We start from the raw sequence: 53,467 nt of genomic DNA on the forward strand, positions 1-53,467 counted from the left end.
CGTCCAGCAGCAGGAAGTCGTCGACTTCGTCGGCGTGGTCGAGCGCGTGGCGACTCTCGGCGCGGTACAGCGCGAGCGCGTGGACGATCTCCTGTTCGTGCTCGTCCCTGCGCGGCGCGTGGACGATGCGACGCTTGCTCCCCTCGCCGTAGGACTCCCACTCGCTGCCGAACTCGCGCGAGACGTCGTTCGTGTGAATCGCCTTGACGACCGTCCGGGAGTCGTGGAGGTCGAGGTCGGACGGCGTGCGACTCATCGCCGCGTGGGCGACGTCGACCACCAGCCCGTTTTTGAACACCTTCGGGTTGATGCTCCCCGAGTCGAGACCGTGCATGGTCGGGAACTGCTCGGCTTCGAGGGCGAGTTCCTCGACGTTCGCGCACCGCCGTCGCAGTTCCCCGAGCGGTCGAAGGATCTCCTTCCCGTCGTGGTAGAGCGGGTCGAGGTAGTTCTCCCACACGTTTCGGGCGAGTTCCTGGTGGTTGCGCTCTTCCCCCTCGTAATCTATCCTGTCGGCCAGTTCGGCGATACCGTCGAAGTGAACGGGGTCGAGAGTCATGCACGCCCCATCCCACCCGACCCCGAAAAAAGGTCGCCTTTCGGAACCGTTCGGGTGCGCATCGAACTACTCGCCCGGAGTCGCGCGTTCGTCGCGTCTTCGTCGGACGATGACGCCGTACGCGAACGAGAGTCCCGCGAATCCGCAGAGGACGATGACGGAGGCGTTCGGTATCGACCCGTCCGGAAGGTTGCCGTGCGCCACGCTGAGTTCGATTCCCCCGGCGAAGCCGAGGAACGCGCCGCTGAGCGAGCGGTAGGCGGCGTGCCCTCGGGTTCGGTACCGTCGGACGGTGGTGCCCGCGAGTATCGCCCCGAGGGCGATCAAGAGCGCGGTCCAAAGCGCGCCCGTGCCGAACGGAAATTCCATCGTTCGCTCATTTACCGTCGGGAGAGATAAGTCCCATTGGTGACGGATTACTGCGGAACGTTTTCTGGAGAACCGACAATCGACGGTTTGGAAGTTCCGCAGGGTGACGGATCGGTCGGTTCCGCCGCTCTTACTCCAGACTGCGGGCTGCGCCCCGCGTAAACGACGGATGTGACTCGGAGGTAAATTTTTGGAAACCGCGCTGAAAGTTTGGCTGGCAAAGCGGGATCTCGAACAGAAGGAACCGGCGACCGAAGTCGACGTCTCGCGACAGACGAGCAATGCGATCGAAAAGGGACGACACGACCCGTCGCTCGAACTGGCGGCGTATTTCGATTGCCGGATCGTTTGGCACCGGTCGGGGCTGTTTCACCCTGAGTCTCGGCGACCAATCGTCCTCGCATGCTGGGCGATGGTCACTCGCGTCTTGTCAGCCATCACAGTGAGCCGAACGGATTCGTCGCTAGCCGCCCGAAAGTCATCGACCAATCGATGCACGAGATCAGTCTCCACCCTTTCCCTCCAGCGTACGAGAAATTCGACAGCCTCACCCTTACAGACGGCAAGTAACATTAAAATCACCCGAGACGTTTCAGAACTAACGGACCAACCCCGCCCATAATGTTATCTCACGATACTTTTCCGGAACACTTGATCGATGATCTCTAACGTCGTCTCACGGGCCGTATCGACGTCAAGGGACAAATCCGCGTTTTGCGCTCCGTCGACCGCTGCTATCAAAAAGGTCGCAGTTGCTTCTGGATCCACCGGACGGAACGTCTCGTTGCGAATACCCTCTTCGATGATATCTGCGAGGAGGTCGATTCTGTACCGGTGGTTTCTGGTGAACTGCCGACGAAGTTCCGCGTCGTACGCCGCGAGGGCTTGTAATTGGTTGATAGCCAGATAGTAATGCCGACCGTGCTCGTCGACTCCGTTCGGTCCGTACGCAAAGAAGTTCAGCGCGGTCCATAGCTGTTCTAGCGGACCGTCCTCCTCGTCGATCCCTATTAGGCGTTGCATTCCTTCAAGGATGTGATCGAGCAACGACCGCAGCAGATCGTCTTTCGACTCGAAGTAATAGTGCACCAATCCTCGATTTTTACCCGCTCGTTCTGCCACCTTTCGGAGGGTAAGGTTCTGGTAACCCTCTTCTGCCAGCACCCAGACCGTTGCCTCCATAATCATCTCTTCCGTTTCGAATTCATCCCAAAACGAATCCCCTGGTTCTGGCATATTTCGCTATAACTGCCGCACGAAGGTTAACATACGGCTTTGTCGCCGCTGTGGGTCGCAAAGGTTATACCAGTAAACGACCTACTCGGATTTAGCCAAGCGGCTAAACTTGGCAGACAGTGGAGATCCAGAAATGATTGAGAACCTCTCGATGGTAACCCGCGTAGTAGAAGATCAAGATGCCGCGATCGAGTTCTACACCGAGAAGCTCGGTTTGAAGAAAACAGGTGATCACCCCGGACCGCACGGCCGGTTCGTTACAGTCGCTCCGGATGGAAAGAATCGGACTGAACTCATCCTCATTTCCCCGGACGGATTTGGCGATGAGGAACGGGACCGACTTACCGAACAAATTGGTCAAGATTGGGGGTTGATCTACGAGGTCGACGACTGTCGACGAACGTACGAAGAACTTCGATCACGCGACGTAGAATTTCGGAGTGAACCCCAGGAGATGGATTGGGGCGTCCAGGCCGTCGCGACGGATCCGGACGGAAACGAGATCGTACTTCAAGAACGCCCCTACGCTCGATAAAACAACCGACGAGATCACTACTTCCGAATCCTTTTCTAGAGCATCGTTCCGTTGTGTAACGTTAAATAGGGCGCCTCGTGAGGCGACGTTCTCGACAGCGTACGTTTGAACGCGAAACAACGAGTTCGCCCCGCCGATTCTCGTTCGTGGGACGGGAGGGGAATCGTTCAAAACCGATCCGAACTAACGGAACGAAGCGGCAAGACCGGATTACGCGGTTCCGCGCCCTCGTACCGCCGAACCACGCTCTCATAACTAAGCCCTCGCGGAGCGTCCGTTGAGACGAGGTAGAGCCATGACGACAACACAAGACAACGAGAAACTTCACCGGCGTATCACCGAAGAGGTCTGGGAGAAACACGACTTCGACGTCATCGACGAACTCGTCGCCGACGACTACGCCCTCCACGACCCGTCCATGCCCGAACCGGTTCGCGGTCCCGAGGGCTATCGGGAGATGGCCGAGATGGGTGCCGGCACCGTGGACGGTCCGATCGAGATAGATCAGCTGATTTCGACGGACGACTACGTCGTCGCGCGCTGGACGCAGCGGGGCGCTCACACCGGGGAGATGGCGGGGATCGAGCCGACGAACGAGGAGGTAACCGTCACGGGAATCGACATCAATCGCTTCGAGGACGGAAAGCTCGCCGAGACCTGGTCGGAAGTCAATATACTGGGTATGCTCATGCAGATCGGAGCGGTTCCGGAGGACCTCTTTTCCGACGCCCCGCCGGCGGACGACTGAGTCGGTCGTCCGCCGGCCGACCGCGTTCGGTCGAAGGATAGTTACCGCGGGCCGACGACGATTCGCCCATGAAAGCGGGACTCATCGTGCTCGACGGATGGGGACTGGGAAGCGAGGACGGCGGTCGAAACGCCATCGAAGCCGCCGACACGCCGAACTTCGACCGCTTCGCACGCGAGGGGGCGTACGGGACGCTCAACGTGACCGGTCGCCGGGTCGGTCTGCCGGAAGGCCAGATGGGCAACAGCGAGGTGGGCCACCTCAACATCGGCGCGGGGCGAGTGGTGAAACAGGAGTACACCCGCATCAGCGACGCCATCACGGCCGGCGAACTCGGCGAGAACGAGGCCATCGACGGGGCGTTCGAGTACGCCCGCGAGAACGACGGGCGCGTCCACTTCACGGGGCTCGTCAGCGAGGGCGGCGTCCACTCCGACCAGGAACACCTCTACGCGCTCATAGAACTCGCCGCGGACCGCGACGTCGAGGCGGTCACCCACGCGTTCACCGACGGGCGCGACACGCCGCCCGAGAGCGGGGAGGAGTTCCTCGGCGAGTTACAAGGCGTCGTCGACCAGCGTGGGACCGGCGAGGTCGCCACCGTCTCCGGGCGCTACTACGCGATGGACCGCGACCAGAACTGGGAACGCACGAAGCGCGCCTACGACGCCATCGTGAACCGCGAGGCCGAACACGAGGCGAAAACCGGGGTCGACGCGGTCCGCGAGTCCTACGAACGCGGCGACACGGACGAGTTCGTCGAGCCGACGCTCGTCTCCGGCGGCCCCGCGCTCGACGACGGCGACGCGGTGATATTCTTCAACTTCCGCTCCGACCGCGCCCGACAGCTCACGCGGATGGTCGCCGACATCGACCCCGTCTGGGAGTTCGAGACGCATCCGCCGGACGTGCGGTTCGTGATGTTCACGCAGTACGACAAGGAGTTCGACCTGCCGGTCGCGTTCCCGCCGCACCAGCCCGAGGATACGCTCGGCGAGGTGCTCGCGGCGAACGGACTGACCCAGCTCCGCATCGCCGAATCGGAGAAGTACGCCCACGTCACCTACTTCCTGAACGGCGGGCGCGAGGGCGAGTTCGACGGCGAGATACGCCGCATCGTCGAGAGTCCGGACGTGCCGACGTACGACCTGAAACCCGAGATGAGCGCAGAGGAGGTGACCGACACGGCCATCTCGGTCGTCGATTCGGACGACCCCGACGTGCTCGTGCTGAACTACGCGAACCCGGACATGGTCGGCCACACCGGCGACTTCGACGCCGCGGTCGCCGCGGTCGAGGCGGTGGACGAGCAACTCGGGCGGCTCGTGGAGACGCTCCAAGCCCACGGCGCGCACGTCTTCATCACGGCGGACCACGGCAACGCCGACGACATGGGGACGCCGGAGAACCCGCACACGGCTCACACGTACAATCTCGTTCCCCTCGTCTACCTCTCGCCGGACGGGAGCGACGGCGGCAGAACGGTCAGGGAGGGCGGGTCGCTGTGCGACCTCGCGCCGACGCTCCTGTCGGTCATCGGGGTGGAACGACCGGAGGCGATGACGGGCGAGCCGCTCCTTCGCTAGTAGCGGAGCACCCGCGTGTCGATGGCGTCGCAGCGCGGGCAGATGTGCTGGTAGTGAACCTCCCCGCCGCGCGCGGTGACGCGCCACTCGCCTTCGTCGTCCACGAAACCGCACTTCGGACACCTCCGCTCCGTCTTCTCGTAGTGTTTGCGTAGCTTGACGAAGGGGGAACGGCTCTGGTCGACCGCCATGTGGCAAGCTATGTCACAGCACGACATAATTGTAACGATTATTCTGGCAGTTATCTTTTGTCGGCGCACGTCACGATGGCGGTAGGCTCGACCGCACCCGCTCCCTCTCCCACCCGGCCGCGAATCAGAACAGCGCCCGGTGCAAGTCCGCGAACACCTCGTCGCTCGCCGCCGCGAGGAACAGGTCGCCCTCGTTCGCCAACCGAGCGCCGCTCGCTTCCGCGAGCAGCCATCCGGCGTGTTGTTCCACCTCGTCCGGACGGAAGCAGACGACCGCTTCGAGCTTTCCGCGAGCGAGCAGGCCCCAGTCGAGGACGGGTGCCCAACTCTTCCAAACTCGCTTGCAGCGCCCCGCGAGCGTCTCGTCGAGGTCCGCGGTTCGCGCCCGGAGGTCGTCGTCCCGTACCGCGTCGAGACCGAGGACGAACGACACCGTCGCGTGGTCGCTCGCCACGCTGCTTTCGGCGCGCGTCGGTTCGCCGTCGAACGTGGCCCGCCCGTCGCGGGCGACGTAGGTGTGACGGTGGAGCGGTTCGTGGACGACCGAGAGGACGGGGTCGTCCTCGCGGAGCAACGCGATGGCGCTCCCGAAGTACGGGATGCCCGAACAGAAGTTGTTCGTCCCGTCCAGCGGGTCGACGACCCAGCGGTAGGAACTCTCGCCCGACAGTTCGCCGGACTCCTCGGCGAAGACGGCGTGGTCGGGATAGGCGGCGGTCAGGATTTCGAGAATTCGACGCTCCGCCTCGCGGTCCGCCGTCGCTTTCACGTCGTCCGCCCCGTGTTCCGCGTCGTGCGATTCGCGCTCGAACTCCGCGACGAGGTACTCGCCCGCGGTTCGACACGCCCGAACCGCCGTTTCCTCGAACGAGTTCATACGAATACGTTTCACCCGAGCGTCAAATCTACCCCGGTTCGTTCCGACGGACGCGAGAAAACCGACGAAACCTCGACGAACGTCACCGACGGACGTGTCGGACGCATCCGACGAGCATGAGCAGGCAGCCGTACAGGTGCAGGGTACCGACCGTCAGAACCGGTTCCGCGACCGCCACCGCGTCCGACGAGAGCGGCGTGACGGCGACGAACCGGCGGACGCTGACGAGCGTCATTTAGTCGTTCCGTCCGTCGAACACCACGTCGCCGTCCACGACCGTCATCGCCACGTCGATGGTCTCGATGTCGTCCGGCGTCTCCCACGGCGAGCGGTCGAGCGCGACGAAGTCCGCCTTCTTGCCCTCCTCGACGGTTCCGAGTCGGTTCTCGTCGAACCCGGCGTAGGCCGCCCCGAGCGTGTACGCGCGGAGCGCCTCGGTCACGGAGAGTCGCTGTGATTCGACGGGCGCGTTGACGGCGTGGTGAACCCCGAGCAGCGGGTCGAGGGGCATGCAGTCGCTCCCGAACGCGAGCGCGGCCCCCGAATCGAGCAGGGTTCGGAATCGGTTCGTTCGCTCCCTGCGTTCCGGGCCGAGTCGGTCGTCGTACAGACCGCCCGCCCGCGCCCACTTCAGGAAGTTCGGCTGAACGGAGGCGACGACGCCGGACTCGGCGAAGCGTTCGACCTGCTCGTCGGTCGCGAGTTCGACGTGCTCGACGCGGTGGCGCATCGCGCGCGGGTCGTCGGTCGCCTCGAACGCGTCGAGGGCGGCTCCGATGGCCTCGTCGCCGATTGCGTGCGCCGTGACCTGCAATCCGGCGTCGTCGGCGCGGGCGACGAGTTCGTCGAGTTCCTCGGGCGGGACGACCCACTGTCCGGTTCCGTCGCCGTCGGCGTAGGGCTCGGAGAGCTTCGCGGTTCGTCCGCCGAAACTCCCGTCGGTGAACGTCTTTATCGCGCCCGTTCGGACGAACTCGCTCCCGTGATTCGTCCGGAGTCCGACCTCCTCGACCGCCTCGACGTGGTCGCTCCAGTAGTTGAGCCGCACCCGCAGGGTGAGGTCGCCGTCGAGGTCGAGTTCCCGGTACACCTCCGGCGCGCGCGACCGACGCACCATGTCGTGGACGCCGGTGACGCCCTTCTCGTTCGCGTCTCGCTGCGCCGCGAGCAGGAGTTCGCGCATCGTCTCGGCGTCGGGTTCGATGGCCTCGTAAACCGCTTCGACGGCGTCCTCGACGATGACGCCGGTCGCCTCGCCGTTCTCCGTTTTCACGTCCTCGTCCGGCATCTCGTCGCCGAGTCGCGCGAGCACTTCGCCGTTGACGGCGGCGATGTGCATGTCCTCCCGGAAGGCGACGACCGGTCGCGTCTCGCTCACGGCGTCGAGGTCGTCGCGGGTCAGGTAGCGCGATTCGTCCCACGTGCTCTCGTCGAACCCGTAGCCGAGTATCCACTCGCGGTCGTCCAGTTCGGCGAGCAGGTCCACGCAGTCGGCGGGCGAGTCGGCGTCCGAGAGGTCGGCGTTGACGAGGTAGCTCCCGACCGTCGCCATGTGGGTGTGCGCGTCGACGAACCCCGGCAGGAGGACGCGCCCACCGAGGTCGACGACCTCGGTTTCGACGCCCTCCAGAAAGCCGACCTCGTACGCCGAATCCACGCGAACTATCTCCCCGTCGCGGACGGCCACCGCCTCCGCCGTTTCGTCGGGGTCAGTGAGACTGTGTACCTCCGCGTTGGTGAGAATCAGATCCGCTGGCGCTGTCATGGTTCCGTGGTGTGTTCCGACGGCGATAACTGTTCGGGGTTCGGCAGAAGCGATTTAAATTCTCAGTACGACTACAGAATCGATGCCCTCGAAGTTCTCCGTCGTTCTCGCCGTTTTCGTCCTCCTCGCCGGTTGCAGCGACACCGGCTTCCTCGGTCGGAAGACGACCGACATCGTCTCCGAGAAGAAGCCCGAAGAGCCGAAACTCGTCGGGTCGTCAGCTACCGGCGGCAACTGCGCCAAATCGCCCGCGCACCACGTCGAAGTCGAAACGAAAAACGAGGACGGACGGCGGTATATCGCCGTCTCCGGAAACGTGAGCGTCCCGGACGCGTCCTACGTGCTCGACGCGCCGAACTTGACGGAAACCGGTTGGGGGAACTACACGCTTCGGGTTTCCAGCCGTCGAACAGCGAAGAAACCGGAACGCGGTTGCGCCGCGCTGGCGAACTACACCGCGACCGTCCGGGTTCCGGACGGCGGCCCGCACGAATCGTTCGCGCTCACGGTCGTCCACGACGGCGAAGTCGTCCGCCGGGTGAACGTCACGAGTCGGTGAGAACGGAGGCTACGCGAAGTCGTGATAGTAGACGAGTTGCGGCGCGGTGCCGCCCGTGAACAGGTCTTCGACCCGTTCTTCTATCTTTTCGAAGTCGTTCGACTCCAGGAACCGCCTCCCCCGCTCGTTGTCGGCGAGAACGGGTACCGATAGCTGCGTGAATCCGCGCTCCCGAATCGAGTCCTCGACCGCCTCGAGGAGGGCGGTGCCGATACCTTCCCGCCACCGGTTCGGCGCGACGTAGAGTCCCCGCAAGACCCCTTCGCCGACGGAATCGACCCGGGTGGCCGCGTCGACGTGCGCGAAGCCGACGAGGTCGCCGCCGTCGACGGCGGCGACGAGCACCGCGTCGTCGTCCGCCATCGCCGATTCGAGTCGTTCGTCGCTGAACCGCTCCCTCGCGGTCGCTTCGCGCTCTCTCTTCGGGAGGAAATCGTACGCTTCGCCCACCGCTTCGCGCGCGATCCGACGGATCTCCGGAACGTCGGTCGCCGTCGCTCCCCTCGTTTCCATGGTGGTCGTTCTCGGACGGGAGACAAATCGTTGACGGCTCGGTCGAATGAGCAACTGTTAGGGGGTGGGCCTGCGACTCCCGAACCATGACCGACGCAGACGAACTCGCGGAGCAGGTTCGGGCGGGCGACGTGCGCTTGCACGAACTCGAAGACCACGCAGACCACGACACCGCGACGGCGGCCCGCCGGAGGCTCCTCGAATCGGACGCCGACGCGACGCTGGACGCGGTCGGCGACTACGCCTTCGACGCCGAGCGAGCCGACAACAACGTCGAGAACATGGTCGGCGCGGCCCAGATTCCGATGGGCGTCGCGGGACCGGTTTCCGTCAGCGGCGGGTCGGCGGAGGGCGACTACTACCTCCCGCTCGCCACGACCGAGGGCGCTTTGGTGGCGAGCGTCAACCGCGGCTGTTCGGTCATCACCGGCGCAGGCGGGGCGGACGCACGCGTTACGAAGACCGGGATGACCCGCGCACCCGTCTTCCGCGTGCGAGGCGTCGCCGAGGCCGAGGAGGTCGTGAACTGGGTGGCCGACAACCGCGACCGACTCGCCGACGCCGCGGAGTCGACGACCAGCCACGGCGAACTCCTCGACGCGACGCCCTACGTCGTCGGGGACTCCGTTTTCGTGCGATTCGTCTACGACACCAAGGACGCGATGGGGATGAACATGGCGACCATCGCCACCAGGGAGGCCGCGTCGCTGGTCGAGGAGGAGACGCCGGCGAGCCTCGTCGCGCTCTCGGGCAACCTCTGCACCGACAAGAAACCCGCCGCCATCAACGCCGTCGAAGGTCGCGGTCGGAGCGTCACGGCGGACGTTCGCATCCCCCGCGAGACGGTCGAAGAACGCCTCCACACGACGCCGGAAGCCGTCGAGGAGGCGAACACGCGCAAGAACCTCGTGGGGAGCGCGAAAGCCGGGAGTCTCGGATTCAACGCCCACGCCGCGAACGTCGTCGCCGCCGCGTTCCTCGCCACCGGACAGGACGCTGCGCAGGTCGTCGAGGGGAGCAACGCCATCACGACCGTGGACGCCCGCGAAGACGAACTCTACGCGAGCGTCAGCCTCGCCAGTCTGGAAGTCGGCACCGTCGGCGGCGGCACCGGACTTCCCACGCAGTCGGAAGCCCTCGACGTTCTGGGCCTCCGCGGCGGCGGCGACCCCCCCGGAAGTAACGCCGACGCGCTCGCGGAGATAATCGCGGTCGGCGCGCTGGCGGGCGAACTCTCCCTGCTCGCGGCGCTCGCGTCGCGCCACCTCTCCAGCGCGCACGAAGAACTCGGAAGGTGACCGCCTTCCCGATTATATTGCTTATAAAACTCTAGTAATTTATTACTATCGACGTGTAACGATAAATCGGCACGTGCGGGCGAATCCGTTCGCCCGTACCGTGCCGCCCGATGGTGACCTCCGATGGCCGCACCCACCACCGACGGGGACGCACCGATCACTGACTCCCGGACGTATCGCGTCCTTCAGTTCCTGAAGCTACTGCTCACCGTCCTCACGTTGACGCTCGCCGTGTGGAAGGGACTGAACGGTGCGTTTCCCTGAATCTGGAGTCCCCCACCTCCTTCTTTAGAGGCGACGATAGCGACCTCGACTCTCGCTGATTTCTCCGCGTCGAGAGAGTTTCTCGAGCGCCTGTCGAACGTAGTCGGCGGAGACGCCCCGCTCTCGCGCGTACGCGACGATTTCCGCTTCGTCGGGGGTATCGAGGGTCGACAGCGCGTCGAGCACGACCTGCTTGTTGCTCCTACTCCCATCCCGGCGGGAGCGCTCTCCGGCGGCGGCGACCTCGTCGGTGTCGAGACCGGAGCGGTCGAGATACTCCTCGTCGTCCATTCCGGCGTCCCGGACCTGCGAGTCCATCTCGGCGAACGAGTCGAGTTCGGCGAAGGCGTCGCCGTGGCCCTGTCGGTTGGCGAGCATCGAGGCGCGAACCTCGCGCGCGTGGTCCTCGTCGTCGGTTTCGACGAACTGCTTCAACTTCCCGAACGTGCGGCGCTTTCCGCACCGCGAACACTGCGTCGTCTCGGGCCGCCCCTCGACTATCCACAGGTTGTTACACGCGCTGCAACCGACGACGCTGTACATGCTCGCACCTCGGGTCGCCTCCCTGTTCAACCCTGCGTTCGGGCGGCGGCTTCGACGTGGCGGTCGGATTCGGTCGTCGGGAGCGAGTCGGAGAACACCGCCGATTCGGCGGTCGCTCGCGTCCCCTTGCGGTCAGCGGGCGCGCCCCGAGGAGAATCGCGACCGCCGCGATACCCACGAGCGATTCGAGCGACATCTCGCCGGAGTTGGTTCCGCTCTCGTACTTAAACTCTCGCCCCGAGATTTACGTACCTCGCCTGCGAGTCGATGTCATGGACTCGATAGCCCTATCGAACCGCGACGTCGCGGAAGCCACCGACGGCGTCTACCTGGCGCAACTCGCCGCCGGAGATCGGATGAGCATCCAACACTTCCGCATCGAACCCGGCGCGACGGTGCCGGAACACAGTCACGAACACGAGCAGACGGGGTTCGTCTACGGCGGCGCGCTGACGTTCGTCGTCGACGGCGAGGAGGTGGTCGTCGGAGAAGGGGACTCCTACGCGATTCCGGGCGACGAACCGCACGCGGCGGAGAACAGGGGCGACGAACCGGTTCTCGGTATCGACGTGTTCAGTCCGCCCCGATTGGACGTGCCGTGGGAGTGAACGCGCGGAACGAAGCGGAGAACGATACCGTTCGCAAATCGCGACTATTTTTCGCCACCGTTGACCGGGGACGACCGCCGGAGAAACCCGCTTACTCGAGGTCGCGGATGTTCTCGACGATGGCGTCGGCGTACTCGCTGGTGGCGAGTTTTTCGCCGCCTTCGATCTGGCGCTCGAGGTCGTAGGTGACTTGGCCGGAGGAGATGGTCTCCTCGACGGCGTCGCGGACGAGTTTGCCCGCGTCCTTCCAGCCCATGTACTCGAGCATGAGACGACCGGAGAGTATCATCGCGGTCGGGTTGACCTTGTCCTGTCCCGCGTACTTCGGGGCGGAACCGTGGACGGGTTCGGCGAGGCAGCGGTGGTCGCCGAAGTTCGCACCCGGCGCGATGCCGAGGCCGCCGATCTGGGCACCCGCGGCGTCGGACATGTAGTCGCCGTTCAGGTTCATGGTGGCGATGACGTCGTACTCGTCGGTGCGGGTGAGAATCTGCTGGAGCATGTTGTCCGCGATGCGGTCTTTGACGACGAGTTTGTCCTCGGGCTGTTCGCCGTCGTACTCGTCCCAGAGTTCGTCTTCCGTGATGGTGACGTCGCCGTACTCCTCCGCGGCGAGTTCGTAGCCCCAGTCGCGGAACGCGCCCTCGGTGAACTTCATGATGTTACCCTTGTGGACCAGCGTGACCGAGTCGCGGTCGTTTTCGAGGGCGTAGTCGATGGCTTCGCGGACGAGGCGCTTCGACCCGAACTCCGAGATGGGTTTGACGCCGATGCCGACGGGACCGTCGTGGATGACGCCCGTGGCACCCATCTCATCTTCGACGAACTCCTTGACCTGCTGCACCTCGTCGGTACCGGCTTCCCACTCGATGCCGGCGTACACGTCCTCCGTGTTCTCGCGGAAGAAGACCATGTCCATCGCTTCGGGGCGTTTGACCGGCGACGGAACGTTGTCGAGGTGGTACGTCGGGCGGACGTTCGCGTAGAGGTCGAGCTTCTGGCGGAGCGCGACGTTCAAGCTGCGGAATCCCGCTCCCACCGGCGTCGTGAGCGGTCCCTTGATGGCGATTTTGAACTTCTTGATGGCTTCGACGGTGTCGTCCGGCAGGTTCTCGTCGTACTTCTCGCGCGCGCTGGCGCCAGCGTAGACGCGCATCCACTCTATCTCGCGCCCCGTCGCCTCCGCCGCGGCCGCGAGCACCTTCTGCGCCGCCGGGCCGACGTCCGTCCCGATGCCGTCCCCGTGAATGATCGGAATGATGGGCTTCTCGGGTACGTTCAGCTCTCCCGTCTCCTCGTCGTACGTTATTTGCTCCCCGCTTTCAGGTACGTCTACCTTCTCGAACTCGTAGCTCATGAACGTTCGAACCTCTGTTTCGACGTGGATATAAGACCTACCGTTTGTCCCCCGTATGGGCCTTATACGCCCTTAATGAAAATTGCGGACTCGAATTCGAAACGGAAGTTAGCAGCCGTCCGACGAGTCGCTAGAGAGCCAGCGCCGCCGCCGTCGCTGTCGGGTTAGTATCGAGTCGCAAAAAATCGCACCGCGTCGATGATGAGCCGAGTTAGTTAGCGACGGTCATCATCGTCATCTTCGACTTCCTGTTCTTGCTCGGCAATGTTGAACGCCGTCGCAGTGCCGACCTGAGCGTTGGTGTTGGATTGGGCGACGGACTGGGAAGCGGTCGCGTCACCAGCGCCGGATGCGGTGGCGGACACCGGTCCGGTTTGAGTGACCGTGGCGGTGTTAGATTGCGTGATATTCTCCTGCTCCTGTTCGACCTCTGCTTCGGCCTCCTGTTCGAGCTCTTGCTCTTGCTCGATCTCATCGCCATTACCGTCGGGGGATTGTGCTGCGACTGGACTCGCGAGACCGCCGACGAGGACGGTCGTTACTAGCGCGAGCGCCATCAAGACTCGTAGTGTTCGTTTCATTTTTCTTTCTCCGGCGGTTCTGGCTACCCCATGAAAGGCGCACTCGAGCCCTGGAGCAGGTAGCCAGCGCCGCCACCAATTGCTGGCATCCGCGTTCGTATTCAACCCTAAGCACCGTCGAAAGCGTTTGTGACGCTGTTCAGGGAACCCAAATCCGGTTAGAAATTTGCCTGTATTGACCGATCGCTTCAATCCGGCTTTAAAACCCCGGAGGAGGAGAGCGGATACCCCGACGCCAAAACGTCGTTATCACGACTGATTCTGAATAGTCGTTCGGCCTTCGGCCCGCTCATCGTTTGCGCCAGTTTTTGCGTAAGCTATGCCCTCTGTGTCTCGGTTAGCTCCGGCCCGTAGGGTTATCAGCAGATGATCGAGGATAGCCGCCAACTAGCCGTGCATAATCGTTGTTACCGAGGATGCCGACTCTGTAACCGGTAATAACCACCGTAACGCTGCCGACCAAGTATCCACTAACAGCAAAATATCCACGGTAGTCGACGGCAAAAGTGCTCCGGTGACGCGTCTTGTGCTTGGACGATCATCTGACGGCTCGATATTTATCGCCGGCGTACCAGATCCGACCTTCGGCGTGTTCGCGTTTGAGCCATCCACACGCTTCCAGCTGACGAGCACCTCCCGCACCACCGAATTTGACGGCGGGGGCTCGTCCGGCAGATCGAGCCGGTCTCGGCGTTCTGGCGGTCGGAACTCGCCTCGATCACCGGCCAAGGGAATCGCTTCTGAAGCGACGTACGTTGAGCGATGTCGAACCATCGCCGTGGCCACTGGCCTAAACCCTCCGGACTCGCCGTCCAGGAACCGTTTGTTTGTTCATTTGAGCGCAGAACAGAAAGCACCGGTAACGAGGGGTTATGGACGCGAGCAGCAAACGACCGCTCCTCAGTCCACATCTTCCCTGCTCGCGTCCACTTCCTTCTCTACGAGTAGTTCTTCCAATTTCTCGCCAGCGTACCAAATTCGACCTTCGGGGTGATCCCGTTCGAGCCATTTGCTCTCTTCGAGTTGGCGCAGCACCTGCCGAATCGTGCTGTCCGACGGTGGATTCTCAGGAACGTGAAGTCGTTTTTTGAGATCCGGGAGGCGGAACTTTCCCTTATCTCTTGCCAAGAGTATGGCTGTCAGGACTACCTTGGTCGCCCGGTGCTCGGTCATCGGCAGAATACAAGAGAATCACAGAAATAGGTATGTGGAACTTAGTATTCTCACAAGGATAACCTATCATCACTCGTCTGGACTCCTATACAGAAATCTCGCCCTCCGGCACCGGTTTTCGTGTGCTCGTCACGGGCAACCTCCCCCAGGGGCAGAAGCCCACGTTGATGTCGACACCCGCGGTGACTCTCGCCGTTCCGGCCGTTGGAACCGCCGGAATCGTTCCCCCGAACCGTCTCCAATCGGACCATCGGCCCCTTTCTGACCATCACTCCCATCGCTGCCGTTTCTCCCTCCTTCGCCGTCATCGTTCGAATCCGCGGACTCGGAACGGAACGCGACCAGCGATCCGTGGGCGGGAGCCTGTACGCTCTCGTCCACGGGAACGACGGACGGCTTGCCCCAGTAGCCGGGTTCCTTCTCGCCGGGTACGTTGTGTCGGGCGATGAGTTCCCCGGTTTGGACGTTGCGGACGACGATTTCGTCTCGCGCTTCTTTCTCACCTTCCCGTACCCACGTCGAGTAGTACAGCGCGTCGCCGGCAAGGACTGAACGGGAGACTTGTAGTCGTCGGTGGCAAAAACGTCGCCGTACTCTTCGAGTTCATGGCTCCACTCCGTCGCCCCATCGTCGAGCGAGAGCGAGTACACCACGGAACCACCCTCATCCCCTCCGTCGCCGGAGTGGTTGACGTTCACGTCGTCGGGCATGATCCGTTTGGACTCACTACATTACTCTATGAAGCGCTTTCTGGCGAAGTAAAAACGAAATACCGAAATTTGTGAACACACGCGTCAGGCGATACTATCCCCGACCGCTGGCGATTCGGGTGACGCCCCGCCCGCTTCGAGAAATCGACGCGTCTCAGTTCGTCACCGCCCCGACGAGCGCGCGCAGTTGCGCGCCGCCGCTTTCGAGAAGTGCGCGCGGAAACCGTCGTCGCGCACCCGCGAGCGCGTCGGAGAGCGCCGCCGACGCCCCCTCGAAGACGCCCTCGCCGTGCCCGACGAGGATTCGCTCGGGGGCGCAATCGACGAACGCGCGACGGGGCGGAAACGGTCGTCTGAGGAGATACACGCCGATTCGCTCGGCGCCGACGGTGAAGAGCGGGGCGGTTCCGAGAACGTCCGGCACGTAGAGCGTCCCGTCGGATTCCCGGTACGCTATCGCCTCGTGCCAACCGGGGAGCGGGTCGCACCGTCGCACCCGGAATCCCGAGTCTCCGACCTCCGCCGAGTATCGCTCGACGCGGGCGTCGACGCGGTCTTCGACCCGGGTCATCCACTCCGGAAGGTGGACGGCGACGCCGTGACGACGGGCGAAGCGTCCCGCGTCTCGGGCGTGCCAGTTCGAGAGCACGACCACCCCGACGACCTCCCCGAGTTCGGCGAGCAAGTCGTCCACGCCCGGCGCGTCCAACGGGTCGACGACCCAGACGCCACCGTTCTCGCCGCGAATCGCATGGCTCGTACGCCGCCCATCCTCGCCGGGATGGCTCATCCAACCGACGCCGTCGTCCCACTCGTCGACGGTGCGAAACCCGGTCGCCCCGTCCCGCGAGTATATCGGCACATCTCGATACCCGGTCCCGTTCTATCAAGTAATTCCCGCTTTCTGCGGAACGCCGGTTCGTCGGAACTTAAGATGCCTGCCGCGAGAACTCCGGACATGAAGGTCATCGTACACGGCGGGGCGGGGAGCGAACCGGACGAACCCGAACTGCGACAGGCTGTGTTGGTCAAGGCGGCGGCGGCGGGCGAGGAGCAAGAAACCGTCGTCGACGCCGTCGAGGCGGCGGTTCACGTCCTCGAATCGTCGCCGCGATTCAACGCGGGCGTCGGCGGCGCGGTTCAGAGCGACGGCGCGATTCGAACCGACGCGGGAATCATGACCAGCGACCGGGACGCGGGCGCGGCCTGCTCGATGCCCGGCGTCGAACGCGCCGTCAGCGTGGCGCGAGTCGTGATGGAGGAGACGCCGCACGTCCTCGTCAGCGGCGAGCACGCGGTCGAACTCGGGGCGGACTTCGGCGTCGAGACGGACGTCGACCTCTGGACGGAGAAGAGCCGCGAGCGGTGGAACGACCTCGACGCGCCCGAGGGGACGCCGCGCGAACACGTCGCGTGGCTCCGCGAGCGGTTCGGCGGGGCCGACACGGTCGGCGCGGTCGCGTACGACGGGGAGCGGTTCGCGGCGGCCACTTCGACCGGCGGGCGATGGCTCGCGCTCGCCGGTCGGGTCGGCGACGTCCCCCAAATCGGTAGCGGTTTCTACGCCGCCCCCGCCGGCGCGGCCAGCGCCACCGGGGCCGGCGAAGACATCGCAAAGGCGACGCTCACTCGGCGGGCGGTTCGCCACCTCGAATCCGGACTCGACGCGCAGGCGGCCGCCGACCGCGCGATGACGGAGTTCGGCGAACTCACCGGGTCGAGCGCGGGCGTCATCGTCCTCGACCGCGACGGCGACGCGGGAAGCGCGTTCAACAGCGACGCGATGCAGACAGCGCTGAGCGAGTAGCGACCTCCACCCCCTCGAAAAAAGCTTCGACCGTGGGCGCGCTACGCCGCGGTCGTCGTTTCGTCGGCGACCGTCTCGTTCGCGGTCGTTTCCGTCGCGGTCGTTCCGGTCGTCGTTTCGCCACCCTCGGCGACCGTCGTCTCCTGGGCGGTGGTCGTTTCGTTCGCGGTCGTCTCGGCCGGCGTCGTCTCTTGAGCGGCGGTCGTCGTCTGGGCGGTCGTCGCTTGCGACTCCGCGGCGACCGCGTTCTCGGCGGTGGCGACGCGGACCGTCGCGTTATCGACGGTCACGTTCTCGACCGAGATGTCGTCGACGACGATTCTCTCTTGGAGCGCCATGGACGCGGCGGTCGTCTGAGTCGTCGTCTCGTTGGCCGTCGTCGTTTCGTTAGCGACCGTCGTTTCCGCCGCCGTGGTCGTCTCCTCCGCCACCGTCGTCTCGGCCGGCGTCGTCTCTTGAACGGCGGTCGTCTCCTCGGCGGTGGTCTCTTCCGCCGTCGTCTGTTCGCCGCCGACCGAGATGCTCTCGACCGTCAGCGATTCGATGGTCATCGTCTGGACGTCGGCGGATCGAATGGTGACGCTCCCCAGCGACTGCGCCGATTCGTTCGCCCCTTGGGTCGTCTCCCGGGCGGTCGTCTCGGTTCCTTCCGTCGTGGTCGTCCCGTCCTCGGCCATCGTGAGGTTCTCGACGACGAGCGTCTCGACGGACAACTCTTCGATGGTCACGTCGCTGATGGAGACGTTCGACGGAACGTTCTGCCCGCCGTTCGTGGCGTTGCTCAGTTCTTCGCTCTCGATGTTCTCCGCGCTGACGCCTTCGAACGACAGTCGCTCCAGCGAGACGTTCTGGAGCCTCGCGTTGCGGAAGGTCCGGTCTCGGTCCTCTATCCGCACCAGGTCGACCTCCATCGACTCGATGGTCGCGTTCTCGACCGTGACGTTCCCCAGTTCGAGTCGTTCGACCGTGACGTTCTGTAGACGTACCCCTTCGTCCGCCGTGGTTCCCGCACTCCCCAGCGCGCCCAGCGAGAGGCTGGCGAGCACCAGTAGTGTCGTTGCGAGCACGGCCCCGATTTCTCTCTGCATGTGCAGACATCCATATCCCCGCTGACGACAATAAACCGGGATGACCGTTCGGGCCTTCGATGACGTGTTTCTCGGATTACATTCGCGTTACCGCGGGGTTCCCGTCGGCGTCAATCCCTGCCTATGCGCCCGATGTAACGCAAACTCTTTCCGGCGTTCGAGCAAAGTACGCGCCATGAGCGAACAGGAAGTCGACCTCTCGGCGGAGAAGTACGAGAAGCACCGAGAAGCCGGTGAGATACTCGCACAGGTGCGCGAAGAGGCCGCAGACCGAGTCGACGTCGGCGTGAGCCACCTCGAAATCGCCGAGTTCGCGGAGGATAAAATCCGCGAACTCGGCGGAAAACCGGCGTTTCCGGTGAACATCAGCGTCGACGAGGAGGCGGCGCACGCGACGCCGAGCATCGACGACGAGACCACGTTCGGCGAGGAGATGATCAACCTCGACATCGGCGTGCAAGTCGACGGTTGGCTCGCGGACACCGCCATCACGGTCGACCTCTCGGGCCACGACGACCTCGCCGAAGCGAGCGCCGAGGCGCTCGACGCCGCCCTCGAAGTGGTCGGCCCCGGCGTCGAGACCGGCGACATCGGCGCGGAAATCGAGTCCGTCATCGAGGGGTACGGCTACAACCCCGTCGTCAACCTCTCCGGCCACGGTCTCGCGCACTACGAACAGCACACGGAACCGAACATCCCCAATCGCGCGGTTTCCCAGGGCGTCGAACTACAAGTCGGCGACGTAGTCGCCATCGAACCGTTCGCCACCGACGGAAGCGGCAAGGTCGGCGAGGGTGCCGAGGAGGAGATATTCGCCCTCGAACGCGAGGCGTCGGTCCGCGACCGCAGCGCCCGGCAGGCGCTCGACCAGATAACCGAGGAGTTCCGAACCCTTCCCTTCGCCACCCGGTGGTTGGACGTTTCCCGCCCCGAGATGGCGCTCTGCCGCCTCAAGATGCAGAACGTGGTTCACGGCTATCCGGTGTTGAAGGAGGAAGACGGGTTCCTCGTCAGCCAGAAGGAGCACTCCGTCATCGTCACCGAAGACGGGTGCGAAGTGTTCACTCGGTAACTAATCTTTACTGTCAACTAGCTTCCGGTGACAGCTCCCGGTCGGCGGGGGTGGTGTACGCACCGTCGCGGCGGTTGAACGGGAAAAGGATACTGATCGAACGCAGATACTCGAGACTCAGGCGTTGTTCATCCGCTGGCTGTTCGTCTCGCCGCACGTTTGGCACTTCGTGACACGGTACGGTTCGCGCGAGAACTCGGCGTTCTCCTTCTTTTTGCTCTCGGTTCGGATCTGAACCGAAACCTCGTGCGAGGTCTCGCGACCGCAGTTATCGCACAGTTCGACTACTGCCTGGAACCCCTGATTTTTTGTTGCCATGGTGACTTCCTGCTCGGTTCCTTCTTCCCCTGACAGGAGCATAAAAACCCCTCTCTGTTGGAGGGCGTTCGAACCGTTTATTCGGCCCTCGTCTTGCGATTTACCCCTTTGACGGAACGAGAGCGTCCCATTTCGTTTATCGTGGGCTGAAAACCGTTAATGATGGCGCAACGCTCTACAACAGCCGAATACATTATATAGTAGGTCAGGGTTCGAGACCGAACAGCGCAGAGCGGAGAAATACGAGGACGGGAAAAATTTCGAGACGGCCGATCCACATATTCAGGATGAGCATTCCTTCGGCAATCGGCGACATCGTCGGCCCCGTGATGCCGGTCGAGAGACCGACGTTACCCTGGGCGCTGGCGACCTCGAACAGCGCGTCGGCGTAGCCGAAGCCGGGGGCGACGTTCACGAGGATGACGCTCCCGGTGATGAGCAGTATGATCCATAGCGTGCTCACGATGGCCGCCTCGCTGAACTCCTCGAACATCTGGTGTCGGTCGAGCACGCGAGTTCCGATTTTGGCGTTGACGACCGCCGACGACGGGAGGAAGACGCGGGAGAACTCCCACTGGATGCCCTTGCTGATCAAGTACCCCCGGATGATTTTGATGCCGCCGACGGTGCTCCCCGCCGCGCCGCCGAGCACCATCGCCCCGCTGAGAATGAGCTTACCGCCCGCCCCCCACGAACCGATATCCGACGACTGGAACCCCGTGCAGGTGAGCGCGCTCACGAACTGAAAGACGGAGTCCCGAACCGCGTCGGCGGCGAGCGGCGACAGGCCGAGGCTCTCGAACCCGGCCCACGCGAGCGGAATTCGGACGTTCTGGAGACCGAGCCATCCCGTCTCGGTGAACGCTCCTCTCGCCTCCGACAGCGCGACGACGTTCTGCACCGACAGAACGAGCGCGCCCGCAGCCAAGAGGATGAACAGCCAGCGCGTCTGAAGGTCGGAAAACAGTTCGTCGGGGTCGCGGTCGCGGAGCACCACGTAGTGGATGGGGAACGCGATAGCGCCGAGGGTCATGATGGGCAGGAGAACGCCCTCGACGAGCGGGGAATCGTACGACTCGATGGAGTTGTCAGTGACGCTGAATCCGCCCGTCGAGAGCCCCGTCATGGCGTGGTTGAGCGCCTGCCAGAACGATTCGAACGTGCTCAGCCGGGGTTCGCTCCAGAGAATCGCGACGAACAGCGCGACGACCGCCAGCACGGTGTAGAGGAGGAAGATTCGCCACACCGTCTGCACCGTGTGGATGATGCTCGGGTGGATTCGCTCCTCGCGCGTTTCCGCCTGATAGAGCGCGTAGCTCCCGCTCCCGGGCCGGGCGAGGATGGCCGTCGTGAGGACGATGACGCCGACCCCGCCGACCCACTGGATGAGCGACCGCCACCACTGAACGGCGCGGGGAAGCGACGGCTCGTGCACCGCCATCGTCAGTCCGCTTCCCGTCCACCCGGACATGCTCTCGAACAGCGCGTGTAGCGGGTTCTGGAAGTACGCCAGACTCGACAGCGTCGTCGCGCCGCCGACGCGAATCGGGTCGTAGTTCGCACCCGCCGGAACGTACGAGTCCATCACCGAGACGGGGGTCAGGTGCGCGGCGAGGAAGAACGGAATCGACCCGAAGACGGCGGTGGCGAACCATCCCGCGGCGGCGATGACCATCCCATGTTTCATCACCGGGTTCGGCGCGTCCTCGAAGGTCTTGCGGGCGATGCCGCCGACCGCCGCCGTGACGACCGCAGCGAGCAGAAACGCGAGCGCCACGTAGTACTCGCCGAAGCCGAGCGCGAGGAGGACGGTGAATCCCATCAGCGCGGCCTGCATCAGCACGAGCGCGCCGACGTCCCGTAGGATGATGGCCAAGTCTGTCGAAACGCCGGCGACCGTCTTGCGTCGCACCATGCTAGTCGTGGTCCTCGTAGTGGCCGAAGATGTCCGTCACCTCCGGCGTCGCACCGGTTTCGGAGAAGACGGTGATGAGGTCCCCGCCGCGTATTTCCGTGTTCCCGCGGGGGGTGATGACCTCGTGGTCGCGCTCGAGCGCGACCACGAGTATGCCGTCGTCGAACAGCCCCTCGTCCGCCGCCTCGGCCAGCGTGAGTCCGGCGACCGGGGCGTAGGAATCGACCGTGATTTCGAACACCTCCGCCCGGTCGCCGACCTTCATGTAATCCTTGATGGAGGGGCGCTTGACGGCGCGGTAGAGGTACTCCGCGATGAGCCGCTGTGGGTTCTCGATGACGTTTACGCCGATCTGACGGAAGACGTTCATGTGCTCGGGATTGTGGACGACCGACACCAGCGACGGGATTTCGAGTTCCTGTCCGAGGAGACAGACCATGATGTTCGTCGCGTCCTGGTCGGTCGTGCTGATGAGCGCGTCGGCCCGGTTCGCGCCCGCCTCCTCCAGCGTGTCGATTATCGTCGCGTCGTCGTGCAGCACGAGACAGTCGAACTCCATCGAGGCGCGTTCGGCGCGCTCCGCGTCCTTCTCGATGACCACCACGTCGTTGTTATTCTGCGTCGCAATGCTGATGAGTTGCGAGCCGATATCGCCCGCCCCGACGATGATGATGTACATTCGTTACCTCCAGTCCGAAGTCAGCGTTTGAAAAGATACTGTTGTGCGGCCGTCGAAACGGGGTGGCGGCGTCGGTCGTTACCGCGTCGAAATTCGAATCGGTCACGATTATGGAGTCGTTAAAACCGCTGTATCCCCCGATACCGGGTTCGGTACGGCTCCGGCGGTGGCGTAACCCTCTTTCGAGATCACCGCGGTTCTCGTCGCGCGGACCGAAGTATCGCGCTTCGCTGTTTCTGCCGATCAGCGCGGGTCACCGTTACGGGTGAGAGGGGCGGCGGTGAGCTCGCGGAACTTTCCGCCGATCCGGAGCGCCACGTCATCGTCGGCGGAGCGAGTGCCCGAGGGCTCTCAGAGGACCCTCGCGGTTCGCCCACCGCCCCCGCGAGAAACTCCCCGTCGGAGGAGACTGAAAGCGTAAAGCGTCCCCCCGACCCACACTGTCCCATGCAACAGGTCTTCGCGCCGTGGCGAATCGAGTGGGTCGAACGAGAGGAAGCGGAGAGCGACGTGGAGTGCGTCTTCTGCGAACTCCCCCACCGCGGTGCCGACCGCGAACACCTCGTCGTCGCGCGCAACGACCACGCCGTGGTGATGCTGAACAACTACCCGTACAATCCGGGCCACGTCATGGTCATCCCCGACCAACACACGGGTGATTTCCGCGAGTTGGACGACGAGACGCTGTTGGGCCACGCGCGGCTCAAACGGCGAACCTTCGACGCGCTCGAACGCGCCCTCTCCCCGGACGGATTCAACGCCGGGTTGAACATCGGCGAGGGGAGCGGCGGCTCCATCGCCCACCTCCACACCCACGTCGTCCCGCGCTGGGAGGGCGACACGAACTTCATGCCCGTCATCGCCGATACGAAGGTCATCGTCGAAGGCCTAGAGGACACCTACGAGCGACTGTACGACGCCTTCGCCGAACAGGACGGGGCGACGGTTCCCGACGACGGAGCAGTTCGGTACTAACAGTCGCAGCTCGATTCTGGCGCGGTCTCGGCGGACGCGGGACACGGACAATCCGGCGCGGCCTCGGCTGGAACCGGACAGTCCCCGCCCGGGCACTCGACCACGTCGACCAGCGATTCCAGGTCGTCCATGACGCTCGCCAGCGACTCCCCGTGGTCCGTGAGCCGATACGTCGTGGTCGGTGGCGACGTGGCGTGGACCTCCTTCTCCACGAAGCCCAGACACCGAAGTTCCTGCAGTCGTTCCGAGAGCGTCTTCGCGCTGACGCCGCCGAGCGTTCGCCGGAGATCGTTGAACCCTCGCGCTCGCTCCGAGAGCGCCCGCACGACGTGGAACGCCCACTTCGAACCGAGGACGCTCCGAACGGCGTGCCACGTCCGTTGCCAGTCGTCACTCATCGTCGTCCCTTGGCGTTCCACGAAGGTAAGCGTACGCGGGCGGTTTCCGCTGCGAAACCACCTTCGAGTCGGGAAACTGACTCGTTTATCCACGGCGAGCGCCTACGACCGAGTGCGATGTCAGAGGATTGCTGTGCGCCCGAACGCACGTCCGACCGTTGTACCGTCTCCGAGAACGCGTCCGACCGTCGTTCCGCCTCCGAACGAACGCCCGATCGCTGTTCCGACGGCGAGAACGTTCTCGCCGTCCGCTGCTGTGCGGGTGCCCGAACGGCGAGCACCTGTTGTCCGGGCGGTACTTGCTTCCCCGGGTGTTGCTGACGAACGACCGGAGCGACACGCCCTTTTCTTTGGAGTACGAACGTTCTCGACGATGAACCGGTCTCGCGCCGTCCGCTCCGCGGGCATCGTCGTCCTCGCGGCGAACGTCCTGCTGGCGCTCGCCAAGGGCGCCGTCTGGTTTCAGACCGGTAGCCTCGCGGTCGGCTCCGAGGCCGTCAACAGCCTCGCGGACTCGGTGTACAGCTTCGTCGTCCTCGGCGGTCTCTACCTGACGACGCAGCCGCCGGACTTCGAACACCCGCACGGTCACGAGCGCATCGAGCCGTTCGTCTCGCTGGTCGTCGCGCTCGGCGTTTTCGCGGCGGGTGCGCTGGTGTTCTGGCGCGCGGCGACCTCCCTCCTCTCCGGGGAGATATCGGTGACGACGGGCTGGCTCGCCGCCGCCGTGCTCGTCGTCACGGGGGTCGTCAAGTACGCGCTCTACCGGTACTGCCTTCGGGTCGGCGAGGAGGCTCGCTCGCCCGCGGTGATTGCGACGGCGCTGGACAACCGCAACGACATCCTCACCGCGGCGGCGGCGCTGGTCGGCGTGCTCGGCGCTCGGTTCGGCGTTCCGGCGCTCGACCCCGTCGCGGCGGGCGTCGTCTCGTTCGGTATCCTCTACACCGGCTGGGAGATCGTCGAGGACAACGTGGACTACCTCGTCGGGCGCGCGCCCCCCGAAGACCTCCGGGTCGACATCGTCCGGCGGGCGCTCGAACACCCCGATGTGGAGGGCGTTCACGACGTCATCGCCCACTACGTCGGCCCGGAGATCGACGTGAGCTTGCACGTCGAGGTCGAAGGCGACCTGACGCTCATCGAGGCCCACGACATCGAGACCCGAATCATGGACTCCATCCGCGACATCCCCGAGGTGGACGACGTGTTCGTCCACGTCGACCCGAAGGAACTCGGCGAGTGGAAACCCGACGCCGAGGCGGACAGACTGGCCGACACGTCGCCCGGGGACGGGGACGAGAAGTGAGCCGCCGTCTGCGGGCCACCGCCGTTTTCAGATTCTGGGAATCGGGTACCGGTATTTTTACCGGGATGCTGTAGACACGGATACAGGTTCCCATGACCCTCGAACGCGATAGGCGGACGATGTTGCAGGCGACGGGCGCGGTGCTCGCCGGAGCGTCCCTCTCCGGCTGTCTCGCGGGTGGACTGGTCGGTTCGAACGACGGGCGGACGGCGGGCGACCGGACGAAGGCCGACGCGACGGTGAAGGTCGGTTCCGGCGGAAACCTCTCGTTCGAACCCGAAGCCCTGACGGTTCACCCGGGTCAGACCGTCGCGTGGGAGTGGCGGTCGAACAACCACAACATCGTGGTCGAAGACCAACCCGGCGGCGCGGACTGGAAGGGGACGCCGGGGTCCTCGTCCGAGATCTACAACGACGGCTACCGCTACACGCACACCTTCGAGACGGTCGGCGAGTACGAGTACTTCTGCCAGCCGCACGAAGCCGCCGGAATGACCGGGTCCGTGACCGTCTCGCCCGAGGGGGCGAACGGGAAGACGACCGAAACGACGACCGACGGAAAACCGCCCGCGACCGCGGACGACCTCCCCGTCGAAGTCGCCCCGAACGACGAGTACGGGTTCAGGCCCGGCACGGAACGACCGCTGAAAGTCCCCGCGGGAACCGAAGTCACGTTCGTCTAGAGGTCGGATACCCACAACATCGTGGTCGAAGACCAACCCGACGGCGCGAACTGGCGGGGAACGCCGGGCGGCGACGGCGTAACCTACGATACGGGCTACGAGTACAGCTACACCTTCGAGGTGCCCGGAAAATACGAGTATTACTGCACGCCGCACAAGGCGCTCAACCTTGGCGGAACGATACTCGTCGAGTAACCTCGCTTCGGCCCTCCAAATCGGTCCCTAATCGGCCCTCCGAAGCAACTCACCTCTTCGATCGCTGAATTCTCACGAACGACGCGGGCGCGTCGTCCGCGCCGACGACGGTCGGTCGGAGACGGTGCAGAGGAGCGCGTCGGTCGCCGGGAGCGTCGCGCGGAACTGGTCCGCGAGAAGACAAGTGCTTTCCGCTGACGTTAGACCGGTTCGCCGAAGGCGTACACGGTCTGGTGGCTCGTCACTTCCACGTCGAGGAAGTCGCCGGGTTCGATGCCGCGCTCGGAGGCGTTCCGGACGATTATCTGCCGGTACGCCTCGTCCCGGCACTTCACGGAGTCGCCCGTGCCCTCCTCCACAACCATCACGCGCTTTTCGGTTCCGACCAGTTCCTCGTAGGCCTCGCCGACGATGTCCATCTTCAACTCGGACATCGCCTTCGAGCGCTCCTTCTTTATCGCGCCGTTCAACCCCTTCATCTTCGCGGCGTCCGTGTTCGGACGCTTCGAGAACCGAGTGACGTTGATCTTCTCGGGGCGCACCTCGCGCAAGAGCGCCATGCTCTGCTCGTGGTCCGCCTCCGTTTCGGTCGGGAAGCCGACGATGAAGTCGGTCGAGAGCGTCCAGTAGTCGAGGTGCTCGTCGAACGTCTCGACGACTTCCACGAACTCCGCCACCTGGTGCTGTCTGCGCATGTCGCCGAGCACGTCGTTGGACCCGGACTGCACCGGCGCGTGGATGAAGTTGTAGAGTTCGTCGTTCTCGGCGAACACCCGCGCGAGTTCCTCGCGGATGCCGTGGACGCCCTTCGGGTTCGCCATCCCGACGCGAACCCGGAACTCACCTTCTATCTCGTTGCAGATGCGGTCCAACAGGACGTGCAGCTTTCGCTCGCCCGTGTCCCAACCGTAGACGCCCGTGTCCTGTCCGGTGATCCGGAGTTCCTTCGCGCCAGCGTGGACGAGAGCGCGGGCCTTCTCGACGTTCTCCTCGATCGAGGGGGACGCTATCTTCCCCGTCGCGTGCTTCGTGATGCAGTACGAGCAGTCGGACATGCAGCCCCGAGCGATGGGGAGGATGCCGACCACGCCGTCCAGGACGGGTTCGACGCCCGGCCCGGGCGTCGGACACTCGCCGTTCGTGACCGCCGCGGGCACGTCGTCCCAGTGGAGAATCTGGGCGTCGATGCCTTCGGTCTGGAACTCCTCGCCTTGCGCGAGCGCCATGCAGCCCGTGATGATGAGATCCGCCGTCTCCGATTCGAGTTCCTTGGCCCGGCGAACCATGTTGCGCTCCGTCTTCTCGACGACGGTGCAGGAGTTCATGATGGCGACGTCCGCCCGCTCGGGTGTCTCGACGCGGTAGTGGCCCGCGTCGCGGAGCGCGGACTCGATCTGACGGCTCTCGCCGCGGTTCGAGGTACACCCGTACGTCTCGATGTGATACCGGGCCATTCGGGCGGGAGTTTCGGCTACGCGGCAAAAAGGGCGACGGTTGCGCCGCCGATGCGGAAATAGTATGATTTCTGATAAGGAATGTCCGATACAATGATCCCTCGAACTCCGCGACGGAGATTCCTCGCCGCCCTCGGCACCGCCGCGGTCGCCGCCACCGCCGGCTGTAACTCGACGTCCGCCTCCGACGACGAGGCCGCGGACGCGGCGGGCGGCCGAACCGACTGGCCGACCCTCGGCCACGACGGGGCGAACGCCGGGTACAACCCGAAGGCGCGCGGTCCGCGCGCCGACGCCGACTCGGGAACGACGCGGTGGACGCTCGGCATCGCGGACAACAGCCTCAACTCGCCGGTCGTCGCGGGGGAGACGCTCTACGTCGGCGACGAGGCCGGGACGATGTACGCCATCGAAACCGGCGGCGGAACCGGTTTCGCCGGCAGGCGTTTCGGCGCGGTGCGCTGGCGACCTCGGAACGCGCGTTCGACGGGGACTCGCGGTCGCGGACGGGACGCTGTTCGCCATCACGGAACCGACCGACGGTCCGCCGATTCTGTACGCGCTCGAAGCGGCCTGAGACCCCGTCACTCGAGTTCGGCCGTTCGTTTTAACGGCTCGTGTCGGTTCGAGGAATATGCGGAGCGTGGACGGCGGAAACGGAATTTTCCGCCATCAGCCAGCGGTACAAATCCCGAGCGCGGCCGGTGAGTTTCGAACGATTCGACGACGAATTTATATCTCGTTACCGCCGAAGCGGTTGGATTCAGGCGGTCAACAACAAACTACCTGTAGTCCGATTCCTCGAAAGACCCGGGCGGTTCGATTACGCCCGGTGAAAAACACGGAGATAAAACAATGACACACATGCAAGTACCACTTCAACAGGTCGGAGGAAACCTTCCGCAGTGGCTTCAAGAGCCCATCTCGGGATTCATCGCGCTCCTACCGCGACTGGTAGGTGCGATCGTCATCCTGCTCATCGGGTGGGTAATCGGTCGCGCCGCCGCCGCCGTCGTCCGCCGAATCGCGGACAGAGTCCAACTCGATAGGATGGTGCTCGACACCCCGCTCGGGCGGATGATGGGCGGAACGGAGGGCGCGGTATCGAGCGCGCTCGGCAAACTCGCCGCGTGGTTCGTCTACGCGCTGGCGATCCTCGCGGCGGCGAACGTCCTCGCTATCGCGACGCTCTCCCAGTGGGTCGCGACCGCCGTCTCGTACCTTCCGGCGCTGATCGCGGGACTGCTGGTCATCATCCTCGGCTTCGTCGTGGCCGACTTCATCGGCGACGCCATCATGCGAACCCGCGCGGCGACCCACACCGCGTACACCCAGTGGTTCGCCACGGGAACTCGGATATTCCTGTACTTCACCGCCATCGTCATCGGTCTCGACACGATGGGAATCGACGTGGGCATCCTGTACGTCTTCGCGCGAGCGCTCGCGTGGGGACTCGCCGCGGCTATCGCCATCGGCGTCGGCGTCGCGTTCGGCTGGGGCGGCAGGGACTACGTGGCCGAACACATCGACAACTGGATGACGAGCGCCCAGCAGGGCACGCCGAGTCCGCAACCGAGCGACGACGACTGAGGGGACGACCGCGAAGACGCCTACCCGCGGAAATCGTCCACGATTTTCGCGCCGCTGCTCGCGCCGATTCGCTCGGCGCCGGCGTCGAGCATCGCCTTCGCTTTCTCGTAGTCGCCGATACCGCCGCTCGCCTTGACCGGGAGGTACTCGGCCATTAGCTCCACGTCCTCGACCGCGGCACCCTCGTCGGCGAACCCGGTCGACGTCTTGACGAACGCCGCGTCGGCCTCCTTCGCCAGTCGACAGGCGTCGCGCTTCTCCTCGTCGGTGAGCAGCGCGGTTTCGATGATGACCTTCACGGGGATGGGGACGGCGACGACGACCTGCTCGATATCGTCGAGCACGGCGTCGTGCTCGCCCGCCTTCAGTCGCCCGACGTTGATGACCATATCCAGCTCGTCCGCGCCCTCGTCCCACGCGCCGACCGCTTCGTCGTGTTTCGCGTCCGTCGCGTGCTGGCCGTGCGGGAATCCGATCACGGTCGCGAGGGTCACGTCGGGAGCACGCTCGTTCGCCTCCGGGACGTAGCACGGCGGAACGCAGGCGTTCATGCCGTAGTCGGCGGCTTCGTCCATCACGCGCGCCACGTCGTCCGGCGTCGTCTCCGGCCCAAGCACCGTGTGGTCTATCTTTCCGGCGAGTTCCGATTCGTTCATAGCGGGGCGGATGTCGCCGCCGGGTAAAAATCCCCGCTATCGCGCGGCGCGACCGGCGGAAGCGCGCCGCGTCGACGGGACGACTCTCGCCTTCGCCCGCCTACTTTTACCGGTACGGCGCGTACTCCGGGGCATGGAACACCCCGACCTCCACTCCGCGGTCACCGACGCCGCGAACGACATCGCCGAGATGGAGATTCGCGGTGCGGCGACCATCGCGGACGCCGCGGCGGCGGCGCTCGGCGAGCAGGCCGAGTCGAGCGCCGCCGATTCGCCGGAGGCGTTTCGGGTCGAAATTCGAACCGCGGCCCGGCGACTCCACGAGACGCGGCCGACGGCGGTGAGCCTCCCGAACGCCCTGCGGTACGTTCTCCGGGGGATGCGGGGCGACACCGTCGAGGAACTCCGAGAGAGCGTCGTGGAAAGCGCCGCGGAGTTCCGCCGCGAACTCGACCAGGCGCAGGACAATCTCGGGCGCATCGGCGCGAATCGGCTCCGCGACGGCGACACCATCATGACCCACTGCCACTCGACGGACGCGCTGTCCTGCGTCGAGCAGGCCCTCGAACAGGGGAAGGAGATTCACGCCATCGTGAAGGAGACCCGCCCGCGAAAGCAGGGCCACATCACCGCCCGACAGCTCCGCGACTGGGGGGTTCCCGTCACGCTCATCGTGGACAACGCCGCCCGCCGCTACCTCGACGAGGCCGACCACGTCCTCGTCGGCGCGGACTCCATCGCCGCGGACGGGTCGGTCATCAACAAGGTCGGCACCTCCGGGCTGGCCGTGAACGCCCGCGAGCGCGGCGTCCCCATCATGGTCGCGGCGCAGACCTTGAAGCTCCACCCCGACACGATGACCGGCCACACCGTAGAGATAGAGATGCGCGACGAGCGCGAGGTGCTCAGCCTCGACGAACGGGAGGACGTCGGCGACGTGACCGTCGAGAACCCGGCGTTCGACGTGACCCCGCCCCGGTACGTGGACGCCATCGTCACCGAGCGCGGCCAGTTCCCGCCCGAGAGCATCGTCACCCTGATGCGCGAACTGTTCGGCGACCAGCAGGGCGGCGAGCCGTGGGACGAACCCGAACTCTGAACGCTCGCGCTTCGCCGACCGAAGGTACTTTCTCGTCCTGTTCGAAGGTTGACGCATGGTCACGGTCGATTACGGCGCGACGGCCGAGGAACTGCTCGAACTGTACCGGGAGTACGGGTGGTGGGACGACCGCGAGGAGTCGGACGTTCGCCGCGCGCTCCGAAGCACGGACGAGGTCGTCCTCCTCCGCACCGGGAGCGAGGCCGGCAGCGGAGAGCCGGTCGCGGCCGCCAGAATCCTCACCGACTACGTCTACTACGCGATGGTGTACGACGTCATCGTCGCGGCCGACCGTCGCGGGACGGGGGTGGGCCGGGAACTGATGACCGCCGTCCGCGAGCACCCTCGTTTGCGGGAGGTCTCGCCGTCGCTGTTGGCCCGCGAGGGGCTGGTTCCCTTCTACGAATCCTGCGGGTTCGACGCGGCGGACGAGGCGGTCGACCACCCGGACGGTGAACCGGAACCGCTGGTCTGGATGGTGCACGGACGGGAGTAGACGCGAACGGCGGTTTCACGCCGCGTGCACGCAGACCGCAAACCTTTCGACACCTCCGTTCGCGTGTCGGTGTATGGTACTGCCGGAAGGGTTCGCGCTCCCGCCGTTGGCCTATCTTCTCCCGCTTTTACTGGCGGTGGGGCTCGTCGGCTGGTTACTCTGGCGTGCCGAACCGACCGTCTCGGAACGAACCGTGGTCGCGTTCGCACCGTGGATGGTCGTCGGCGCCGGACTCCACGCGCTCTATCAGGTTCGGGCGATTCCCGCGAGCGTCGCCCCGCTGTTCGGAACGCCCTCCGTCTACCTCACCACGTTCGTCGTCGCCGGCGGCGTCTGGCTGTTCGCCCTCCGCCGCCTCCGGACGCCGGTTCCTCGGGTGCTCGCCGGGACGGGCACCGCGGGCGTGGTGCTCGTCGTCGCCGCCGCCCTCTGGTACGGTTTCACGCACGACAGTCTCCACCTGTTCTGGCCGTTCGTGGGACTCGTCGTCGCCGTCCTCCTGACCGGCGCGCTGTGGATAGCGACGCAGTTTTTCTACCCCGACGTGGCGGTCATCACCGGCGCGGTGGGCGTGCTCACGCTGTTCGGCCACGCGCTCGACTCCGTCTCGACCGCCATCGGCATCGACGTGCTCAACGCGACCGAACGAACGCCCATCTCGCGGGCCATCCTCGAATTCGCGGGGATGCTCCCGACGGCGGACGTGATCGGCGTCGGCTGGCTGTTCGTGCTCGTGAAACTCGCCATCGCCGAGTTCGTCGTCCTGCTGTTCGCCGACTACGTCGCCGAGGAGCCGACGGAGGGGTATCTGTTGCTCGGCGTCGTCGCCGCCGTCGGACTCGGCCCGGGGGCGCACAACCTCCTGTTGTTCGCCATCACCGGCTAGTCCTCAGGACTTTTTACCGCCGGTCGCTTATCGGAACGGTATGCCGTCCGCGAACCGCGACAGGGGAGTGATATGGTTCGAGTCGTAACCGCGGGACACGTCAACTGGGACGTGACGCTCCGGGTGGACGCCCTACCGGACCCCGACGGGGAGGCGCGCATCACGTCCCAACGCCGCTCCGGCGGCGGGAGCGCCGCGAACGCCGCCGTCGCCCTCGCTCGGATGGACGTGCGGACGGGGCTCGTCGGGAGCGTCGGCGCGGACGAACAGGGGGTGCTCGTCCGGCGGGAACTGGACGGCGCCGGGGTGGACTGCACGCACGTCGTCGAAGTCGAGGGCGTCGAGACGACGACGAAGTACCTCATCGTGGACGAGCGGGGCGAGGTGATGGTGCTCGGAAACGAGGGCGCGAACGAGGCGGTCACGCCGGAGGGAGTGGACGCCGAGTACGTCCGGCGGGCGGACCACCTCCACCTCACCAGCCAGCGCCCGGACACCGCGGCGGAGCTCGCCCGCGTCGCGACCGAGGCGGGGTTGACGGTCAGTTTCGACCCCGGTCGCCGCCTCGGCGAACGGAACTTCTCGCGTGCGCTCGCCTACTCCGACGTCGTCTTCCTGAACGACCGCGAGGCCGCGACGCTGCTGGACAGCGACCTCGAACATCCGTCGTCGGAGCTACACGGGCGGGTCGTCGTCATCAAACACGGGAGCAGCGGCGCGCGCGTCGATACGACGAAGGGCGCGTACACCCACCCCGGATTCGGCGTCGAGTCGGTGGACACGACGGGCGCGGGCGACGCCTTCGCCGCGGGATTCATCGCCACCTTCCTCGACACGCGGGACTACGAGCGCGCCCTGGAGTTCGCCAACGCCTGCGGCGCGTTGACGTCGATGGAGTCGGGGGCGCGCACCGCACCGACGCGGGAGCGAGTCGAGGCGTTTCTGGACGAGCAGTTTTAGACCTCGTTGGGGCCGTCCGCGCTCTGCACCTTCCACCCGCCCTGAATGCCGCAGGCTTCGCGCACCTCGTACGTTATCTCGGTGTCCGGCCCCATCCGGTCGCCGCCCTCGACGCGTTCGACGCGGAGGGGGACGTCCAACGTGTTTCCGCAGCAACCGACGTCGAGGAACTCCTCCCAGACGTCGCCCTCGCGGACGCGGCCCTTCGTCTTCCGGAGGTACGCCAGGAAGTGACGCGTGTTCACCTGAAAGCGCCCCCAACTGCTCAGGTCTTCGGGGAACGAGACGACGACGGTGGTCGCCGATTCGCCCTCGGATACGGCTTCTTCGGTGGCCATGTGGAAGCGTAGGGACGCGAGGCGTAAATGCGTTCTCGCACCTTTCGAGCGACACGTCCGGCCACAGTAATTAAGAAGGCTTATTCAGGGTCGCCCCGCACCCATCGACCATGGTAGAGTTCCAAGTACCGGAGGTCGATTACTCCCGGTACTCGAACAAGCAACTCGCGGCGGTTCCGCTCGCCGTCCTCGTGCTGGCCCTCCTCGTCATCGCCGGGTGGTGGATCACCACCGGCTCGCCGGTGACGCCCGGCATCGAGTTTACCGGGGGAACCGAGATGAGAATTCAGACGACCGCATCGCAGGATCAGATCGACGCGACGTTCGGCCAATCCGACGTCTCGATAACCCCCTCCCGTTCGGCCGACAACGTCTACATCGTAACGTTCCAGAAGACGAACACGGAGGCGCTCCAATCGCAGGCCCAACAGGCGGGCTACGAAGTGCTCTCGGTGCAGAGCACCTCGGCGAGTTTCGGCAGCGAATCCCAGCGACTCGCGCTGTACGGTCTCGTCGCGGCGTTCGTGGGCATGAGCATCCTCGTCTTCCTCATGTTTCGGTCGTTCGTTCCCTCTATCGCCGTGGTCCTCTCGGCGTTCAGCGACATCGTGATTCCCGTCGCACTGATGAACATCCTCGGCATCCCGCTCTCGCTGGGGACGGTGGCCGCCCTCCTGATGCTCATCGGTTACAGCGTGGACTCCGACATCCTGCTCAACAACCACGTCCTTCGTCGGTCGGGCGGGTTCTACGAGAGCACCTACCGCGCGATGCGAACCGGCGTGACGATGACGCTCACCTCGCTCTCCGCGATGTCGGTGATGGCGCTCGTCGCGTACATCTTCGGCATCGACCTGCTCACTTCCATCGGCGTGGTGCTCGTGATGGGGCTGACGACCGACCTGATGAACACCTACATGCTCAACCTGAGCCTCCTCCGGTGGTACAAGTACGAGGGGGTGGCGCGATGAGCATCCGACAGCAGTGGCGCGTCGGCCTCCTCGTCCTCCTCCTGCTCGGGAGCGCCTTCGCGCTGTTCGTACCGCAGGGCGCGGTCGGGGGCGGCGGCGGCAACGCCACGCTCGTCTCGAACGACGGGCCGACCAACCTGAAGTACGGCCTCGAACTGGCGGGCGGAACGCGCATCCGCGCCCCCGTCAACGGCGTCACCGCCGAGAACGTGAACGTCGCGAACGGCACCAGTACCACCGAGATTCAACAGCGCGTCGCCGCGAACATCGCCGGCGCCGACCAGCAGGACGTGATGATTCGCCAGAGCCAGTCGGGAACGACCATCGAGGTGTTCGCCGACAACGTGACGGCGGGCGAACTGAAATCGGCGCTCGACGCCGCGGGCATCGAGCACGGCACCGTCCGCGAGGGCGTCACGGCCCAGACTCGCGCCGAAATCGTCCGCACCCTGAGCGACAAGATTTCGAAGGCTGGACTCGCCGGCGGGCGCGTCCAACAGGTCGAGACGGCGACGGGCGAGCACTTCATCCAGATCGAAATGCCGAACGCGAACCAGTCCGAGATGAAAAAACTGGTCACCGAGCGCGGCCAGGTGCGAATCGTCGCCCAGTTCCCGAACCAGAACGGAACCGGGTACCGAAACGAGACGGTTCTCACCTCGAAGGACATCGAACGCGTCGGTTCCGCCCAGGAGAATCCGGGCGGCGGCGGAGCGTCCGTCAGCGTCACCGTCTCCGACTCCGCCGCGGAGCCGTTCCAGCGCAAGATGGTGCAGTACGGCTTCACCGACGAGGGAATCCTGTCCTGCCACGACGGCGGGCAGAAGTACTGCCTCAACACCGTCGTCGACGGCCGAGTCGTTTACTCGGCGGGCGTACGAGGGAGCCTCGCGCAGGATTGGAAGAGCGGCGAGTGGGCGCAAAGTCCCACCTTCTCCATCACCGCGACCAATCTCTCCGAAGCCCGCCGCCTCCAGATAAACCTCCGCGCGGGCGCGCTTCCGGCGGCGCTCGACATGCAGCGTGGAACGACGACCTACCTCGCGCCGAGCCTCGCCACCGAGTTCAAGCTGTACTCCCTCGTCGCGGGCCTCGCGGCGGTGTTCGCGGTGAGCGGCACCGTCTTCGCCCGGTACGGAAAACCGGAGGTCGCGCTGCCGATGATCGTGACGGCGCTCTCCGAAGTCGTCATCCTGCTCGGCTTCGCCGCGGCGGTGCAGTTAGCCCTCGACCTCTCGCACATCGCGGGGTTCATCGCGGTCATCGGGACCGGCGTGGACGACCTCATCATCATCGCCGACGAGGTGATGAGCGAGGGCGACGTGAAATCCTCGCGCGTCTTCCAGTCGCGCTTCCGCAAGGCGTTCTGGGTCATCGGGGCCGCCGCCGCGACGACCATCATCGCCATGAGTCCGCTGGCCGTGCTCTCGCTCGGCGACCTCCGAGGATTCGCCATCATCACCATCCTCGGCGTGCTCATCGGCGTGCTCGTGACGCGCCCGGCCTACGGTGACATCCTGCGCTACCTGCTGACCGACAGGTAGTCGACTTCCCTTTTGTCGGAACCCGTCCGACGAGTTGCGGCCCGCGATATCGACGCGGAGGACGGACGTATCTATCGTCCGGCAAATCCCCGCCGCTTCGTGTTTCGAGCGCGATTTCCCGCCATGATAGCCATCTATCGAATCCTCTCGGTTTTGCTGATATTCGCCCTCTCGTTGCTCATCGTCCGAATCGGGTCGATCGCCCTCCGAATGACCGGCCTCTCGCCGGACGTCGCTTCGTTTCAGTCCGTGTCGGCGTTCTCCGGGGCCGGGTACACCACCGCAGAGGCGGAGCGAGCGCTTCGGCGAACTCTCCGCGGTTCCGGTGGCCGGTACTCACCCCCTACGAGCGCCGTAGGCCCCGTTTACTCCGACAACGATGCTCGGCCTATAACAACGCCCGCGTCGAATCGCGGACGATGCTACACCACCTCCGACAGGGCGGACGTCGGCTCGCCGTGGAGATGGAGCGCCTCCGTTTGCGCTCCGACTCCCCCGCGCGGGACGCTCGGGCCGCGGTTCGTCGGCTCCCGCCCGAACCGACAGTGACCTTCCTCTGTCTGGGGAACATCTGCCGCAGCCCGCTGGCCGAGCGCTACTTCGAAGCGCGGCTGTCGACCGCGGAGTGCGACTGCGCGACGGTTCGGTCTGCGGGCTTCATCGAGAAGGAAGGGCGGTCGAGTCCCGACGCGGCGGTGTCGGTCGCCGACGAACTCGGCGTCGACCTGACCGACCACCGGTCGCGGTGCGTCGACGCCGACCTCCTGCGCGAGAGCGACCTCGTCTTGCTCATGGACGCGCGGAACTACCGGCACCTGAAAGGGAAGTTCCCCGACGAACTCGACAAGGCGTGTTTCCTCAAGTCGTTCGCCGCCGACGGCGGGTTCGAGATCGAAGACCCCTACAGCGCCGACGAAGCGACGTTCCGCCGCGTCTACGGCGAGGTGACCGACTCGGTGGACGGCCTCGTCGACGCGCTGGAGGAGAGATGAGCGTCGTCGTCCCCGCCATCGAGGCCGCCAGCAGCCTCGCCTGCGCGCGGTCGCTCGGTCGGCGCGGGATTCCGATAATCGCGGCCTCCGAGTCTCCCGGTTCGCCCACGTTCGCCTCGAAGTACGTCGCGGAAACCGCCCGCCTCCCCGCTCCCGCGGACGACGTCGCCGGCTACCGCGACGGCCTGCTGGCGCTCGCGGAGCGCCCGGACGTGGAGACCGTCGTCCCCCTCCGCGAACCCGAGAGCTACGTCCTCTCGAAGTACCGCGACGAGTTCGCGGAGCACGTCGCCGCGCCGTGGCCCGACTTCGAAACGATGGAGTCGGCCCGCGACCGCCGCCGACTGTTCGAGCGAGCGCGGGAGGCGGGCGTCCCCGCGCCGGAGACGCGACTGCTATCGGAGTGGGACGACTGGAGCCGCGAGGCGGTCGTCAAGTCGCGCTACACCGTGCTCGTGGGGGACAACCGAACCGCGTACCCCGGCGTGCGATTCGTCTCCGGCGAACCCGACCGCGACCGCCTCGAAGACCGGATGGGTCACGAACCCATCGTCCAGGAGTGCATCCCGGACGGGTCGGAGTACGGCTTCTTCGCCCTCTTCGACCGCGGCGATCCCGTCGTCACCTTCCAGCACCGCCGAATCAGGAGTTACACCTACTCCGGCGGCGCGAGCGTCTTCCGCGAGTCGGTGGCGCACCCCCGACTCCGCGAACAGGGCCTCCGCCTGCTGTCGGCGCTCGACTGGCACGGCCCGGCGATGGTGGAGTTCCGGCGCGACCCCCGCGACGGCGAGTTCAAACTGCTCGAAGTGAACCCGCGATTCTGGGGGTCGCTCCAACTCGCCGTCCACGCGGGCGTCGATTTCCCCTACCGGTACTACCAACTCGCGCGGGGCGTCCGCGAACCGGACGAGGACTACGCGACGGGCGTGGGGAGTCACATCCTCCGGGGCGAACTCGTCTACCTCGTCAGCCTCCTCCGGGACGACTACGACCACGTCGAGCGTCCCTCGATACCCGCCGCGACGGGCCGGGTGCTCGCCTCGCTCCTCACGGACCGGAACTTCGATTACCTCTCGCTCGACGACCCGAAACCGTTCGTCCGCGACGTGGCGAACGCCGTCGACGGGGTGGTTCCCGGAAAACCGACGTCCCTGAGACGCGCCGTCTCGGCGCTGGTCGGGCGGTAGCGACGAGTTCGCGCCGGGTCGTTCACGACCGCTGCCGTCGGTACCGGTTTCGGGAGCGGCTCTACCGACACTCGGTCAGCCAAACCACACCGCCGGGCGACGGCAGCATCGCCAATTCCACCGCCTCCGTCGGCACGCTACCGACCGCTAAATCACCGTTACCGCTGCACCACGAACTCAACAGCCAGAACGTGGGGCGAAAGATATGGGCCCGGTATTCAACAACTGAACGCACTGCCGAACTGTTGTTGAGAGCGCTGTACTGACTATCGAGGGTGCACTGAACGAAACCGAATCGTTTGTTTCTATCATTCGGTGACGAAACGTACGATCACCCGGTGTGCCTATGGAACGAGTTCTCCGGGCGAGTGAAAGCCGACAATCGGATACACCGATTATTGCGGGCCAAGCCGTCTCGCTCAGTGTAAATCGAACTCGCGGAGTGCGGTAGCTATCTCGGAGGGATGACTCAGCATCGCCATATGCCACGCATCGACCGTGACGACGTCATCTGTCTGTAGGTTCTCAATCATTCGATCTTGTCGAGGCGGGGCAATCGCCTCGTCGTTCATCGTTTTGATGTACCGAGCCGGAACGTTCGGAACCCCCGCTTTGACCTCATCAGTGTACAATCGTCGTGATTCAGGGGTGAACTCCGTCACGAGACGATCCGACTGGGCCTCCGATAGTCCGTTACAGAGTGACCGTCGAATAACTGCGTCTGGCGGTTTCGTTCCAGCGAAGCGCATGAGAACCCGTTGGGTGAATTGCTGTCGAAGTGAAAAACACGAGAGAAACGATCGCCCCTGTGGCGGGACGGCGGCGCTGAGACCGACGAACCCAACCACCTTATCGGACAGTTCGTTCACTACGTCAAGGCAGATCGCTCCCCCGATGGAATGTGCGACGATGACGATAGCTGGGACGTCCCACTCCATTAGTTGGTCGGAGATGTGTTCGACGTAATCTTTTAATCGGAGATCGTTCCGAACAGATTGCTCCGCGTCCCGCGCCGGAAACGTTGGCGTGAGTGTCGGGCCGTCGAGCAGCGGGGTGAGTTCCTCCCAGACCCACGTGTGGAGTCCAGCACCGTAGATGAAGGCGAACTCGGCGTCCTCACCGAGCGATCGAGAAGCACCCGCCATCTTGGTATCCGTTCGCATCCGACCGCAATAGTTATTCGCCCGAAGCGAGGGGGGCTCGGTTGGTCGTCCACACTGAACGGTCTTTGGAGGGCTCAGTGGTCGATACGCGCCCAGAATCCATCGTGGTTGCTTCTAACCTACCAGTTCTCGTCTGAAGCGGCGTGGTATACTACAGAGCGTGTACCTAGCAACGGGACGGATTCGCTCGTAGATTTCACACGCGTAACAAGTTAGCGAACATCGCCAGTTTGAAGGTGGCGAACGACAGGACGGCGGCCACCGTCGGCGACAACATCCACGTCACGACGACTCGGCGCGTCACGACGGGGTCGTAGAGACCGGATCCGTCGGGCGCTGCTCGGACGGCCTCGTCCTCGTCGTGCTCATCGAGTTCGAGCCCCTCCCGAATCGAGACGTGTCTGGTCGCGCGTCCCCACCCGAGGCCGATGACGCAGGTGATGGCCGTAATCGCCAAACTCGCCGGAATTCCCGCCCAACTCAACAGGGTGATGATCGTCGCCGCGATGAGTTCCACGACGAGCGCCCCCTCTAACGAGAGGGACGTGATATCCTCTCCGACCGTCGTCATCGTGCGCGGTCCGATGAGAAATCCGCCGATGGCCATCGCCCCCGCGCCGAGAACGATTCCCGGATTCATCGGCAGAACGCCCGCACCGACCAACGGAGCGATGGCGTTGGCGACGTTCGACGCGCCCGCCGAGAATCCCATGTAACACGCGATACCGATAACGAGGACCTTCCCCACGGTCGAACGCGAGTCGCGTTCGAGGTCGAGCGCCCTCTCGATTCGTCGGAAGAAGTACCGGCCGATGACCGCGGACACCCAGAACGCGACGAGCGGTGAAACCAACCACCACGTGACGACGACCCCGACCGTCGCCCAGTTGAGAACTCCCATTGCGGCCCCCATTCCGGCGACCGCACCGACCGCCGTTTCGCTCGTGCTCACCGACACCTCTCTGAGATTGCCGAGGAGGATGCCGAACCCCGTGAAGAGGAGGACGCCGATAGCCGCTGGCAGCGTGAAATACCGTTGCGGGACGAACCCGTGACCGAGCGTCTCGACGACGTGTCGTCCGACGAGGAATCCGCCCGCGAGGACGCACACGGCCATCAGTGCTGCGGCCTTTCGAACCGAGAGGACGCCGCTTCCGACCGACGGTCCGAACGATTCGCCGATCGAGGAACCGCCGGTGTTGATTCCGGCAAACACCGAAACGAGCAAACCGAGACCTAACAACGCGCTCATCCCTATTATACACGCATAAGTTATGAAGATAACACCATAAAGGCTCGGAATAGGTTTATAGTTAATCGAAATATGTTTAGAGTATGTGATCACCGACCTCCATTGCGCTCGTTGCCGGCTCGCCCTACCGCGTTTTCTGCGGATGGCTTCCGCTCGAAACGCTCGCGTCGGTCGGACGGACGCCCCGAGGAGCCGCGATTCCGTTCGCAGGGCTGTTCCGCAACGACGACGTCGAAAACGACGGAATATGCCGAACGGGCGAGAACAACGTTCGCGAGCGGAGGACGGGAGAACGGACCGAGGCGACCGGAGAGTAGGTCGCTCTCCGTTCCGTATCCGCGCGAAGCCTTCGGACGGATGGTGACGGCGTTCGCTCCGTACCGCGAACTCGTCGGCCGACGGACGTGGGACGAGAGGTACGCGCCTCCTATTCGGCGCGCCCGACGAAAACGACCGATACGGACTGTTCGACGAGAGACGACGACCCGAAATCAGAACCGGTCGAGCGCGGACTGCTCGCGGGCCGCCAGCACGTCCCTGCTCGTCTGCCACGAGGCGCGGGCGCAGTCCGGGAGGTCGCCGTGTTCCTCGACGTACTCGCGGAGGAACTGCCGAGTCGTCGGGTCGCTCGGGTAGCCGCTCCCCACCGAACCGTGCTCCTCGGCGAGGCGGGCGACGTGGGCGTCCCGCTCGACCTTGGCGACGATGCTCGCCGCGCCGACGACGGCGTGCGTCTCGTCCGCGCCGTGCTCCGCCGCGACGTCGACCGTCGCTCCGACGCGCTCCGCGACCCGGCGAGCGAATCTGGCTTCGCTGGTGTCGCAGGCGTCCACGACGCCGCGCATTCCGTCCCGCGCGACCCGCGAGATGGCCTCCGCGTGGGCCGCGACGGTCAGGGTGTTCATGTCCGTCTCGGGGTGGTCGATGCGCGTCGCCGGTATCTCCGCGATTCCGACGACGACGGCGTCGTCCCCGCGAAGCGTCGCGGCGAGTTCCTCGCGGCGTTCCGGGGAGAGGTTCTTCGAGTCGTCGATGCCCTCGGGGAGGTCCGCCGGATCTTCGATTACGACCGCGGCGGCGAACATCGACCCCAGCACCGGACCCCTGCCCGCTTCGTCTGCGCCGAACACGCTCTCTCCGACGCACCCGCGGTACATGGTCGTTACTCATTCGCGTCCGGGGGACGTAGGTGGGGGTATGCACGTCGTCGTCGACGACCGCGAACCCGCGTCGGTCGTGCGAGAACTGCGGAACCACCCGGACGTGACCGACCTCGAAGTCGCGCGCCTCGCCGCGGGAGACATCGTGATCGGCGAGACCGCCTTCGAGCGCAAGACGCTCTCGGACTTCGTCGGCTCCGTCCTCGGCGAGACGGGGGTCGACCTGCGAGACCAGGCGGCGCGGATGGTCGAGGGGTACCGGCAGGCGTACGTCCTGCTCGAAGGGAACCTGACGGACGTCCCCGAACTGGGAATCCGCCCCGCCGTCTTCCACGGATCGATGGCGTCGATAACCGCGCGGCTCGGCACCCCCGTCATCCCCTGCTCCGACCTCGAACGCCTCGTCGACGTCGCGGTGCGCCTCGGGCGCAAGCACGCGACCGACCCGAGCGCGCGCCCGCTCCCCGCCGGGACCGTGACCGGCCGAACGACGCCGACGACGAAGCGGATGTACGGCTGCATCGACGGCATCGGCCCCGAAACCGCGGACGCGCTCTACGAGGCGTTCCCGACGATTGCGGCGCTGGCGGCGGCGTCGCACGAGGAACTGCTCGCGGTCGAGGGCGTCGGCGAGAAGCGGGCGCGCACGATTCGGGAGACGATACACGAGTCCGCCGATTCGTCCGTGGAGTGAGGCGGGGCGCTCCCGTCTCGCTCCACGGCGGTCGGAACGGCGCGCCGTGATCCAACGCGTCTTCGGCGATTCTCGGGGCGGTCATGGCGCGTACCACGACAGCGGGAGGTACCGCCCCCGGACGCTCCCGGGGGTCGGAACGGCTCCGACCGCGCGCCAACCCTCGGGTCGGCGTCGAAGCAGCGTCCCGCGGTGGGTCGCTGCCAGCACGTCGTCGTCGACCGCGCACCACCCGACGGCCACCTCGTCCGGGGTCGGCGACGACACCGCTTCGAGGGATCGCCCGTCGTGGCACTCGAACAGCGCGTGGTCGCCCGCTTCCCAGGACGAGGAGGAGCCGGATGCGCCGCCGGCGTAGATGCTGCCGTCGTGGACGAACGCCTCGCGGAAGTACCGCTGGCGGTGATCCCCGTCCAGCCGTTTCCACGTTCGACCCGCGTCGGCCGAGCGGTACAGTCCGCTGCCGGTCGAGGCGACCACGGTCTCGCCGTCCTCCATCGCGACGTGATGGACGTCGTCCGTGTGGGGCGCGTCGAACCCATCGATACGTCTGCTCGTCCACGTCCCCCCGCGGTCGTCGCTGACGTGGATACCGCCCACCTCGACGCCGGCGACGATCCGATCGGGCGCTTCCCGGTGCGTCCGGAGGCTCCGAATCTGGGCCAGGCCGTCGTGGCGGGGGAGGCCCCAGTCGACTCGCCCCCGTAACTCCCGAAACCCGGGGACCTCCTCCCAGTCCCGCGCGCCGGACGGGACTGCCGGGTCGCACTCGGCGACGAACAGCCGGGCGGGTCGCGTTCCGGCGTACAGCACGTCGCCCGACGGGTCGGCGGCGACCGCGTACGCCCGCTCCTCCGGGAGCGGGAGGGCGGTCCACTCGCTCCCGTCGGACGAGTGGTACAGCCCCGACTTCGAGGTCGCGAACAGCCCTTCCAGCGCGTCGAACTGGCGGATGCGAAACACCCGCTCGGCGTCGAGAACCTTTTCGGCCGTCGTTTCCCCCCGCTCGCGGACGCCGTCAATCCTGTAGACGCCGTCGTCGCTCCCTGCGAAGAGCATGAACGCCGTTCGCTCGGCTCGCACCTTATCGGTTTCGAAGCCTGACTGTTCGCCATGGCGTCATTTCATCGCCCGTCCCGAGAACCGACCTCGGAGCCGGAATCCTTCCGAGGCTGGCGACAACGACGTTCGAGCGCGCCGCGGGCTCTGAAACGACCGCCTCCGCCGTTTCACCGTCCCGTTCAGCCCGAACGCCTATCCGCGTCGACGACGAGTGAGTGTACGATGAGATCCAAACCAGACACGACCGGAAAACTTCGCTCGCTTTCGATGAACCGCATCTACGACCTGTTCGACGGCGACGAACTCCCGGCGACGACCGACGAGATAATCGAGCAGTACAGCGACGTGGTGGTCGAGTACCCCGGCGGCGGCGCGGAGAGCTTGGGGAGCATCCTCACCACCTCCGGCAAGGAGACGTACTCGAACGTGGACGACCTCCAACTCGCAGTCCTCAACGGGGTTCAGCGGAGCGCCGTCGGGCGACCCCGGTACAGCGACCGCGACCCGCCGGTGATGGGCGAAGACCGCAACCCGATGGTCTCCTTCTGAGGCGGCGGCGTCCGGGGGGGAGGCGACCCGAAAGGGGTCGGCCCGCATACCCGCTCGAACCGGACAGACGGTCGGACGGAACGGTTATTGATGTTGGCAGTGAGCGAAGATACGGTGGGGAAACGTGAACATCGAAACGCTGTACGACCTGTTCGTACACGAACTGCGGGGGATGTACTACGTCGAGACGCGACTCGTCGACGAACTGCCGGCGCTGGCGGACAACGCGATGGTCGACTCGCTGGACGACACGACGCCGACCGAGTTCATCGAGTCGGTCAGCGACGCCTTCGCTGAACACGCGACGGAGACCGAATCGCAGGTCGACCGACTCGACGACGTCTTCGAGACGCTCCCGTTCCAACCGGATACCAGGGAGCGCGAGGTTGCGGCGCTCGACGGACTCCTCCGGGAGGTCGAGCAGTTCGACCACATCATCCTGAACGACGCGCTCCGGAACCCGTTCTACCTCGACGCGGCGGCGAAGGTGGAGCAGTTGGAGATAAAAGGGTACGAGAACCTGCTCCAACTGGCCGACGCCCTCGACCTCGCGGGCGACGCGACCGACCCGCTGGAGGAGAATCTAGACGAGGAGCGGGACGCGCTGTCGACCCTCGAAGACCTGTCGACCGGCGAGCAGATGGAGTCGATACTGGGCGACCTGGGCGACGAAGACCCGATAGTCTGATTTCGAGAGCGTAGCGGAGGCGGCGCGTCGGTCACTCCAGCAGGTACTCGGGGCGGTCGAACGCCTCGTCCTCGCCTTCCACCGCGACGACGTCGAGCGCGGTCACCTCGGCTCCGACGCCGAGCGCGCCGGCCAGACTCGGCTCCGTTCGTCCCTCGTCGCCGCTGACGAGTTCCTTGATGTAGAGGCCGCCCGCGCCGTGGATATCGACCTCTGCGTGGGTCGGGTCTTCGAGGCGGCCGTCGACGTCGTACACCTCCCGGACGCGGGTGCGACTCGCCCGCCGGTGGTCGACCCGGTTCGGCGTGAACTGTTCGACGGTCGCGCCGTCGAGTTCCTCGATCGCGGCGGCGAGGTCGGCCTCCTCGACGGGTTCGTCGAACTCGACCTGCGCCCGGTAGACCTTGCTCGCGTCGAGTTCCTTCACGCGCTCGACCATCTCGTGGGTGGCGAGGCGGAGGTCTTCAACTTCGACCGCTCCGCCCGCGAATTCGTTGATCTCCCGCTCGAGAGCGGCGGCGTCGGGGGTGCGCCGTCTGGGCTCTTTCACCTCGATGACGAACGGGCGACCGGTTCCGAGCATCAGGGCGTCCACGTCCTCTCGGCCCGCGCCGTGGAAGATGGCCTCCTCGCCGTCCATCGCGTCGAGCACGGGCGGCGCGGTGAGCTGTTCGACGCTCTCGTCGTAGAGATAGCCGCTGCCCCCGCAGTAATCGCAGGGTTCCTCGCCGCCGCCCTCGGCGAGTTGTTTGCCGGAGCCGCCGCACTCCCGGCAGGGCCACTTCGTCTGCGGGATGTCGCGCTCCAGTTTCCGGTAGCGACCGAAGACGAACGCCGGATTGATCTGCACGTCCACGTCCCCCCGTTCGAGGTTCAGGAGCGCGAGCACGTCCGGGCGCTCGAAGTCGACCTCGGTGCCGGTGAGCCGCCCGACGCGCTTGCCGACCTCGCGGTTGAACTCCGATTTGAAGCGTTCGCCCGCGTCCTCGGGGAGTTCGGACAACTCGCGGAGGAGCGCCTCGTTCTCCTCGACGAGCGGCGGGGTGCGCGTCCCGACCTGGTACGTCTCGAAGTCGATTCCGGAGAGGGCGTCGGCGACCCGCTCGGCGTACGCCTCGAACTCGTCGGTGAACCCTTCGCAGACCCAGCACTCCTCGTCCGGTTCCTCGAAGTCCTCGTCGTCTTCGAGCGCGACCGCGATTCGGAGCGCGCGACCCCGTTCGGCGTTCGTCAGCCCGAAGCTCCGGTCGGCGAACTGGCGACCGAGGCAGGCGTCGCAAACGGGGTCCTCCTCGACGACCCGTCGCGCCGCGGAAAGTACGTCCATATCCGTCCGTGGGAGTCGGGCGGTAAACCGGTTTCCGATTCGGTCGAAAAAAGGTGCGCCGTCAGCCGCGGGTCAGCGTCACCGAGCCCTCGGCGGTGAGCCTGTCGTCGTCCACGACGCGCACGGTGACGGTTCGATCGCCGCAGAAGTCGGCGGCGACCGTAATCCGCCGTCCGCTCCGCTCGAACTCGCCGTCGCCGTCCACGTCCCACTCGTACCGGACGATACCGTCGTTCTCGGCCGTCGTCGCGTTCGCTCGCAGGACGACGGTTTGGTTCCGCCGGAGGGTGCGGTTCTCGGCGTCCTTCGGGGAGGTCTCGATGGTCACTCGCGGGTCGTCCGGCTCGTCTTCGGCGACCTGATGGTCGCGCGGCGGCTTCTCGTCGCTCGATTCGAGCGCGTACAACCGACTCTCGTCGGAGTAGATTCCGTTCCACTCGCGAACGGTCACGTACGCCTTCCCGTCTGCGACGACGGGGGTGTACGCGACGAGGTGCCCGGCTTCCCGAATCGAGTAGTTCCACCGCTCCTCGCCGTCGGTCGCGTCGAGGGCGTAGACGGCGGGCACCGCCGGCCGGACGACGTCGCCGACGTCCTCCAGTTTGCTGAAGAACTGACCGCCGACGTAGACCGTGTCGTTACCCACCGCGGGCGCCGACGGGTGCGCCGCCGGGGTCTCGTACGTCCACCGCTCGTCGCCCGTGTCGGCGTCGAGCGCGTAGACCGTTCCCGTATCGCCTCGCGCGGTGACGTACACCGACCCGTCTTTCACCGCCGGCGCGGAGAGCAGGTCTTCGTCGTCGCCCGCTCCCGGGACGGAACGCTTCCAGTCGACGCTCCCGTCGTCCGCCGAGAGCGCGTAGATCGACCGCGTGTCGTTCGCGGTTTCGACGGTGAGGAAGACGCGCTCGCTCGTGACCGCGCCCTCGACCGCCGAAGCGTCCGCCGTCGTCGGTATCGGGGCGCTCCACTGGACCGTCCCGTCGTCCGCGTCCCTCGCCGTGACGGCGGAACCGTTCTGCGCGTACGCCGTGTCGCCGACGACGCCGATTATCGCGCCGGTACCGTGCCAGAGTTTCTCGCCGGTTTCGGCGTCGTAAGCCGTCGAACCGACGTAGACGACGCCGTCCGCGACGACGGGGCTCCCCCTCGGGGCGTCCTCGACGCGCCACTTGACGTCGCCCGTGTCGGCGTCGAGCGCGTACAGACCGCCGTAGTTCTCGTATCCGTCTGCGTTGGTGCCGCGCGTCGAGACGTACACCGTGTCACTGCTCACGGCGGGCGACCCGGTCGCGGCACCGACCTTCCCGGTCGTCCAGCGCTTCTCGCCGCTCTCCGCGTCGTAGGCGACGACGCGGCCGGTCGCGGGCAGGTCGGCGTCGGTCGTTACCGCCGCGTACGCCGTCCCGTTGGCGACGACGGGACCCGCCTCGGCGCGGGCGTCGAAGCTCGCGTTCCAGTCCTCGGTCGCGTACGGGGTCGGGCCGGAGTCCGTCGTCGACCCGGTGCGCCCCTCGTCGGCGCGGTGGCTGGTCCAGTCGTCGCTCGCCGTCGCGGGGGACCGTTGTGCCGTCACCGCGAGGAACGACACGGACGAGACGACGACGAGCAGGGCCAAGAACACCCCGACGCGCGCTCGCTTGCGATTCATTTCGTTCCGCTCCAATCGTTCGGTGTCGTAGTCATGGTGGTTCGTCGGGCGCGCCAGCGACGATTTCGAATTCGACGACTGACGCGATTCACGATAGTTGAATTTATAACGTTACTATCCGGTCGTTAATCGGTCGCGGAAACGTTGCACCCTCGTCGACGGCCGCGTTAAGTGTTAGATAAACCGACTGTGTCCGGAGGCGAACGTTCGTCGGAGCGGTGGGAATCGGCGGCGACGCCGACGAACGCTCGACCGGCGAACCGCGACAGGAAGCGGTCGCCGCGGAACATCGAGCGAATCGGGCGAAAATTGCGGACGAACGCTACCGCTACCGAGTTAAGCAGGTCCTGCCCGCGGGCTACCGTCCCGAACGCTGAAATCGGAGGTCGTTGACAGAGACTCCATGACCGTCAGTTCCGCTGTCGTGTTGGCCGCCGGTGAGGGAACGCGACTCCGTCCGCTCACCCGTAATCGCCCGAAACCGATGCTTCCCGCGACGACGCGTCCCATCCTCGAGTACGTCCTCGACGCGCTCGTCGACGCGGGCATCGACCGAATCCACCTCGTCGTCGGGTATCGGGGCGACCGGGTGCGCGACCACTTCGGCTCGAACTACCGCGGGGTGACCGTCTCCTACGCCGAACAGAACAAACAACTCGGAAGCGGACACGCCCTGCTCGCTGTCCGCGACGACGTGGACGACGCGTTCCTCGTCGTCAACGGCGACCAGATAATCGAGGCCGAGATGGTCGCGGACGTGCGCGAGGCGTTCGGCGGGGGCGCGACGAACCGCGACCGCCCCGCCGCGGCGTTGGCCGTCATCGAACGCGCAGACGTGGGGGAGTACGGCGCGGTCGTGATGGACGGCGACCGCGTGCGCGAAATCGTGGAGAAACCCGCGTCCGACGAGTACCGCCTGCTCAACGCGGGCGTCTACGCCTTCGACGAGCGCATCTTCGACGCCGTCGAGTCGACCCCGAGCGCGGCGGGCGAACTGGCGTTGACCGACACGCTCGCTCGACTCCTCGCCACCGACGCCGCGGTCCGGGGCATCGTCACGGACGGCCTCTGGGTGGACGCGACCTACCCGTGGGACTTGCTCGACGTGGCTCACGAACTGCTCGTCCGCGGTCGAGTCTCGGAACCCCAGCGCGACGACCGACTCTGGGTCGCGGACTCCGCCCGCGTCCACGATTCGGCGGTGCTCCAACCGCCCGTCGTCGTCGGGTCGGACTGCGACGTCCACCCCGGAGCGGTCGTCGGTCCCTACGCCACGCTGGGACAGGGGGTGACCGTCGGTTCGAACGCGGTGGTCGAGCGAACCGTCCTCGACAGCGACACCCGGGTCGGCGCGTCCGCCACGCTCGTCGACTGCGTCACCGGCCAGAGCGTCTCGCTCGGCCCCGGCACCGCGATTCCGGGCGGTCCCGGCGACGTGCGCGTGAACGGTTCGATCTTCGAAGAGCAGCAGCTCGGCGCGCTGCTGGCGGACCGCGTTCGGGTCGGAGGGAACGTGAGTTTCGTCCCGGGGACGCTCGTCGGCCCGGAGGCGCGCATCGGCCCGGGAGTGTCAGTGAGCGGAAGGGTCGAAGAAGGTGCGACGATAGTTCGCTGACCACCGCTCCTACCATAATTTTTATTCGTGGTTCCGGAGTAGCATCGGCCACGACTCTCCCGGAAACCGGGCGGTAACGAGCGATCGCGTTGCGATGGCGCCTCAGATGATACGAAGACTAGACAGAAGAACCGACGAACGATGTACCGACGACGAACGACAGGAACGTGACAGTTCTGCGGGCGTTCCGCGTCGAACGGGGCGGACGCTACGGACGTGCGCTCTACGCGCCATAGAAGCGGCGTCTGCGGAATCGAAGGGGCTATAAGCGTGCTAGAACAGTGTGACGATATGGCTTCCGAGCGGTCGTTTGTCTCTGTCATCATTCCGGTCTACAACGACCCCAGAGGCATTCGGATGACTCTCGATGCTGTCACGGACCAGACGTATCCGCACGAGGCGTACGAGGTACTCGTCGTCGACAACGGTTCGACCGACAACACCCGGGACGTCATCCGGAAGTACTGCGACCGGTTCCCCGACCTCGTGAAACTGCTGGTCGAAGACGAGGTGCAGGGACCCGCGGCCGCGCGGAACGAAGCGATATGCGACGCGAACGGCTCGCTGTTGGCGTTCATCGACGCGGACATGACCGTCGAGGAGACGTGGCTCGAAGACGCCGTCGCGTCGATGGAGACCAACGACTGGGACTACATGGGCTGCGACGTCGAGATATACATCGAAGAAGGCAAGGACACGCTCACCGCCAAGTACAACCAGATATTCGGGTTTCCGATTCGAAAGTACATCGAAGAACAGCAGTTCTCCGGAACCGGCTGTCTCGTGGTTCGGCGCGAGGTGTTCGACGAAGTGGGCGATTTCGACGAGCGTCTCTTCTCCGGCGAAGATCAGGAGTTCGGCAATCGAGTGTACGACGCGGGTTTCGACCAGCACTACCAGCCCGCCATCACGATGTACCATCCCGCCCGGTCGTCGCTCCCGTCGCTCCTGAAGAAACACTTCAGACTGGGGCGCGGTCGGGCGCAGATGCAGCGATACCACCCCGAGCGCGTCGAGAAACCGAGCGTGCTGAACCCGCGAAACTACCTACCGCCGCATCCGATTCGATTCTACAAGCGCGTGACCGAGGCGGCGTCGTTGGCGCAACACGAGGTCGTCCTGCTCTTTCTCATCGCGTACCTGAAACGCCTCTCAGCGACGGCTGGGTGGGCGTACGAGCACTTCGGCGAGGGAGAGGAGTAATTACTCCGAGCGAATCGCGCGCAGTAGTCCGCCGCCGCCGATTCCCGCGGCGGCGGCGAGCGCGCCGAATCCCGACTGCCCGGACTGATTCGTCGTCTCGTCGCTTCCCTCGTTCGTCCCCGGCACCGTCGGCCCCATCGACTCGCCGTCGGCGGCGAAGGGGGGAACCGACTGCGCTTCGAGACCGACGTACTCGTTCGAGCACGAGACGGCGTTGCCGATGATGAACGGCTGGCCGGTTCGAATCATCCGTTTCGTCCCGTTCATGAATATCTCGGTCCGAACGGATTGCGGCGAGTCGCTCAACCGGTCGACGAGCGTAGCGTCGTACGCCCGCGTGTTCTTCGGTTTCCAGTTCGGAAACTGGCAGTTCGAAACCACGTCGGGGCTGACCTGCTTTTTCTTGGCGTCCGCCACGATGACGAACTGTCCGACGTAGTTTCCCGCGAAGGGTTGGGACTTCGGGACGAGCATCTGCCTGGTCGTTCGTTTCTGCGCTTGCTCCTGTGCCACCGTCGCCTTCGACGCGAGGGCGGTGCCGAACACGCCACCGACACCCGCGAGGAAGGCACGTCGTGAATATTTTCCTTCGGACATCGTGGTTCTCCTCGCTCTCTCGTCGGCGTCGCCGACCCATCGAATCAACGCACGGAAGTCGGATAAGAACTGGGGCGGTCAGAAGAAAGCGACTTACGCGCCCGCCGCGACCCGCCGAGTATGCGACAGTTCATCGTCCTCGGACACGAGGCGCCGACGACCCCCGACTTCTCGCTCGACGACCTCGCGGGCGGGGCGGGCCGACTCGACGCCCTCTGTCGGTGCGTCAACAGCGCCTTCTTCCTCTCGCACGACTTCCGGAGCGACGTTCGCCTCTTTCTCGTCTTGGGGGACGAGGTGACGATCCGGTTCGAGGGGAGCGAACTCCGCAGGCTCAACCCCGACGAGCGAAGCACGGCCGCCCTGATTCGGAAGGCCCTCGAAGCCAAATCGGAGGCCATCGGCCACATGGAAGCGGAAAGCACGCCCGGCGTTCACGTCTCGAAGCGCGATTTCGAAGCGGTGTTGGCCGACGCGGGCGCGGACGCGACCGCGGTTGAACTCCACGAGGACGGAACGCCCGTGGTCGATGTCGAACCTCCCGAAAACCCGCTCTTCGTCCTCTCCGACCACGGCGATTTCACCGAGAGCGAGGCCGACCTGCTGGCCGAGGCGGCGGACGAGCGCGTTCGATTGGGACCGAGGCTCCTCCACGGAAACCACGCGATGACGGTGGCGCACAACTATCTGGACACGCGGGGGTACGCCGACTACTGACGCCGCAGTTCCGGAACCGTTAAAGGCAGGTGTCGCCATGTTCGACTTGCGGGCCGGTGGGGTAGCTTGGTATCCTTCGGCCTTCGGGTGGCCGTAACCGCAGTTCGAATCTGCGCCGGCCCATTTCTGCCCGCGACGACTTCGACGCCGAGCGAGAGCGATACCAGTGACGCGATTCGAAGACGGACGGCGGAGTTCGCGCCGAATCACCGTCTCGTCGCTCGAGCGCACAGAAACGTCGGTCGTCGCAGTCGCTTCTCGTACGACTCCGGCTTTTTCTCCGCGAACCCCTCCGTGGGCGTGGGCTCAACCAGCTCGTCCAGTCGAAACCCGGTTTCGACGAGCGGGTTGACGATTTCCGAGAGCGGTCGGCGGTAGAACGGGACGTCGACCGACTCGCCGGAGACCGACCACGTCATGTGCTCTCGCTCCACGTCGAAGTAGTTCACGTCCTCGAAAACGACGTAGTCGTCCAGCGGATGGTGGGTCGAAAACGCGAGGAACCCGCGCGGTCGGAGGACGCGAGCGAACTCCGCGAAAACTCGCCGCCAATCCTCCGCGTAGTGGAGCGAAAGACCGCAGACGACGCCGTCGAACTCGTCGTCGTTCGCGAAGTCGAGCGACGCTTCCATATCGGCTCGACGAACCTCCGCCCGATCGCCGACCCGCTTCGCCGCCCGTTCGACCATCCCCTCGCTCGCGTCGACGGCGACGACCTCCGCCCCTCGGTCGAGCAACCACTCCGCGTACCGACCGCAGCCGCAGCCCGCGTCGAGGATTCGTTTTCCGTCCACGTCCGGCACGAGTTCCGTCATCGCGGGGAACTCCAAGTCCGCACAGTACGCGCCGTCCTCGTGCGCCCCGTAGGTTCCGGATAGCGCATCGTAGGCGTCCTCCGCGATGGGTCTCTCGTCGGGCGGCATGGACGTACCTGTCGTTTTTTCGCACGGTAACCGTTCCGGTTTCGACGGTTCGTCCCGCGACTATACCCGCTGTCGGCACCCGCCGACGAGCGGGACGTGTCTCCGGTGCCGTCGCTCGAACGCCGGCGGCGGATTCACCGCGCCGTCGATTTCGTCTCGCCGTTATCGCTACGGCAGATTCCCGGTGGCGATGACGATGGGGAGCAGCGACGAGACTCCCGACAGGAAATCGATCGGCGACGGTTCGCCACCGGACGCGAACCGCGTGACCGCGACGGAGAGGCGGAAGACGGTGGTCGACCCGACGACGACTCCCGATCGTACTTCCCGGTCGCTCGGCGAGAAATCCGGCCCGCGTCGCTTCCCGCCCCGAGTCACTACCGTTATCCCTGTGACGACCCTAGCGACGGAGAATGACCGAGGGTATCGAATTCGACGTCTCCGAGACCGCCAGCGTCGCCGAGCACCGAGACGAGGTCGTCGCGGCGGTCACGGACCACACGGGGCGGATAGCGCGCGAACTCGCGCTCTTGCAGGGCGGGGACTACGGCCAATCGACGTTTCGGACGGACGCCGGGGAGTGGACGCTCAAGTACGAGGCCGGAGATATCCAGTATCTTCGGTTCGAAGGAAAAACGGGCGGCGAAACGTACGTCGTCTCGTCCAAACAGCCGCCGGAACCGGACGAACTCGCCGCCGCGATGCGGGACTACGAGGCGTTCGTGAAGGCGTACAACCGACACGTCGAATCGAAAGCGGGCGTGTTGGACGACGTCCCC

62 protein-coding genes, 1 tRNA gene and 1 pseudogene (2 of these 64 running past the window's edge) are annotated in these 53,467 nt (G+C 65.4%); 33 read left to right on the forward strand and 31 right to left on the reverse strand.

Going from position 1 to position 53,467, the window contains the following annotated elements; translation table 11 throughout:
- Window positions 1–559, reverse strand: partial view of a DNA double-strand break repair nuclease NurA gene (locus tag LIX00_RS12860; RefSeq protein ID WP_227353585.1) — the 5' portion only. Its footprint begins 692 nt before the window's first position; 559 of the gene's 1,251 nt are visible here — the first part of the coding sequence; it begins with the start codon at window positions 557–559; its stop codon lies beyond the left edge, outside the window.
- 66 nt (window positions 560–625) lie between these two features.
- A complete protein-coding gene (locus LIX00_RS12865; RefSeq protein WP_227353586.1) occupies window positions 626–928 on the reverse strand; it encodes a hypothetical protein in 303 nt (100 codons plus the stop codon).
- 190 nt (window positions 929–1,118) lie between these two features.
- Between LIX00_RS12865 and LIX00_RS26120 the strand changes: the two are divergent.
- Window positions 1,119–1,307, forward strand: a pseudogene (locus LIX00_RS26120) (helix-turn-helix transcriptional regulator); the annotation flags it as partial.
- 245 nt (window positions 1,308–1,552) lie between these two features.
- On the opposite strand, the gene LIX00_RS12870 reads toward LIX00_RS26120, so the two are convergent.
- Window positions 1,553–2,164 (reverse strand): TetR/AcrR family transcriptional regulator, encoded by a 612-nt coding sequence (locus LIX00_RS12870; RefSeq protein ID WP_227353587.1) that lies wholly within the window; start codon window positions 2,162–2,164, stop codon window positions 1,553–1,555.
- Between the two features lie 133 nt (window positions 2,165–2,297).
- Between LIX00_RS12870 and LIX00_RS12875 the strand changes: the two genes are divergently transcribed.
- From LIX00_RS12875 to gpmI, 3 genes are all read left to right on the forward strand, one after another.
- Window positions 2,298–2,699 (forward strand): VOC family protein, encoded by a 402-nt coding sequence (locus tag LIX00_RS12875; protein WP_227353588.1) that lies wholly within the window; start codon window positions 2,298–2,300, stop codon window positions 2,697–2,699.
- A 295-nt stretch (window positions 2,700–2,994) separates the two neighbouring features.
- Window positions 2,995–3,447 carry an ester cyclase gene (locus LIX00_RS12880; protein ID WP_227353589.1) on the forward strand — a complete coding sequence of 151 codons (453 nt, stop codon included), beginning with the start codon at window positions 2,995–2,997 and terminating at the stop codon, window positions 3,445–3,447.
- 68 nt (window positions 3,448–3,515) lie between these two features.
- Window positions 3,516–5,033 (forward strand): 2,3-bisphosphoglycerate-independent phosphoglycerate mutase, encoded by a 1,518-nt coding sequence (gpmI, locus tag LIX00_RS12885; protein ID WP_227353590.1) that lies wholly within the window; start codon window positions 3,516–3,518, stop codon window positions 5,031–5,033.
- On the opposite strand, the gene LIX00_RS12890 is transcribed toward gpmI, so the two are convergent.
- From LIX00_RS12890 to LIX00_RS12905, 4 genes are all read right to left on the reverse strand, one after another.
- Window positions 5,030–5,224 carry an HVO_0649 family zinc finger protein gene (locus LIX00_RS12890; protein ID WP_227353591.1) on the reverse strand — a complete coding sequence of 65 codons (195 nt, stop codon included), beginning with the start codon at window positions 5,222–5,224 and terminating at the stop codon, window positions 5,030–5,032. The two genes, gpmI and LIX00_RS12890, sit on opposite strands and share 4 nt — an antisense overlap.
- Window positions 5,225–5,348: 124 nt before the next feature.
- Window positions 5,349–6,101, reverse strand: coding sequence for an inositol monophosphatase family protein (locus tag LIX00_RS12895; RefSeq protein WP_227353592.1), 753 nt, complete (start codon window positions 6,099–6,101; stop codon window positions 5,349–5,351).
- 82 nt (window positions 6,102–6,183) lie between these two features.
- Window positions 6,184–6,336 (reverse strand): hypothetical protein, encoded by a 153-nt coding sequence (locus LIX00_RS12900; RefSeq protein ID WP_227353593.1) that lies wholly within the window; start codon window positions 6,334–6,336, stop codon window positions 6,184–6,186.
- Window positions 6,337–7,866 (reverse strand): amidohydrolase, encoded by a 1,530-nt coding sequence (locus LIX00_RS12905; protein ID WP_227353594.1) that lies wholly within the window; start codon window positions 7,864–7,866, stop codon window positions 6,337–6,339.
- 82 nt (window positions 7,867–7,948) lie between these two features.
- Between LIX00_RS12905 and LIX00_RS12910 the strand changes: the two genes are divergently transcribed.
- Window positions 7,949–8,425, forward strand: a complete 477-nt coding sequence (locus tag LIX00_RS12910) for a hypothetical protein (RefSeq protein WP_227353595.1) — start codon at window positions 7,949–7,951, stop codon at window positions 8,423–8,425.
- 9 nt (window positions 8,426–8,434) lie between these two features.
- Here LIX00_RS12910 and LIX00_RS12915 read toward each other — a convergent pair whose 3' ends face one another.
- On the reverse strand, window positions 8,435–8,938 hold the full coding sequence (locus LIX00_RS12915) for a GNAT family N-acetyltransferase (RefSeq protein ID WP_227353596.1): 504 nt from the start codon (window positions 8,936–8,938) through the stop codon (window positions 8,435–8,437).
- Window positions 8,939–9,024: 86 nt separating this feature from the next.
- Between LIX00_RS12915 and hmgA the strand changes: the two genes are divergently transcribed.
- Together hmgA and LIX00_RS12925 are read left to right on the forward strand one after the other, a co-directional pair.
- Window positions 9,025–10,236 (forward strand): hydroxymethylglutaryl-CoA reductase (NADPH), encoded by a 1,212-nt coding sequence (gene hmgA / locus LIX00_RS12920; protein WP_227353597.1) that lies wholly within the window; start codon window positions 9,025–9,027, stop codon window positions 10,234–10,236.
- Between the two features lie 123 nt (window positions 10,237–10,359).
- Entirely contained in the window at window positions 10,360–10,500 is a 141-nt protein-coding gene (locus LIX00_RS12925) for a hypothetical protein (RefSeq protein WP_227353598.1), read from the forward strand.
- 24 nt (window positions 10,501–10,524) lie between these two features.
- Here the strand turns inward: LIX00_RS12925 and LIX00_RS12930 are convergent, their stop codons facing one another.
- Window positions 10,525–11,043 carry a DUF5817 domain-containing protein gene (locus LIX00_RS12930; protein ID WP_227353599.1) on the reverse strand — a complete coding sequence of 173 codons (519 nt, stop codon included), beginning with the start codon at window positions 11,041–11,043 and terminating at the stop codon, window positions 10,525–10,527.
- Window positions 11,044–11,315: 272 nt separating this feature from the next.
- Here LIX00_RS12930 and LIX00_RS12935 point away from each other — a divergent pair, with 272 nt between their 5' ends.
- A complete protein-coding gene (locus tag LIX00_RS12935; protein ID WP_227353600.1) occupies window positions 11,316–11,651 on the forward strand; it encodes a cupin domain-containing protein in 336 nt (111 codons plus the stop codon).
- Window positions 11,652–11,742: 91 nt separating this feature from the next.
- On the opposite strand, the gene icd is transcribed toward LIX00_RS12935, so the two are convergent.
- From icd to LIX00_RS12960, 5 genes are all read right to left on the reverse strand, one after another.
- Complete coding sequence (icd, locus tag LIX00_RS12940) at window positions 11,743–13,008, reverse strand: isocitrate dehydrogenase (NADP(+)) (RefSeq protein WP_227353601.1); 1,266 nt, start codon at window positions 13,006–13,008, stop codon at window positions 11,743–11,745.
- Between the two features lie 215 nt (window positions 13,009–13,223).
- A complete protein-coding gene (locus LIX00_RS12945; protein ID WP_227353602.1) occupies window positions 13,224–13,589 on the reverse strand; it encodes a hypothetical protein in 366 nt (121 codons plus the stop codon).
- 900 nt (window positions 13,590–14,489) lie between these two features.
- The gene (locus LIX00_RS12950) at window positions 14,490–14,762 is read right to left on the reverse strand and encodes a hypothetical protein (RefSeq protein WP_227353603.1); all 273 of its coding nucleotides are present in this window, start codon (window positions 14,760–14,762) and stop codon (window positions 14,490–14,492) included.
- Window positions 14,763–14,812: 50 nt separating this feature from the next.
- On the reverse strand, window positions 14,813–15,472 hold the full coding sequence (locus LIX00_RS12955) for a hypothetical protein (protein ID WP_227353604.1): 660 nt from the start codon (window positions 15,470–15,472) through the stop codon (window positions 14,813–14,815).
- A gap of 154 nt (window positions 15,473–15,626) precedes the next feature.
- The gene (locus LIX00_RS12960; RefSeq protein WP_227353605.1) at window positions 15,627–16,334 is read right to left on the reverse strand and encodes a hypothetical protein; all 708 of its coding nucleotides are present in this window, start codon (window positions 16,332–16,334) and stop codon (window positions 15,627–15,629) included.
- A gap of 96 nt (window positions 16,335–16,430) precedes the next feature.
- Between LIX00_RS12960 and LIX00_RS12965 the strand changes: the two genes are divergently transcribed.
- Window positions 16,431–17,279: an isoaspartyl peptidase/L-asparaginase gene (locus tag LIX00_RS12965; protein WP_227353606.1), complete on the forward strand. Its 849-nt coding sequence runs from the start codon at window positions 16,431–16,433 to the stop codon at window positions 17,277–17,279.
- A gap of 41 nt (window positions 17,280–17,320) precedes the next feature.
- On the opposite strand, the gene LIX00_RS12970 is transcribed toward LIX00_RS12965, so the two are convergent.
- On the reverse strand, window positions 17,321–18,367 hold the full coding sequence (locus LIX00_RS12970) for a hypothetical protein (RefSeq protein WP_227353607.1): 1,047 nt from the start codon (window positions 18,365–18,367) through the stop codon (window positions 17,321–17,323).
- Window positions 18,368–18,542: 175 nt separating this feature from the next.
- On the opposite strand from LIX00_RS12970, the gene map reads away from it, so the two are divergent.
- Window positions 18,543–19,439 (forward strand): type II methionyl aminopeptidase, encoded by an 897-nt coding sequence (gene map / locus LIX00_RS12975; protein WP_227353608.1) that lies wholly within the window; start codon window positions 18,543–18,545, stop codon window positions 19,437–19,439.
- Window positions 19,440–19,556: 117 nt separating this feature from the next.
- Here the strand turns inward: map and LIX00_RS12980 are convergent, their stop codons facing one another.
- The 3 genes from LIX00_RS12980 to LIX00_RS12990 form a co-directional block, all read right to left on the reverse strand.
- The gene (locus tag LIX00_RS12980) at window positions 19,557–19,757 is read right to left on the reverse strand and encodes a DUF7835 family putative zinc beta-ribbon protein (protein ID WP_227353609.1); all 201 of its coding nucleotides are present in this window, start codon (window positions 19,755–19,757) and stop codon (window positions 19,557–19,559) included.
- A 205-nt stretch (window positions 19,758–19,962) separates the two neighbouring features.
- Window positions 19,963–21,672: a TrkH family potassium uptake protein gene (locus LIX00_RS12985; RefSeq protein ID WP_227353610.1), complete on the reverse strand. Its 1,710-nt coding sequence runs from the start codon at window positions 21,670–21,672 to the stop codon at window positions 19,963–19,965.
- A 1-nt stretch (window position 21,673) separates the two neighbouring features.
- The gene (locus tag LIX00_RS12990; RefSeq protein WP_227353611.1) at window positions 21,674–22,351 is read right to left on the reverse strand and encodes a potassium channel family protein; all 678 of its coding nucleotides are present in this window, start codon (window positions 22,349–22,351) and stop codon (window positions 21,674–21,676) included.
- 447 nt (window positions 22,352–22,798) lie between these two features.
- On the opposite strand from LIX00_RS12990, the gene LIX00_RS12995 reads away from it, so the two are divergent.
- The gene (locus tag LIX00_RS12995) at window positions 22,799–23,326 is read left to right on the forward strand and encodes an HIT family protein (RefSeq protein WP_227353612.1); all 528 of its coding nucleotides are present in this window, start codon (window positions 22,799–22,801) and stop codon (window positions 23,324–23,326) included.
- Here the strand turns inward: LIX00_RS12995 and LIX00_RS13000 are convergent.
- Window positions 23,323–23,724 carry a winged helix-turn-helix transcriptional regulator gene (locus tag LIX00_RS13000; RefSeq protein WP_227353613.1) on the reverse strand — a complete coding sequence of 134 codons (402 nt, stop codon included), beginning with the start codon at window positions 23,722–23,724 and terminating at the stop codon, window positions 23,323–23,325. The two genes, LIX00_RS12995 and LIX00_RS13000, sit on opposite strands and share 4 nt — an antisense overlap.
- Before the next feature lie 373 nt (window positions 23,725–24,097).
- On the opposite strand from LIX00_RS13000, the gene LIX00_RS13005 reads away from it, so the two are divergent.
- From LIX00_RS13005 to LIX00_RS13015, 3 genes are all read left to right on the forward strand, one after another.
- Window positions 24,098–25,033, forward strand: a complete 936-nt coding sequence (locus LIX00_RS13005; RefSeq protein WP_227353614.1) for a cation diffusion facilitator family transporter — start codon at window positions 24,098–24,100, stop codon at window positions 25,031–25,033.
- A 92-nt stretch (window positions 25,034–25,125) separates the two neighbouring features.
- Window positions 25,126–25,716, forward strand: coding sequence for a plastocyanin/azurin family copper-binding protein (locus tag LIX00_RS13010; RefSeq protein ID WP_227353615.1), 591 nt, complete (start codon window positions 25,126–25,128; stop codon window positions 25,714–25,716).
- Between the two features lie 21 nt (window positions 25,717–25,737).
- A complete protein-coding gene (locus LIX00_RS13015; protein WP_227353616.1) occupies window positions 25,738–25,911 on the forward strand; it encodes a plastocyanin/azurin family copper-binding protein in 174 nt (57 codons plus the stop codon).
- 200 nt (window positions 25,912–26,111) lie between these two features.
- On the opposite strand, the gene LIX00_RS13020 is transcribed toward LIX00_RS13015, so the two are convergent.
- Window positions 26,112–27,365, reverse strand: a complete 1,254-nt coding sequence (locus tag LIX00_RS13020) for a tRNA (N(6)-L-threonylcarbamoyladenosine(37)-C(2))-methylthiotransferase (RefSeq protein WP_227353617.1) — start codon at window positions 27,363–27,365, stop codon at window positions 26,112–26,114.
- 93 nt (window positions 27,366–27,458) lie between these two features.
- On the opposite strand from LIX00_RS13020, the gene LIX00_RS13025 reads away from it, so the two are divergent.
- On the forward strand, window positions 27,459–28,073 hold the full coding sequence (locus LIX00_RS13025; RefSeq protein ID WP_227353618.1) for a PQQ-binding-like beta-propeller repeat protein: 615 nt from the start codon (window positions 27,459–27,461) through the stop codon (window positions 28,071–28,073).
- A gap of 147 nt (window positions 28,074–28,220) precedes the next feature.
- Complete coding sequence (locus LIX00_RS13030) at window positions 28,221–28,955, forward strand: mechanosensitive ion channel family protein (RefSeq protein ID WP_227353619.1); 735 nt, start codon at window positions 28,221–28,223, stop codon at window positions 28,953–28,955.
- A 20-nt stretch (window positions 28,956–28,975) separates the two neighbouring features.
- On the opposite strand, the gene deoC is transcribed toward LIX00_RS13030, so the two are convergent.
- Window positions 28,976–29,611, reverse strand: coding sequence for a deoxyribose-phosphate aldolase (deoC, locus tag LIX00_RS13035; protein WP_227353620.1), 636 nt, complete (start codon window positions 29,609–29,611; stop codon window positions 28,976–28,978).
- Window positions 29,612–29,744: 133 nt separating this feature from the next.
- Here deoC and LIX00_RS13040 point away from each other — a divergent pair, with 133 nt between their 5' ends.
- From LIX00_RS13040 to LIX00_RS13055, 4 genes are all read left to right on the forward strand, one after another.
- Window positions 29,745–30,710: a ribose 1,5-bisphosphate isomerase gene (locus tag LIX00_RS13040; protein WP_227353621.1), complete on the forward strand. Its 966-nt coding sequence runs from the start codon at window positions 29,745–29,747 to the stop codon at window positions 30,708–30,710.
- A gap of 55 nt (window positions 30,711–30,765) precedes the next feature.
- Entirely contained in the window at window positions 30,766–31,206 is a 441-nt protein-coding gene (locus LIX00_RS13045) for a GNAT family N-acetyltransferase (protein WP_227353622.1), read from the forward strand.
- Window positions 31,207–31,279: 73 nt separating this feature from the next.
- Complete coding sequence (locus LIX00_RS13050) at window positions 31,280–32,092, forward strand: DUF63 family protein (RefSeq protein ID WP_227353623.1); 813 nt, start codon at window positions 31,280–31,282, stop codon at window positions 32,090–32,092.
- 72 nt (window positions 32,093–32,164) lie between these two features.
- The gene (locus LIX00_RS13055) at window positions 32,165–33,052 is read left to right on the forward strand and encodes an ATP-dependent ribose-1-phosphate kinase (RefSeq protein ID WP_227353624.1); all 888 of its coding nucleotides are present in this window, start codon (window positions 32,165–32,167) and stop codon (window positions 33,050–33,052) included.
- Here the strand turns inward: LIX00_RS13055 and LIX00_RS13060 are convergent.
- Window positions 33,049–33,390: a DUF7968 family protein gene (locus tag LIX00_RS13060; RefSeq protein ID WP_227353625.1), complete on the reverse strand. Its 342-nt coding sequence runs from the start codon at window positions 33,388–33,390 to the stop codon at window positions 33,049–33,051. The genes LIX00_RS13055 and LIX00_RS13060 overlap by 4 nt on opposite strands.
- A 110-nt stretch (window positions 33,391–33,500) precedes the next feature.
- Here LIX00_RS13060 and secF point away from each other — a divergent pair, with 110 nt between their 5' ends.
- From secF to LIX00_RS13080, 4 genes are all read left to right on the forward strand, one after another.
- A complete protein-coding gene (secF, locus tag LIX00_RS13065) occupies window positions 33,501–34,361 on the forward strand; it encodes a protein translocase subunit SecF (protein ID WP_227353626.1) in 861 nt (286 codons plus the stop codon).
- On the forward strand, window positions 34,358–35,905 hold the full coding sequence (locus tag LIX00_RS13070; protein WP_227353627.1) for a preprotein translocase subunit SecD: 1,548 nt from the start codon (window positions 34,358–34,360) through the stop codon (window positions 35,903–35,905). The genes secF and LIX00_RS13070 overlap by 4 nt, the downstream gene beginning before the upstream one ends.
- Before the next feature lie 419 nt (window positions 35,906–36,324).
- A complete protein-coding gene (locus LIX00_RS13075; RefSeq protein ID WP_227353628.1) occupies window positions 36,325–36,897 on the forward strand; it encodes a low molecular weight protein-tyrosine-phosphatase in 573 nt (190 codons plus the stop codon).
- Window positions 36,894–38,087 (forward strand): carboxylate--amine ligase, encoded by a 1,194-nt coding sequence (locus LIX00_RS13080; protein WP_227353629.1) that lies wholly within the window; start codon window positions 36,894–36,896, stop codon window positions 38,085–38,087. The genes LIX00_RS13075 and LIX00_RS13080 overlap by 4 nt, the downstream gene beginning before the upstream one ends.
- Window positions 38,088–38,506: 419 nt before the next feature.
- On the opposite strand, the gene LIX00_RS13085 is transcribed toward LIX00_RS13080, so the two are convergent.
- From LIX00_RS13085 to rnhB, 3 genes are all read right to left on the reverse strand, one after another.
- Window positions 38,507–39,232 (reverse strand): alpha/beta fold hydrolase, encoded by a 726-nt coding sequence (locus LIX00_RS13085; protein ID WP_227353630.1) that lies wholly within the window; start codon window positions 39,230–39,232, stop codon window positions 38,507–38,509.
- Between the two features lie 214 nt (window positions 39,233–39,446).
- Window positions 39,447–40,502 (reverse strand): inorganic phosphate transporter, encoded by a 1,056-nt coding sequence (locus LIX00_RS13090; protein WP_227353631.1) that lies wholly within the window; start codon window positions 40,500–40,502, stop codon window positions 39,447–39,449.
- Window positions 40,503–40,993: 491 nt separating this feature from the next.
- The gene (rnhB, locus tag LIX00_RS13095; protein ID WP_438267047.1) at window positions 40,994–41,659 is read right to left on the reverse strand and encodes a ribonuclease HII; all 666 of its coding nucleotides are present in this window, start codon (window positions 41,657–41,659) and stop codon (window positions 40,994–40,996) included.
- 40 nt (window positions 41,660–41,699) lie between these two features.
- On the opposite strand from rnhB, the gene LIX00_RS13100 reads away from it, so the two are divergent.
- On the forward strand, window positions 41,700–42,356 hold the full coding sequence (locus LIX00_RS13100; protein WP_227353633.1) for a helix-hairpin-helix domain-containing protein: 657 nt from the start codon (window positions 41,700–41,702) through the stop codon (window positions 42,354–42,356).
- An 81-nt stretch (window positions 42,357–42,437) separates the two neighbouring features.
- Here LIX00_RS13100 and LIX00_RS13105 read toward each other — a convergent pair whose 3' ends face one another.
- Window positions 42,438–43,415: a WD40/YVTN/BNR-like repeat-containing protein gene (locus tag LIX00_RS13105; protein WP_227353634.1), complete on the reverse strand. Its 978-nt coding sequence runs from the start codon at window positions 43,413–43,415 to the stop codon at window positions 42,438–42,440.
- A gap of 225 nt (window positions 43,416–43,640) precedes the next feature.
- Here LIX00_RS13105 and LIX00_RS13110 point away from each other — a divergent pair, with 225 nt between their 5' ends.
- Complete coding sequence (locus tag LIX00_RS13110) at window positions 43,641–43,967, forward strand: DUF5789 family protein (RefSeq protein WP_227353635.1); 327 nt, start codon at window positions 43,641–43,643, stop codon at window positions 43,965–43,967.
- Between the two features lie 124 nt (window positions 43,968–44,091).
- Complete coding sequence (locus LIX00_RS13115; RefSeq protein WP_227353636.1) at window positions 44,092–44,655, forward strand: YciE/YciF ferroxidase family protein; 564 nt, start codon at window positions 44,092–44,094, stop codon at window positions 44,653–44,655.
- 31 nt (window positions 44,656–44,686) lie between these two features.
- On the opposite strand, the gene LIX00_RS13120 is transcribed toward LIX00_RS13115, so the two are convergent.
- Together LIX00_RS13120 and LIX00_RS13125 are read right to left on the reverse strand one after the other, a co-directional pair.
- Entirely contained in the window at window positions 44,687–45,982 is a 1,296-nt protein-coding gene (locus LIX00_RS13120; RefSeq protein WP_227353637.1) for a tRNA pseudouridine(54/55) synthase Pus10, read from the reverse strand.
- Between the two features lie 61 nt (window positions 45,983–46,043).
- Complete coding sequence (locus LIX00_RS13125) at window positions 46,044–47,633, reverse strand: outer membrane protein assembly factor BamB family protein (protein WP_227353638.1); 1,590 nt, start codon at window positions 47,631–47,633, stop codon at window positions 46,044–46,046.
- 218 nt (window positions 47,634–47,851) lie between these two features.
- On the opposite strand from LIX00_RS13125, the gene LIX00_RS13130 reads away from it, so the two are divergent.
- The 3 genes from LIX00_RS13130 (at window position 47,852) to LIX00_RS13140 (ending at window position 50,451) form a co-directional block, all read left to right on the forward strand.
- The gene (locus tag LIX00_RS13130; RefSeq protein ID WP_227353639.1) at window positions 47,852–48,010 is read left to right on the forward strand and encodes a hypothetical protein; all 159 of its coding nucleotides are present in this window, start codon (window positions 47,852–47,854) and stop codon (window positions 48,008–48,010) included.
- Window positions 48,011–48,036: 26 nt separating this feature from the next.
- Window positions 48,037–49,248 carry a bifunctional sugar-1-phosphate nucleotidylyltransferase/acetyltransferase gene (gene glmU, locus LIX00_RS13135; RefSeq protein WP_227353640.1) on the forward strand — a complete coding sequence of 404 codons (1,212 nt, stop codon included), beginning with the start codon at window positions 48,037–48,039 and terminating at the stop codon, window positions 49,246–49,248.
- A gap of 291 nt (window positions 49,249–49,539) precedes the next feature.
- Window positions 49,540–50,451, forward strand: a complete 912-nt coding sequence (locus tag LIX00_RS13140; protein ID WP_227353641.1) for a glycosyltransferase family 2 protein — start codon at window positions 49,540–49,542, stop codon at window positions 50,449–50,451.
- Here the strand turns inward: LIX00_RS13140 and LIX00_RS13145 are convergent, their stop codons facing one another.
- On the reverse strand, window positions 50,452–51,048 hold the full coding sequence (locus tag LIX00_RS13145; RefSeq protein WP_227353642.1) for a hypothetical protein: 597 nt from the start codon (window positions 51,046–51,048) through the stop codon (window positions 50,452–50,454). It abuts the gene before it with no gap.
- Between the two features lie 120 nt (window positions 51,049–51,168).
- On the opposite strand from LIX00_RS13145, the gene trmY reads away from it, so the two are divergent.
- Window positions 51,169–51,765: a tRNA (pseudouridine(54)-N(1))-methyltransferase TrmY gene (trmY, locus tag LIX00_RS13150; RefSeq protein WP_227353643.1), complete on the forward strand. Its 597-nt coding sequence runs from the start codon at window positions 51,169–51,171 to the stop codon at window positions 51,763–51,765.
- A 50-nt stretch (window positions 51,766–51,815) separates the two neighbouring features.
- Window positions 51,816–51,888: transfer RNA gene (locus LIX00_RS13155), tRNA-Pro, on the forward strand.
- 83 nt (window positions 51,889–51,971) lie between these two features.
- Here LIX00_RS13155 and LIX00_RS13160 read toward each other — a convergent pair.
- A complete protein-coding gene (locus LIX00_RS13160; protein WP_227353644.1) occupies window positions 51,972–52,688 on the reverse strand; it encodes a class I SAM-dependent methyltransferase in 717 nt (238 codons plus the stop codon).
- A gap of 168 nt (window positions 52,689–52,856) precedes the next feature.
- Entirely contained in the window at window positions 52,857–53,066 is a 210-nt protein-coding gene (locus LIX00_RS13165; protein ID WP_227353645.1) for a hypothetical protein, read from the reverse strand.
- 35 nt (window positions 53,067–53,101) lie between these two features.
- Between LIX00_RS13165 and LIX00_RS13170 the strand changes: the two genes are divergently transcribed.
- Window positions 53,102–53,467, forward strand: the 5' portion of a protein-coding gene (locus tag LIX00_RS13170) for a profilin-fold protein (protein ID WP_227353646.1). It continues 357 nt past the right edge of the window; the window shows 366 of its 723 coding nt (coding positions 1–366); the start codon lies at window positions 53,102–53,104; the stop codon falls past the right edge of the window.

The organism is Haladaptatus salinisoli, from assembly GCF_020614375.1.
Lineage (GTDB): Archaea > Halobacteriota > Halobacteria > Halobacteriales > Haladaptataceae > Haladaptatus > Haladaptatus salinisoli.

Coding starts and splice junctions, on each gene's coding strand:
- LIX00_RS12995 (WP_227353612.1), top strand. CDS start 22,799: ATGCAACAGGTCTTCGCGCCGTGGCGAATCGAGTGGGTCGAACGAGAG.
- LIX00_RS12990 (WP_227353611.1), bottom strand. CDS start 22,351: ATGTACATCATCATCGTCGGGGCGGGCGATATCGGCTCGCAACTCATC.
- icd (WP_227353601.1), bottom strand. CDS start 13,008: ATGAGCTACGAGTTCGAGAAGGTAGACGTACCTGAAAGCGGGGAGCAA.
- LIX00_RS12965 (WP_227353606.1), top strand. CDS start 16,431: ATGAAGGTCATCGTACACGGCGGGGCGGGGAGCGAACCGGACGAACCC.
- LIX00_RS12890 (WP_227353591.1), bottom strand. CDS start 5,224: ATGGCGGTCGACCAGAGCCGTTCCCCCTTCGTCAAGCTACGCAAACAC.
- LIX00_RS12935 (WP_227353600.1), top strand. CDS start 11,316: ATGGACTCGATAGCCCTATCGAACCGCGACGTCGCGGAAGCCACCGAC.
- LIX00_RS13105 (WP_227353634.1), bottom strand. CDS start 43,415: ATGCTCTTCGCAGGGAGCGACGACGGCGTCTACAGGATTGACGGCGTC.
- LIX00_RS12875 (WP_227353588.1), top strand. CDS start 2,298: ATGATTGAGAACCTCTCGATGGTAACCCGCGTAGTAGAAGATCAAGAT.
- LIX00_RS13010 (WP_227353615.1), top strand. CDS start 25,126: ATGACCCTCGAACGCGATAGGCGGACGATGTTGCAGGCGACGGGCGCG.
- LIX00_RS12915 (WP_227353596.1), bottom strand. CDS start 8,938: ATGGAAACGAGGGGAGCGACGGCGACCGACGTTCCGGAGATCCGTCGG.
- LIX00_RS13055 (WP_227353624.1), top strand. CDS start 32,165: ATGGTTCGAGTCGTAACCGCGGGACACGTCAACTGGGACGTGACGCTC.
- LIX00_RS12870 (WP_227353587.1), bottom strand. CDS start 2,164: ATGCCAGAACCAGGGGATTCGTTTTGGGATGAATTCGAAACGGAAGAG.
- LIX00_RS13045 (WP_227353622.1), top strand. CDS start 30,766: ATGGTCACGGTCGATTACGGCGCGACGGCCGAGGAACTGCTCGAACTG.
- LIX00_RS13145 (WP_227353642.1), bottom strand. CDS start 51,048: ATGTCCGAAGGAAAATATTCACGACGTGCCTTCCTCGCGGGTGTCGGT.
- LIX00_RS13050 (WP_227353623.1), top strand. CDS start 31,280: ATGGTACTGCCGGAAGGGTTCGCGCTCCCGCCGTTGGCCTATCTTCTC.
- LIX00_RS13110 (WP_227353635.1), top strand. CDS start 43,641: ATGAGATCCAAACCAGACACGACCGGAAAACTTCGCTCGCTTTCGATG.
- LIX00_RS12900 (WP_227353593.1), bottom strand. CDS start 6,336: ATGACGCTCGTCAGCGTCCGCCGGTTCGTCGCCGTCACGCCGCTCTCG.
- LIX00_RS13090 (WP_227353631.1), bottom strand. CDS start 40,502: ATGAGCGCGTTGTTAGGTCTCGGTTTGCTCGTTTCGGTGTTTGCCGGA.
- LIX00_RS13125 (WP_227353638.1), bottom strand. CDS start 47,633: ATGAATCGCAAGCGAGCGCGCGTCGGGGTGTTCTTGGCCCTGCTCGTC.
- glmU (WP_227353640.1), top strand. CDS start 48,037: ATGACCGTCAGTTCCGCTGTCGTGTTGGCCGCCGGTGAGGGAACGCGA.
- LIX00_RS13100 (WP_227353633.1), top strand. CDS start 41,700: ATGCACGTCGTCGTCGACGACCGCGAACCCGCGTCGGTCGTGCGAGAA.
- LIX00_RS13140 (WP_227353641.1), top strand. CDS start 49,540: ATGGCTTCCGAGCGGTCGTTTGTCTCTGTCATCATTCCGGTCTACAAC.
- LIX00_RS12925 (WP_227353598.1), top strand. CDS start 10,360: ATGGCCGCACCCACCACCGACGGGGACGCACCGATCACTGACTCCCGG.
- secF (WP_227353626.1), top strand. CDS start 33,501: ATGGTAGAGTTCCAAGTACCGGAGGTCGATTACTCCCGGTACTCGAAC.
- LIX00_RS12880 (WP_227353589.1), top strand. CDS start 2,995: ATGACGACAACACAAGACAACGAGAAACTTCACCGGCGTATCACCGAA.
- rnhB (WP_438267047.1), bottom strand. CDS start 41,659: ATGTACCGCGGGTGCGTCGGAGAGAGCGTGTTCGGCGCAGACGAAGCG.
- LIX00_RS13120 (WP_227353637.1), bottom strand. CDS start 45,982: ATGGACGTACTTTCCGCGGCGCGACGGGTCGTCGAGGAGGACCCCGTT.
- LIX00_RS12865 (WP_227353586.1), bottom strand. CDS start 928: ATGGAATTTCCGTTCGGCACGGGCGCGCTTTGGACCGCGCTCTTGATC.
- LIX00_RS13075 (WP_227353628.1), top strand. CDS start 36,325: ATGCTACACCACCTCCGACAGGGCGGACGTCGGCTCGCCGTGGAGATG.
- deoC (WP_227353620.1), bottom strand. CDS start 29,611: ATGAACGAATCGGAACTCGCCGGAAAGATAGACCACACGGTGCTTGGG.
- LIX00_RS13025 (WP_227353618.1), top strand. CDS start 27,459: ATGATCCCTCGAACTCCGCGACGGAGATTCCTCGCCGCCCTCGGCACC.
- LIX00_RS12945 (WP_227353602.1), bottom strand. CDS start 13,589: ATGAAACGAACACTACGAGTCTTGATGGCGCTCGCGCTAGTAACGACC.
- LIX00_RS12930 (WP_227353599.1), bottom strand. CDS start 11,043: ATGTACAGCGTCGTCGGTTGCAGCGCGTGTAACAACCTGTGGATAGTC.
- LIX00_RS13040 (WP_227353621.1), top strand. CDS start 29,745: ATGGAACACCCCGACCTCCACTCCGCGGTCACCGACGCCGCGAACGAC.
- LIX00_RS13000 (WP_227353613.1), bottom strand. CDS start 23,724: ATGAGTGACGACTGGCAACGGACGTGGCACGCCGTTCGGAGCGTCCTC.
- LIX00_RS13080 (WP_227353629.1), top strand. CDS start 36,894: ATGAGCGTCGTCGTCCCCGCCATCGAGGCCGCCAGCAGCCTCGCCTGC.
- hmgA (WP_227353597.1), top strand. CDS start 9,025: ATGACCGACGCAGACGAACTCGCGGAGCAGGTTCGGGCGGGCGACGTG.
- trmY (WP_227353643.1), top strand. CDS start 51,169: ATGCGACAGTTCATCGTCCTCGGACACGAGGCGCCGACGACCCCCGAC.
- LIX00_RS13085 (WP_227353630.1), bottom strand. CDS start 39,232: ATGGCGGGTGCTTCTCGATCGCTCGGTGAGGACGCCGAGTTCGCCTTC.
- LIX00_RS12905 (WP_227353594.1), bottom strand. CDS start 7,866: ATGACAGCGCCAGCGGATCTGATTCTCACCAACGCGGAGGTACACAGT.
- map (WP_227353608.1), top strand. CDS start 18,543: ATGAGCGAACAGGAAGTCGACCTCTCGGCGGAGAAGTACGAGAAGCAC.
- LIX00_RS13070 (WP_227353627.1), top strand. CDS start 34,358: ATGAGCATCCGACAGCAGTGGCGCGTCGGCCTCCTCGTCCTCCTCCTG.
- LIX00_RS12970 (WP_227353607.1), bottom strand. CDS start 18,367: ATGCAGAGAGAAATCGGGGCCGTGCTCGCAACGACACTACTGGTGCTC.
- LIX00_RS12950 (WP_227353603.1), bottom strand. CDS start 14,762: ATGACCGAGCACCGGGCGACCAAGGTAGTCCTGACAGCCATACTCTTG.
- LIX00_RS13160 (WP_227353644.1), bottom strand. CDS start 52,688: ATGCCGCCCGACGAGAGACCCATCGCGGAGGACGCCTACGATGCGCTA.
- LIX00_RS13005 (WP_227353614.1), top strand. CDS start 24,098: ATGAACCGGTCTCGCGCCGTCCGCTCCGCGGGCATCGTCGTCCTCGCG.
- LIX00_RS12895 (WP_227353592.1), bottom strand. CDS start 6,101: ATGAACTCGTTCGAGGAAACGGCGGTTCGGGCGTGTCGAACCGCGGGC.
- LIX00_RS13060 (WP_227353625.1), bottom strand. CDS start 33,390: ATGGCCACCGAAGAAGCCGTATCCGAGGGCGAATCGGCGACCACCGTC.
- LIX00_RS13020 (WP_227353617.1), bottom strand. CDS start 27,365: ATGGCCCGGTATCACATCGAGACGTACGGGTGTACCTCGAACCGCGGC.
- LIX00_RS12955 (WP_227353604.1), bottom strand. CDS start 15,472: ATGCCCGACGACGTGAACGTCAACCACTCCGGCGACGGAGGGGATGAG.
- LIX00_RS12980 (WP_227353609.1), bottom strand. CDS start 19,757: ATGGCAACAAAAAATCAGGGGTTCCAGGCAGTAGTCGAACTGTGCGAT.
- LIX00_RS12910 (WP_227353595.1), top strand. CDS start 7,949: ATGCCCTCGAAGTTCTCCGTCGTTCTCGCCGTTTTCGTCCTCCTCGCC.
- gpmI (WP_227353590.1), top strand. CDS start 3,516: ATGAAAGCGGGACTCATCGTGCTCGACGGATGGGGACTGGGAAGCGAG.
- LIX00_RS13030 (WP_227353619.1), top strand. CDS start 28,221: ATGACACACATGCAAGTACCACTTCAACAGGTCGGAGGAAACCTTCCG.
- LIX00_RS12985 (WP_227353610.1), bottom strand. CDS start 21,672: ATGGTGCGACGCAAGACGGTCGCCGGCGTTTCGACAGACTTGGCCATC.